The sequence below is a fragment of the Streptomyces sp. NPDC014995 genome, from assembly GCF_043080745.1.
GTDB lineage: Bacteria > Actinomycetota > Actinomycetes > Streptomycetales > Streptomycetaceae > Streptomyces.
Window position 1 is genome coordinate 1 of sequence record NZ_JBIBVX010000014.1, and the last position, 57671, is coordinate 57671.

Annotated in this window: 45 protein-coding genes (1 of these 45 running past the window's edge); 23 read left to right on the plus strand and 22 right to left on the minus strand. The window is 71.8% G+C overall.

The features are described from left to right. Positions 1-151 precede the first annotated feature (151 nt). Positions 152-571, plus strand: coding sequence for a cobalamin B12-binding domain-containing protein (locus ACF1A1_RS26660; RefSeq protein ID WP_392003367.1), 420 nt, complete (start codon positions 152-154; stop codon positions 569-571). On the opposite strand, the gene ACF1A1_RS26665 is transcribed toward ACF1A1_RS26660, so the two are convergent. Further along, the gene (locus tag ACF1A1_RS26665) at positions 558-3092 is read right to left on the minus strand and encodes a BTAD domain-containing putative transcriptional regulator (RefSeq protein WP_392003368.1); all 2535 of its coding nucleotides are present in this window, start codon (positions 3090-3092) and stop codon (positions 558-560) included. The genes ACF1A1_RS26660 and ACF1A1_RS26665 overlap by 14 nt on opposite strands. Before the next feature lie 450 nt (positions 3093-3542). Between ACF1A1_RS26665 and ACF1A1_RS26670 the strand changes: the two genes are divergently transcribed. Then, positions 3543-4172 (plus strand): TetR family transcriptional regulator, encoded by a 630-nt coding sequence (locus tag ACF1A1_RS26670; RefSeq protein WP_392003370.1) that lies wholly within the window; start codon positions 3543-3545, stop codon positions 4170-4172. Positions 4173-4584: 412 nt separating this feature from the next. Here the strand turns inward: ACF1A1_RS26670 and ACF1A1_RS26675 are convergent, their stop codons facing one another. From ACF1A1_RS26675 to ACF1A1_RS26685, 3 genes are all read right to left on the minus strand, one after another. Next, positions 4585-5232: a ScbR family autoregulator-binding transcription factor gene (locus ACF1A1_RS26675; RefSeq protein ID WP_392003371.1), complete on the minus strand. Its 648-nt coding sequence runs from the start codon at positions 5230-5232 to the stop codon at positions 4585-4587. 155 nt (positions 5233-5387) lie between these two features. Continuing rightward, positions 5388-6161, minus strand: coding sequence for an SDR family NAD(P)-dependent oxidoreductase (locus tag ACF1A1_RS26680; protein WP_392003373.1), 774 nt, complete (start codon positions 6159-6161; stop codon positions 5388-5390). Beyond that, positions 6158-6877 (minus strand): HAD family phosphatase, encoded by a 720-nt coding sequence (locus ACF1A1_RS26685; protein ID WP_392003375.1) that lies wholly within the window; start codon positions 6875-6877, stop codon positions 6158-6160. The genes ACF1A1_RS26680 and ACF1A1_RS26685 overlap by 4 nt, the downstream gene beginning before the upstream one ends. A 517-nt stretch (positions 6878-7394) precedes the next feature. On the opposite strand from ACF1A1_RS26685, the gene ACF1A1_RS26690 reads away from it, so the two are divergent. From ACF1A1_RS26690 to ACF1A1_RS26705, 4 genes are all read left to right on the plus strand, one after another. Next, on the plus strand, positions 7395-8360 hold the full coding sequence (locus ACF1A1_RS26690; protein WP_392003377.1) for a ScbA/BarX family gamma-butyrolactone biosynthesis protein: 966 nt from the start codon (positions 7395-7397) through the stop codon (positions 8358-8360). A gap of 424 nt (positions 8361-8784) precedes the next feature. Next, the gene (locus tag ACF1A1_RS26695; protein ID WP_392003752.1) at positions 8785-9078 is read left to right on the plus strand and encodes an STAS domain-containing protein; all 294 of its coding nucleotides are present in this window, start codon (positions 8785-8787) and stop codon (positions 9076-9078) included. Beyond that, the gene (locus tag ACF1A1_RS26700; RefSeq protein ID WP_392003379.1) at positions 9075-10004 is read left to right on the plus strand and encodes an anti-sigma factor RsbA family regulatory protein; all 930 of its coding nucleotides are present in this window, start codon (positions 9075-9077) and stop codon (positions 10002-10004) included. The genes ACF1A1_RS26695 and ACF1A1_RS26700 overlap by 4 nt, the downstream gene beginning before the upstream one ends. A gap of 367 nt (positions 10005-10371) precedes the next feature. Beyond that, positions 10372-12036, plus strand: a complete 1665-nt coding sequence (locus ACF1A1_RS26705; RefSeq protein ID WP_392003381.1) for an alkaline phosphatase D family protein — start codon at positions 10372-10374, stop codon at positions 12034-12036. A gap of 134 nt (positions 12037-12170) precedes the next feature. On the opposite strand, the gene ACF1A1_RS26710 is transcribed toward ACF1A1_RS26705, so the two are convergent. Beyond that, positions 12171-13670: a cellulose binding domain-containing protein gene (locus tag ACF1A1_RS26710; protein WP_392003383.1), complete on the minus strand. Its 1500-nt coding sequence runs from the start codon at positions 13668-13670 to the stop codon at positions 12171-12173. Between the two features lie 237 nt (positions 13671-13907). Further along, on the minus strand, positions 13908-15236 hold the full coding sequence (locus ACF1A1_RS26715) for a radical SAM protein (RefSeq protein WP_392003384.1): 1329 nt from the start codon (positions 15234-15236) through the stop codon (positions 13908-13910). 145 nt (positions 15237-15381) lie between these two features. Between ACF1A1_RS26715 and ACF1A1_RS26720 the strand changes: the two genes are divergently transcribed. From ACF1A1_RS26720 to ACF1A1_RS26760, 9 genes are all read left to right on the plus strand, one after another. Next, positions 15382-16653, plus strand: coding sequence for an FAD-binding protein (locus ACF1A1_RS26720; protein WP_392003385.1), 1272 nt, complete (start codon positions 15382-15384; stop codon positions 16651-16653). A gap of 107 nt (positions 16654-16760) precedes the next feature. Continuing rightward, positions 16761-18005 (plus strand): ROK family protein, encoded by a 1245-nt coding sequence (locus ACF1A1_RS26725; RefSeq protein WP_392003387.1) that lies wholly within the window; start codon positions 16761-16763, stop codon positions 18003-18005. A gap of 204 nt (positions 18006-18209) precedes the next feature. Beyond that, on the plus strand, positions 18210-19472 hold the full coding sequence (locus tag ACF1A1_RS26730; RefSeq protein ID WP_392003388.1) for an ABC transporter substrate-binding protein: 1263 nt from the start codon (positions 18210-18212) through the stop codon (positions 19470-19472). A gap of 20 nt (positions 19473-19492) precedes the next feature. Further along, entirely contained in the window at positions 19493-20458 is a 966-nt protein-coding gene (locus tag ACF1A1_RS26735) for a carbohydrate ABC transporter permease (RefSeq protein WP_392003389.1), read from the plus strand. Continuing rightward, complete coding sequence (locus ACF1A1_RS26740) at positions 20455-21351, plus strand: carbohydrate ABC transporter permease (protein ID WP_392003391.1); 897 nt, start codon at positions 20455-20457, stop codon at positions 21349-21351. Before ACF1A1_RS26735 ends, ACF1A1_RS26740 begins: the two co-directional genes overlap by 4 nt. Before the next feature lie 27 nt (positions 21352-21378). Further along, entirely contained in the window at positions 21379-24243 is a 2865-nt protein-coding gene (locus ACF1A1_RS26745) for a glycoside hydrolase family 2 TIM barrel-domain containing protein (RefSeq protein ID WP_392003392.1), read from the plus strand. Between the two features lie 121 nt (positions 24244-24364). Next, positions 24365-25360, plus strand: a complete 996-nt coding sequence (locus ACF1A1_RS26750) for an ATP-binding cassette domain-containing protein (RefSeq protein ID WP_392003393.1) — start codon at positions 24365-24367, stop codon at positions 25358-25360. Further along, a complete protein-coding gene (locus ACF1A1_RS26755) occupies positions 25360-26163 on the plus strand; it encodes an ABC transporter permease (RefSeq protein WP_392003394.1) in 804 nt (267 codons plus the stop codon). The genes ACF1A1_RS26750 and ACF1A1_RS26755 overlap by 1 nt, the downstream gene beginning before the upstream one ends. A gap of 5 nt (positions 26164-26168) precedes the next feature. Further along, on the plus strand, positions 26169-26969 hold the full coding sequence (locus ACF1A1_RS26760) for an ABC transporter permease (RefSeq protein WP_392003395.1): 801 nt from the start codon (positions 26169-26171) through the stop codon (positions 26967-26969). A 130-nt stretch (positions 26970-27099) separates the two neighbouring features. On the opposite strand, the gene ACF1A1_RS26765 is transcribed toward ACF1A1_RS26760, so the two are convergent. Further along, positions 27100-27345 carry a hypothetical protein gene (locus tag ACF1A1_RS26765; RefSeq protein WP_392003397.1) on the minus strand — a complete coding sequence of 82 codons (246 nt, stop codon included), beginning with the start codon at positions 27343-27345 and terminating at the stop codon, positions 27100-27102. A gap of 233 nt (positions 27346-27578) precedes the next feature. On the opposite strand from ACF1A1_RS26765, the gene ACF1A1_RS26770 reads away from it, so the two are divergent. Further along, positions 27579-28064 carry a hypothetical protein gene (locus tag ACF1A1_RS26770; protein WP_392003398.1) on the plus strand — a complete coding sequence of 162 codons (486 nt, stop codon included), beginning with the start codon at positions 27579-27581 and terminating at the stop codon, positions 28062-28064. A gap of 2 nt (positions 28065-28066) precedes the next feature. On the opposite strand, the gene ACF1A1_RS26775 is transcribed toward ACF1A1_RS26770, so the two are convergent. After that, positions 28067-28585, minus strand: coding sequence for a hypothetical protein (locus ACF1A1_RS26775; protein ID WP_392003400.1), 519 nt, complete (start codon positions 28583-28585; stop codon positions 28067-28069). Next, positions 28582-30294: a PHP domain-containing protein gene (locus ACF1A1_RS26780; protein ID WP_392003402.1), complete on the minus strand. Its 1713-nt coding sequence runs from the start codon at positions 30292-30294 to the stop codon at positions 28582-28584. Before ACF1A1_RS26780 ends, ACF1A1_RS26775 begins: the two co-directional genes overlap by 4 nt. Before the next feature lie 250 nt (positions 30295-30544). Between ACF1A1_RS26780 and ACF1A1_RS26785 the strand changes: the two genes are divergently transcribed. After that, on the plus strand, positions 30545-31864 hold the full coding sequence (locus ACF1A1_RS26785) for a jacalin-like lectin (protein WP_392003403.1): 1320 nt from the start codon (positions 30545-30547) through the stop codon (positions 31862-31864). A 177-nt stretch (positions 31865-32041) separates the two neighbouring features. Here ACF1A1_RS26785 and ACF1A1_RS26790 read toward each other — a convergent pair whose 3' ends face one another. Then, positions 32042-33169 carry a hypothetical protein gene (locus tag ACF1A1_RS26790; RefSeq protein ID WP_392003404.1) on the minus strand — a complete coding sequence of 376 codons (1128 nt, stop codon included), beginning with the start codon at positions 33167-33169 and terminating at the stop codon, positions 32042-32044. 301 nt (positions 33170-33470) lie between these two features. Here ACF1A1_RS26790 and ACF1A1_RS26795 point away from each other — a divergent pair, with 301 nt between their 5' ends. After that, positions 33471-34043: a TetR-like C-terminal domain-containing protein gene (locus ACF1A1_RS26795; RefSeq protein ID WP_392003406.1), complete on the plus strand. Its 573-nt coding sequence runs from the start codon at positions 33471-33473 to the stop codon at positions 34041-34043. A 110-nt stretch (positions 34044-34153) separates the two neighbouring features. On the opposite strand, the gene ACF1A1_RS26800 is transcribed toward ACF1A1_RS26795, so the two are convergent. Further along, complete coding sequence (locus ACF1A1_RS26800; RefSeq protein ID WP_392003408.1) at positions 34154-34522, minus strand: VOC family protein; 369 nt, start codon at positions 34520-34522, stop codon at positions 34154-34156. Between the two features lie 116 nt (positions 34523-34638). Between ACF1A1_RS26800 and ACF1A1_RS26805 the strand changes: the two genes are divergently transcribed. Continuing rightward, a complete protein-coding gene (locus tag ACF1A1_RS26805; RefSeq protein WP_392003409.1) occupies positions 34639-36024 on the plus strand; it encodes a hypothetical protein in 1386 nt (461 codons plus the stop codon). A gap of 211 nt (positions 36025-36235) precedes the next feature. On the opposite strand, the gene ACF1A1_RS26810 is transcribed toward ACF1A1_RS26805, so the two are convergent. Together ACF1A1_RS26810 and ACF1A1_RS26815 are read right to left on the minus strand one after the other, a co-directional pair. Next, a complete protein-coding gene (locus tag ACF1A1_RS26810) occupies positions 36236-37966 on the minus strand; it encodes a DUF2264 domain-containing protein (RefSeq protein ID WP_392003411.1) in 1731 nt (576 codons plus the stop codon). Between the two features lie 68 nt (positions 37967-38034). Beyond that, entirely contained in the window at positions 38035-39081 is a 1047-nt protein-coding gene (locus ACF1A1_RS26815) for a rhamnogalacturonan acetylesterase (RefSeq protein ID WP_392003412.1), read from the minus strand. Positions 39082-39272: 191 nt separating this feature from the next. On the opposite strand from ACF1A1_RS26815, the gene ACF1A1_RS26820 reads away from it, so the two are divergent. Then, a complete protein-coding gene (locus ACF1A1_RS26820) occupies positions 39273-40964 on the plus strand; it encodes a rhamnogalacturonan lyase B N-terminal domain-containing protein (RefSeq protein ID WP_392003414.1) in 1692 nt (563 codons plus the stop codon). Between the two features lie 15 nt (positions 40965-40979). Here the strand turns inward: ACF1A1_RS26820 and ACF1A1_RS26825 are convergent, their stop codons facing one another. Together ACF1A1_RS26825 and ACF1A1_RS26830 are read right to left on the minus strand one after the other, a co-directional pair. Beyond that, positions 40980-42392, minus strand: a complete 1413-nt coding sequence (locus ACF1A1_RS26825) for an RICIN domain-containing protein (protein WP_392003415.1) — start codon at positions 42390-42392, stop codon at positions 40980-40982. A 1-nt stretch (position 42393) separates the two neighbouring features. After that, the gene (locus tag ACF1A1_RS26830; protein ID WP_392003416.1) at positions 42394-43479 is read right to left on the minus strand and encodes a family 43 glycosylhydrolase; all 1086 of its coding nucleotides are present in this window, start codon (positions 43477-43479) and stop codon (positions 42394-42396) included. A 220-nt stretch (positions 43480-43699) separates the two neighbouring features. Between ACF1A1_RS26830 and ACF1A1_RS26835 the strand changes: the two genes are divergently transcribed. After that, positions 43700-45796 carry an autotransporter gene (locus ACF1A1_RS26835; RefSeq protein WP_392003418.1) on the plus strand — a complete coding sequence of 699 codons (2097 nt, stop codon included), beginning with the start codon at positions 43700-43702 and terminating at the stop codon, positions 45794-45796. Positions 45797-45803: 7 nt separating this feature from the next. Here the strand turns inward: ACF1A1_RS26835 and ACF1A1_RS26840 are convergent, their stop codons facing one another. Further along, the gene (locus tag ACF1A1_RS26840; RefSeq protein ID WP_392003419.1) at positions 45804-46961 is read right to left on the minus strand and encodes an aminoglycoside phosphotransferase; all 1158 of its coding nucleotides are present in this window, start codon (positions 46959-46961) and stop codon (positions 45804-45806) included. Between the two features lie 214 nt (positions 46962-47175). On the opposite strand from ACF1A1_RS26840, the gene mmuM reads away from it, so the two are divergent. Next, a complete protein-coding gene (gene mmuM / locus ACF1A1_RS26845) occupies positions 47176-48114 on the plus strand; it encodes a homocysteine S-methyltransferase (RefSeq protein WP_392003421.1) in 939 nt (312 codons plus the stop codon). 195 nt (positions 48115-48309) lie between these two features. Continuing rightward, positions 48310-49383 (plus strand): LacI family DNA-binding transcriptional regulator, encoded by a 1074-nt coding sequence (locus ACF1A1_RS26850; protein WP_392003422.1) that lies wholly within the window; start codon positions 48310-48312, stop codon positions 49381-49383. Positions 49384-49453: 70 nt separating this feature from the next. Here ACF1A1_RS26850 and ACF1A1_RS26855 read toward each other — a convergent pair whose 3' ends face one another. The 6 genes from ACF1A1_RS26855 to ACF1A1_RS26880 form a co-directional block, all read right to left on the minus strand. Continuing rightward, the gene (locus ACF1A1_RS26855; protein ID WP_392003424.1) at positions 49454-51070 is read right to left on the minus strand and encodes a carboxylesterase/lipase family protein; all 1617 of its coding nucleotides are present in this window, start codon (positions 51068-51070) and stop codon (positions 49454-49456) included. A 92-nt stretch (positions 51071-51162) separates the two neighbouring features. Then, on the minus strand, positions 51163-52410 hold the full coding sequence (locus tag ACF1A1_RS26860) for an alginate lyase family protein (protein ID WP_392003426.1): 1248 nt from the start codon (positions 52408-52410) through the stop codon (positions 51163-51165). 26 nt (positions 52411-52436) lie between these two features. After that, positions 52437-55562 carry an alginate lyase family protein gene (locus tag ACF1A1_RS26865; RefSeq protein ID WP_392003428.1) on the minus strand — a complete coding sequence of 1042 codons (3126 nt, stop codon included), beginning with the start codon at positions 55560-55562 and terminating at the stop codon, positions 52437-52439. Then, positions 55559-55774 (minus strand): hypothetical protein, encoded by a 216-nt coding sequence (locus tag ACF1A1_RS26870; protein WP_392003429.1) that lies wholly within the window; start codon positions 55772-55774, stop codon positions 55559-55561. Before ACF1A1_RS26870 ends, ACF1A1_RS26865 begins: the two co-directional genes overlap by 4 nt. 45 nt (positions 55775-55819) lie before the next feature. Beyond that, positions 55820-56683, minus strand: a complete 864-nt coding sequence (locus ACF1A1_RS26875) for a carbohydrate ABC transporter permease (RefSeq protein ID WP_392003430.1) — start codon at positions 56681-56683, stop codon at positions 55820-55822. After that, positions 56680-57671, minus strand: the 3' portion of a protein-coding gene (locus tag ACF1A1_RS26880) for a carbohydrate ABC transporter permease (RefSeq protein ID WP_392003432.1). 10 nt of this gene lie beyond the right edge of the window; only the last 992 of its 1002 coding nucleotides appear in the window; its start codon lies off the right edge, out of view — the gene reads right to left on this strand; it ends in the stop codon at positions 56680-56682. The genes ACF1A1_RS26875 and ACF1A1_RS26880 overlap by 4 nt, the downstream gene beginning before the upstream one ends.

Here is a 57671-nt window from a genome sequence, read left to right on the forward strand (position 1 = left end):
AAGGCCGCCGAAGGCGAGGACAACGTCCTCTACCCCATGAAGGACGCCCTCAAGGCCCGCGCCACCATCGGCGAGGTCTGCAACGCCCTGCGCGACGTGTGGGGCACCTACTCCCCCGCCGACAGCCTCTGACCACGAACGGAACACGACCATGACCAAGTCCCCCTCACCGGCCGGTGGTCCGCTGCGCGTGCTCGTGGCCAAGCCGGGCCTCGACGGCCACGACCGCGGCGCCAAGGTCGTCGCCCGCGCGCTGCGCGACGCCGGCGTCGAGGTCGTCTACACCGGACTGCACCAGACGCCACCGCAGATCGTGGCGACCGCGCTCCAGGAGGACGTGGACGCCATCGGCCTGTCCGTCCTCTCCGGGGCCCACGTCCCCCTCTTCGGCAGGGTCGCCGAACTCCTGCGCGAGCACGACGCCACCGACATCACCCTGTTCGGCGGCGGCATCATCCCCGCCGCCGACATACCGGCCCTCAAGGACCTCGGCGTCGCCGAACTCTTCACCCCCGGTACGCCGACCCGCAGCATCGTCGACTGGGTGAACGACCACGTCAGGCAACGCTGAGCCGAAGCGCCACCGGGCGGCCCAGGTCCGTGCCGGTCCCGTTCGCCGCGCCGGCACCGGTACCGGCAGCCGTACCGGCGCTGGTTCCGGTGGTCAGGGCCGGTGCGGCGTGCCGTGCGGGTGAGGGAAGCCCGGGCTGTCCGACGGGGCCGAGCAGGCGGTCGGCGACCCGCCCGGCCCGGGCGTCCATGCCGATCACGGTGGTGCAGTGATGGCTGATCGCCAGGCTCGCCCGACGGTTCAGGGAGGCCGGTGCGGCGCCCCCGACGACCAGGACGGGCAGGCGCCGCGCCCGGTCCGACAGAGCCTCCACGAAGTCGAGAAGGGCGTCGTCGGCCGCGTGGAGGCCGTCGAGGATCAGCACGAGGGGCCGCTGTCCGGTCGCCATCTCGAGGAACTGGTACCAACCGTCCAGCCACTGCGCGGTGGCGAGCCCGCGCCCGGCCCGGGCGGCGGCCGGGTCGAGCAGCGGCCACAGCCGGGACGCCAGCCGCCGCGCCCGGCCCGGGTCGGCGCACAGGCCGCGCAGCGTCGCCTCCAGCCGGCCGCGGACCGCGCGAGGGTCGTCCTCCGCGTGGATCCCGCAGTAGGCGGAGAGGATCGCCCGGTGCGGGCCGAACCGGCCGTCCGTCGCCGCGGACGGCCGGCGCCGGACGACGACCTGGGCGCCGTGCGGGTCCTCGGCCACGATCCGGCGGAAGTCGGCCAGGAACCGGGCGCGCGCCGTGTCGGAACTGCCCAGCACGTACACCTGGTGCTGTCGCCGCCACCGGGCGCTGTGCCCCATCAGGCTGAGCAGCAGGTCGAGTTCGCCCTCGTACTCGGTGTCCTCACCGAGGTCCGCCGGGCCCGGCAGGCCGGTGTCGACCAGGGTGTGCCCCCACTGCCGGCGGCCCGGGGCGCCGGACGGCCGGGTGCAGGAGCAGTCGTGCCCGACGGCCTCGTGGGTGACGGAGCAGACCTGGACCTCCCCGTCCGGTGCGAGCGCGAGTATCGCCTGGCACTCGTGCAGCAGCGCTCCGCTGACCGACGGGGGCAGTACGACGCCCTCCTCGTCGGTGCGGTGCCGCATGAAGGCCTCGCCCGTCACGACGGCCGCCCTGATGACGATGTCCCCCGGGGCGTGGGCGTCGCGCAGGGCGAGCGCGGTGCACACCGCACGCTCGGCGTGACCGTCGGTGTGCGGCAGCGCGGGGAACACACCGAGGGTGTCGGTGCCCATCGCGGCGACGACGGTGCCGCCCCGGCTCTCGATCTCCTGCCGGATCCGCGTGTCGACACGGTCCAGCGCGGCGTCCGTGTCGTCGCCCTGACAGGCCTCGGCAGTGAGACCGGTGCGCAGCATCAGCACACTGACCTCCTGCCGCACCGGTGTGCCGGCGACGGCCACGGCCGCCGCCCGGGCGGAGCCGTCGACATCGAGGGCGGCCGGGATACGGGGCGCGCGCGGGGCGGGGACGGTGACCGGGGGCACGGTGACCACGGACGCGGTGGCCGCGGGGACGGTGGCCGCGGACGCGGTGGCCGCGGACGCGGTGGCCGTGGACGCGGTGTCGCCGGCCCCGGCGGCAGACGGTACGGAGGGCGTCGGCACGGAGGGCGTCGGCACGGGGGTGGTCGGCACGGCGGCGGCGGTCGGCACGGCGGTCGAGAAGCCAGTGGCCGGGACGGCAGCGGCGGAGACAGCAGTGGCAGGGACAGCGGTGGTCCTGACAGCGGTGGTCGGCACGGCGGTGCTCGACACGGTGACGGGCGGGGAGGCCGGCGGGACGTACTGGAGGGCGGGATCGTGCACGAGGATCGCCTGCTGCAACATCTGCAGCTCACGGCCCGGCTCGAGCCCGAGGTCCTCCACCAGCGAGGAGCGCAGCCGGCTGTACACGCCGAGCGCGTCGGCCTGGCGGCCGCAGCGGTACAGGGCGCGCATGAGCTGACCGCAGGAGCGCTCACGCAGCGGCTCGCTGTCGACGACCGCCTCGATCTCGGACAGCACGGTGTAGTGCCGCCCGCAGTCCAGCTCGGCCTCGAAGTAGTCCTCGAGGACGTCCAGCCGGCTGTTCTGCACGGCCGTCAGCTCGGGCCACACGACGCCCACTTCGACGAGGTCGGAGAGGACGGTGCCACGCCACAGCCCGAGGGCCTGACGCAGCCGCAGGGCCGCGTCGTCGGGCCGCCCCGCCGCCAGCTCGGCGCGCCCCTCCTCCACCATCCGCCGGAAGCAGTGCAGATCGATCCGCCCGGGATCCGTCTCCAGCGTGTACCCCGGGGACTGGGTGCGCAGGACGGCGCCGTTCCCCGCCTCTTCGGGGGAAAGCTTCCTGCGCAGTCCCCAGACGGCGTTCTGAAGGATCTTGCGCGCCGTGACCGGTGCCTCCCCGACGCTCCACAGAGCGTTCAACAACCTGCTGGTGGGGACCACTTGGTTGGGTTGCAGCAGGAGAAAACCGAGCGTCGCCCGCTGCTTACTGCCGCCCAGATCGATCACCTGGCCGTCGGAGACGACCTCCAAGGGCCCGAGCATCCGAAACCACATCACTACCCCCGCTTTTAGGTGAGGTTCGCCAACGGGCGCATGCCCGGAGGCTTCCTCTGGGCACAATACAAACCGATGGTCCGGTTTACAACTGCGCTGCTACTCAAGCTCTCCACGAGAGCCACACAAGCAACAACAGGCCAGAAGATCACCCCACTTGATGGCAGTATGCCCGCATTTAAGGACCACTTGACGGCCACCCACTCCCGCCGTCACTCCTCGAAGCCTGAGGACCCACCCACCCCCGCAACCACCCCTCCGGCCTCGGAAAACTAGACAGCCATCCTCTTTTTGGCGGTGGGGCAGGCCGATTACCCGGCGATGACCACCACCGTGGTTACCGACGAGTGACGGGTCGGAGAACGCCGCGTTCCCGGGGTTCTGCTTCCATGGGGCTCGGCTTCCCCAACCCGAGAGAACTGCGAGATGAGCCGCCTCATGAGACAAGTGCGAGCAGAGGAGACCCGCAACGCGCTGCTCCTGGCCGCGGCCCGGATGTTCGACCGTGAGGGCTACGACGGGACCACGCTCGCCGCGATCAGCGACCTCGCCGCGGTGAGCAAGGGCGCGCTCTCGTTCCACTTCAGCAGCAAGGCCGAACTCGCCGACGCCGTCCAATACTTGTCCTGCGAGCGCGCCCGGGCCGAACTCGGGGCACTGGACGATCCGGCGGTCCCCGCGATGGAGGCCCTGGCGGCCATGGTGCGGGCGGCGGCGCAGGGGCTGGCGACGGACCCGCTGACCCGGGCCGGTCTCCGCCTGGTCCGCGAGCGCGGGACGTCCCCCACCCCCGCCCTGGACTGCCGGCAGGCCTGGCGCGGCGCCCTGGAACGGGTGGTGCTGCGCGCCTACGACGAGAGAAGCCTGCGCCCCGGCGTCGCCGCGGCCACCGTCGTCGACCTGGCCCTCGCCCTGATCCTCCACCAGGAGGCGGTACGCCCGGACCGCGGCCGCGACTCCTGGCTGACGGACGTATGGAACCTCCTCCTCCCCGCACTGACCCACCCCACACCCCCCACCCGAACCACCCCGTCCCGCACGACCGACGCAGAGCCCAGCAACGTCTGACCCGGCAGAGCGCAACACCACCCGACCGGGGTGAAGCGCAACGCCACCCGACCCGGGCGGATCAGAACAGCGCCCGACCCGGGCGCGGCCCAGCGACATCCGCCCGGGCGGAGTTCAACAGCACCCCACCCGAGCGGAGCCCAGCCGCTCCGACCGGGCGGATCACAACAGCACCCGCCCCGGGCGCAGCCCAGCGGCTCCGACCGTGGGCGAAGCGCAACGGCTCCGACCCGCGCGCAGGCCAGCCGCTCCGACCGGGCGGATCACAACAGCGCCCGACCCCGGCGCAGCCCAGCGACATCCGAGGCGAAGCCCCCGCCGGGGTCCGGGGCGGAGCCCGTGACGGGGGCCCTCATCCCGCCGAGTCGGGCGGGCGGGTGGGCAGAATGCGTCCCGGAGGGACACCCCCGCCTCACCCCCCGACGCTCTCCCGAACCTCGTCCAGCACCCGCGTCCCCCGGTCCGGCCCGAAGTCGAGCTGGGCGAAGATCGCCGGCAACGCGATGCTCGGCAGCGTGTACCCGAAGATCATCGAGATGCGCTGCTCCAGGTCCTTCCACCCGGACGTCATCTCCGACACGACCTGTGCCCCGATCCAGGAGCTGACCAGGAAGTGCCCCAGGTCGTCGGGGACGACATGCGGATACACCTCGCCGTGCGTCTTCGCCACAGCGACGACCTCGGCGAACCGCTGTGCCCACGCCTCCCACGGCCCGTCGTCCATCAGTTCCTGCAACTGCGGCTCCATGGCCAGTTTGGCGCCGGCCCGCAGCATCATCTCCTGGGGCAGCCGGCAGGCCAGCGCCATCGCCTCGTCCACCAGTTCCTGCAACTTGTAGGTGCGCGGCGGATAACCCTGTTCGGTCACCTGCTGGGCGAAGATCCCCTGCACCAGCTCCTCCTTGGAGGAGAAGTGGAAGTACAGGGCTCCCCTGGTGACGTGGGCCCTCTCGAGGATCTGGGCGATGCTGGCACCGTGGTAGCCATGCTGCGCGAAGACCTCTGCCGCCGCTTCCAGAATTGCTCCGCGGGTTCGGATTCCGCGCACTTGCTGGGCCATGCCGTGACCTCCCGTCCGCGCCATGCCGCCCCCTTCGGCTGACGCGGATCCCCGAGTCCGGTCGTACGAGAGCACGCCGGAGAAAAAGAAACCAGATGACTAGTACTTTACCAACTTCGTGCACCGAGTCGCGCCCGGTCGTGATCTCTCCCGCTTCACCAGGCACCCGCTCCGCCGTCGACGGCCAGCGTGGCGCCGGTGACGAAACTGGCGAGGTCGCTGCAGAGCCAGGCCGCGGCCTGCGCCACCTCTTCCGGCTCGGCCACCCTGGCCTGGGGGTTGCGGCGCCGCATCCGTTCCTCCGCCCCGGGGTCCCGGGCGAAGACCCCCTCGGACATCTCCGACCGGGTGAGGCCGGTGGCGAGGGCGTTCACCCGTATCCCGTGCCCGGCGTACTGCGCCGCCGCCGACTTGGTCAGCCCGAGCACGGCGTGCTTGGCGGCGACGTAGGAGGGTCCGGCGGAGGTGGCGCGCAGTCCGGCCACACTGCTGTTGTTGACGATGGCGCCGCCCACGCCGCTCGCGATCATCGCTTTGATCTGGTGTTTCATACACAGCCAGACGCCGCGGAAGTTCACGTCGAGCACCGTGTCGAACTGCGCCTCGTCGGTCTCGTGCAGCAGCGCCGGTTCGGTCACCACGCCCGCGTTGTTGAAGGCGGCGTGGAGTCCGCCGTACCGCCGCACCGCGGAATCCACCGCGCGCACCACGTCGCCGGCGTCCGTCACGTCCCCCTGCACGCAGGAGACCTCGGCTCCCTTGTCCCTCAACTCCTCGGCCAGCAGCCCGAGTCGCTGTGTGCGGCGCGCCATGAGCACGAGCGCGGCCCCCTGTTGGGCCCCCACCCGGGCGGCGGCCGCCCCGATCCCACTGCTCGCCCCCGTGATCATCATGACCTTGCCGGCGAGCATGCCCCCCTGTTCTCTCATACGGCGGCCCGCTCCCTCGTGCCGCCCCACACGGTGCCGGCCGCCGCCTCCGCGTCGATCCTGCGCAGCAGCGGCTCGTCGATCTCGTCGAGCGCGCCGACCAGGTGCCGTACTCCGGCCTCCCGCATGAGCCGGCGCTGGTGGCCGTGCGCGAAGTCACTGGGGTGGCCGATGAACGCGACTCCCAGGTCCCTGGCCGTCTCGGCGACCCGGGCGACGTCGTCCACGAACAGGACCTCGTGGTGGTCGAGTCCGGCCAACTCGACGGTGATCTCGTGGATGCCGGGCCGGAAGTCGTTGGTGCACACGTAGCCGGGCGCGTCGAACAGGTCGGCGACGTCACCGAGGTACCGCTCGAAGTGGGAGGCGTCGAGCCCGCCGTAGCAGATCGTGCGCAGTCCCAGCCGGCGCAGCCTGCGCAGCAATTCCACGGCGCCGTCCAGGATGCGGACCGGGTGGTCGCGGAGGTACTGCTCCCGCTCGCGCAGGTAGATCCCGATCGTCTCCGCGGGAGAGGTCGACAGGCCGCCCGCCTCGGCGAGCACCCTGCCCGCGACCAGCTGCGGCTGGGAGAAGATCCGGCGTTCCAGGTCGGCGGAGTAGGTGCCGCCCCGGCTGGTCACGAAGTGGTGGATGACCGGACTGAACGTGTCGTTGAGCAGCACACCGTCGATGTTGAGTGCGGCCAGACGAAGCGTGCCGAGATGCTCGGACAACGGAACTCCCCTCTCTGCGGACAGACTCGGACCGCCCGCCACGCCAACGCGACGGGCTGACAAACCAGATGACCGGTCCAGATCCTCACACGAGCATCCGCGAAACGTCCACAAATTCCGGCTCTTCGTCTCGGATCCCAGACAGGCGCGGCTCACGCCGAGCCCACCCCCGCGGACCCGGCCACCCACCAGCCCACCCCTCGCACCGACGCCCGCACCGACCGCGTGAGCACCCCCGATTCCCGTTGCGCACACGGGTGTTGACGTGCTGCGACGACCTCCGGAAGCTGGTCGACGAGCACACCTCGGCACCGCACCCGCCTGTACACCACCCCGTCGGCCCCCGACCCGCCCCGTATCGGCGTCTCCTGGAAAGTCTGGAAAAAAAACCGATCAGTCTGTACTGTAACGGCCGTTGCGCCCCGAGCACTTGTTCCCTTGCTCCACTCGGCTCGTCCCGAGCCGCACCCGTGTTTCGGCAGCACCCACTTCACAACGCCCCTGGGGGAGAGGCACTATGACTACCTTTGCCCGCATCGGTAGCAGCGTCACGGAATACCAGGCATCACCCCACCGGCCTCCGCGAGAGGACCTGGGACCGCTCACCACGACCGTCCCGAAGGAGTACGTCCACCGCGCGGCGGTCACCGAGGTGTTCCTCACCGGCTGGCGGCAGACGGACACCGACACCTGCACGGTCACGGCCCAGTGGCCGCGTGCCCACGTGTTCTACGGCCCCGCGTACGGCCTCCACGATCCGCTGCTCTTCGTCGAGACGCTCCGCCAGACCGTGCCGCTGCTGTCCCACGCCGTCTACGGCGCTCCCATGGACCACAAGCAGATATGGCAGCGGCTCCAGGTCTCGCTCGATCCGGCGGCGCTGCACGCGGGGCCGACCCCCGCCGCCCTCGAACTGCACGTGCGCTGCACGGAGGTCGAGCGGCGGGCCGGTGTCCTGCGCGGCATGCGGATCGATGTCACCGCGACGCGCGACGGGCTCCGGCTCGGCACCGCGTCGACGTCCTTCAGCTCCCACAGCAGGGCGCTCTACCGGCGGCTGAGGGGTGCGTACGGGGACGCCGACGAGGCGATGGCGAACGCCGTCGCCCTGCCGGCGCCGATCCTCCCCGAGCTGGTCGGCCGGGACCGCCGGGACGACGTGGTCCTCGCCAACCGCGACCGCGACGGCCGCTGGCAGCTGCGCGTGAACACCCTGCACCCGGTGATCTTCGACCACCCCAACGACCACGCGCCCGGCATGCTGCTCCTCGAAGCGGCCCGGCAGGCGGTCCAGCACCACGTGGGCCAGGTTCCGGTCCTGGCCACGGGCATGGAGGCGGCCTTCCACCGCTATGTGGAACTCGACGCGCCCGCCTGGGTGGCCGCCACCTCCCTCGCCGACGGCCGGATCCGCGTCGTCGTCGAGCAGGACGACGCCCTCGCCTTCGAGTGCGTCGTCACGCCGTCGTCCCCGGTGAGCTGACCGCCGGGCCGCCCCTCGACGAACCGGGTGCGGACCGGGTGCGGACCGACCCGCCCTCGGCCCGCACCCGCCGCCCTCCCGGTCCCCCGGCTCCCGGCGACCCGCTCCGCGCTCCCGGTCTCCCGGCTCCCGGTCTCCCGGTCTCCCGGTCTCCCGGTCTCCCGGTCTCCCGGTCTCCCGCATGATCGGCGACACGCATATCCGCGGTGCCGGTGGGAAGCCGCACAGAGCACGACGTCCCGGGCGACGGTCGACCCGGGTGCCGCCCCGGTGCGCGGTAGGCTGCCTGTCCGGAGATGCTCGTCCTCCGTCGTGCCGCGCCGGGGACGAACGGGCGGTCGGCGAATTGCTGAGGAGTTCCAGTGTGGAGGACGCTCACGACAGGGGTGCACGCGCTCCGAGGCATGGCGCGTCCGTGCTGGAGGTGAGCCCGTTGTCCGGTCGCCACGGGATACGCGTCAGCGGGGACATCGGCGTCCTCACCCGCCTGTCCTGGGAGGCGGCACTCGCCGACCTGGTCCGGCGGCACACGGACGTGTCCTACGTGGAGCTGTCGCGTGTCGGATTCGTCGACGTGGCGGGGGTGTCGGCACTCGCGGTCACGGCCATGAACCTGCCGGCCGGACGGGTCGTGGTGGAGCACCCACCGCCCCAGGTGCCACGGGTGCTGGCACTGTTCTGGCCGACTCTGCGTGGGATCGAGGTGGCGCCCCGATGAGCTCGATGGCCCTCAACGAGGCGTTCGCCCATCCGGCGTTGTTCTACCGCACCGGGCAGGAGTACGCCGAGCGGACGGTGTCGTTCGTACGGGAAGGCCTGGCCGCGGGCGAGCCCGTGGCGGTGGCCGTACCCGGCCCCAACCTGGCACTGATCAGGTCCGGGCTGGGAGCGGACGCCGAGGACGTCCTCCTCCTGGACATGACCGAGGCCGGCCGCAACCCGGGACGCATCATCCCCGGTGTCCTCAGGGCGTTCGCCGACTCCCATCCGCGGGAGCGGGTGCGGATCATCGGCGAGCCGATCTGGGCGGGACGCAGCCCGGTGGAGTACCCGGCGTGCGCCCAGCACGAGGCGTTGATCAACGCCGCCTTCGAGGGCCGTGCGGCGACGATCCTGTGTCCGTACGACGAGTCCCGGCTGGACGCGGAGGTGCTGGCCGACGCCCGGATCACGCATCCCACCGTCATCGCCGACGGCCGTGAGCAGCCGAGCGAGGTCTACGACTGGCAGGCCGTCGTCTCCCGCTACAACGAGGTGCTGGTGCCGGCCGCGGACGCCGCCGTCTTCCCCTTCGGCGCCGAGGAGCTTCCCGAGGCCCGCCACTTCGCCGTGGGCCGGGCCGGCGGGCTGGGCGTGACCGGGCAGCGGCTCCAGGACGTCGAGCTGGCGGTCGCGGAGCTGACCACCAACAGCGTCATCCACGGCGGCGGCCGGGGGACCGTGCACATCTGGGCCGAGGCGGGACAGGTGGTGTGCGAGGTCCGCGACCGGGGACAGCTGGCCGATCCGCTCGCCGGGCGCAGGCCGCCGGCGCGGGGGCAGATCGGCGGCCGGGGCCTGATGCTGGTCAACTACGTGGCGGACCTGGTCCGCGTGCACACCTCGGACAAGGGCACCGTCGTCCGCTTCTATCTCAACAACTGAGACATCAGCCCCCAGCCCTGAGACGCCAGCCCACAGCCCTCAGACGACAGCCCACAGCCCCCAGCTCCCAGCCCCACCAGACAGCTGCCCCAGGCCCGTGAGACAGCACCCCTCACCCCCTGAGACAGCAACCCCGGGACACCGCCTGAGACAGCTTTCCCATCCGCTGAGACCTCTCGCCGGGCGGCCGCAGGAACAGGCGGCCGCCCGTCGCGGGTCCGCGCGGGGCCCTGCCCGCCGAGGACGCGGGGAGGCCGCGCCTGCCGGGCTTACGCCCTTCGTCTGCTTAGCATCTGGATGCCTGCCGCACGCAGGCTCCGGCCCTGGCGGCCGCAGTCGCCCCTGATTCCCCCGGGAGCCGAGGCCCATGCGCCCGACAGGCCGTCACCGACCGCTGCCGGACCGCCCCCCGGCCTCGCACGGTCCCGAACTGAGGGCCGCCGCACGGCACTTCGGCCGTCGTCGGTTCCTGACCCTCACCGCGGTCGCCGCGGCCGTGGCCTTCGCCGCCCACCTGCCCGCGACGGGCGCTGCGGCCGCCCGTGAGCTCGACGCGGCCCGGATCGCCGACGACCCGTTCACACTGGGCGTCGCCTCGGGGGATCCACTGCCCCACTCGGTGATCCTGTGGACACGGGTGGCGCCCGTCCCGTACGAGCCGGGCGGCGGTCTGGCCGGGCAGTCCGTCGCCGTGTCGTGGGAGGTGGCGCGGGACGAGCGCTTCGCCTCGGTCGTGCGCAGCGGTACGACCCTGGCGTTACCCGAGTACAACCACACCGTGCACGTCGACGTCCAGGGGCTGGACCCCGGCCGTACGTACTACTACCGGTTCCGGACGGGCGCCTGGATCAGCGAGACCGGCCGCACCCGCACCGCACCGGCGCCCGCCTCCGCGGTCACGGCCCTGTCCTTCGCCGCCGTGTCCTGCCAGGCCTACTTCGACGGGTACTACACGGCGCACCGGCATCTCGCCCGGGACGACGTGGACATGGTCCTCCATCTGGGGGACTACCTGTACGAGTACGCCGTGAACTCCGTCGGGGGCGCCCGCAACCACACCGACCGGGTCCTGCCCGACGTCTTCGACCGCGAGACCGTCACCCTGGAGGAGTACCGGCTGCGGTACGCGCTCTACAAGAGCGACCCCGACCTGCGCGCCGTCCACGCGGCCCACCCCTTCGTCGTCACCTGGGACGACCACGAGACCGAGAACAACTACGCCGGCGCCGTCGACGAACACGGCAGCCCGCCCGAGGAGTTCCTGCTGCGCCGGGCCGCCGCCTACCGCGCCTACTGGGAGCACCAGCCGCTGCGCTTCGCCCGGCGGCCCGTCGGCCCGGACCTTCCGCTCTACCGGCGGCTGCACTGGGGCACCCTCGCCCAGTTCGACATCCTGGACACCCGCCAGTACCGCTCCGACCAGGCCTACGGCGACGGCAAGCACGTCCCCGGCCCCGAGTCGGACGATCCGGCGCGCACGATGACCGGGGCGGCCCAGGAGCGGTGGCTGATCGACGGCTGGCGGGCGTCGGACGCCCTGTGGAACGTGATGCCCCAACAGGCCTGCTTCTCCCAGCGCAAGCCGGATCCCGACGCGCAGGCGCCGATGTCGATGGACGCCTGGGACGGCTACCGCGCCTCCCGCGCCCGGATCCTCGCCGGAGCCAGGTCGGCCGGGGTGGAGAACCTGATGGTTCTCACGGGTGACGTCCACGTGGGGTACGCCTTCGACATCAAGGACGACTTCGACGAACCGGCGTCCAGGACGGTGGGGACCGAGATCGTCGCGACCTCGGTCTCCAGCGGCGGGGACGGCGCCGAACGCCCCGCGAGCTGGCAGACGTATCTGACGGCCAATCCCCACCTCAGGTACTACAACGGCCGGCGCGGCTACGTCCGCGTCCGGCTGGACCGGGACCGGGCCCGCGCCGACTTCCGCACCGTTTCCGCGGTGACGACCCCGGGCGCCCCCGTCTCGACGGCGGCGTCCTTCGTGACGGAGGCGGGGAACCCGGGGCTCGTGCCGGTGTGACGGCGGCGCCGGCCGGCACCCCCGCCCGGAATCCGGCACCCCCTCCCGGCACCCGGCACCCGGCACCCGGCACCCGGCACCCGGCACCCGACGCACCGTGAGCCCGTTGGTGCCCGTCGGTGCCCGTGGCCGGATCAGCCGGTGCAGGCCCTGCCGTTGAGGCTGAAGCCGTACGGCGCGGTGTTCTTGTCCTGCCAGGAGGCGAGGAAGCCGAAGGAGAGGGAGCCGTTGGCGGGGACGTTCTTGTTGTAGTCGGCGGCGGTGGCGGTGACGCGGGAGCCGTTCTGGGAGACGCTCGCGTCCCACATCTGGTGGACCCTCTGGCCGTCGCGGAAGGACCAGGCGACGCTCCAGGAGGCGAGCGCCTCCTCGGTGGTGACGGTGACCGTGGCCTGGAACCCGTCGGGCCACTGGTTGACCAGGTCGTAGTTGACCGCGCAGGTCGCCGCCCGCCCGCTCTCACCGGTGCCGGCGGTGGACGTGGTGCCCTGGGGTTCCGGGTCGGACTTGTCCGTCGTGGGCGTCGCGCTGTCGGAGGGCTTCGGGGAGCCGGAGCCGGTCGACGGTCCCGGCGCGTCCGACGGGCTGGCCGGGTCCGACGGGTCGGGGGCGGCGGACGGCAGGGACGGGCTGCCGGGGCCCGCCACCGGCGTGCTGTCGGTGGGTGAGCCGCCCTGCGCGGCGGTGTCGCCGCTGTCGCCGAACGGCATCAGCGACACGGCGAGGGCCAGCGCGGAGACGAGGGCGGCGGCGACGAGGAGCCCGCCCCGCAGGGCGCGCGCCCTGCTCGCGGCGGCGTCCACCGGCTCGCCGTCCGGGTCCGGCCCGTCGGGGCGTCCGGCGCCCATCCGGACCTCGGCGGCGCGGCGGCGGCGCTCCAGGTAGGCGAGGCCGCCCCAGCCGATCACTCCGCCGGCCAGGGCGGCGGGCAGCCCGCCGCCGTGCAGGCGCAGACAGGCGGCGGCCTCCGCGCACTCCACGCAGGTGGCGAGGTGCCGGGAGAGGTCCTCGGGGGTGTCGGCGACGGGCGAGCGGGTGACGGCGTCGAGGAGCCGGACGTAGCTGCGGCACTCGGCGTCCATCGGCGTGTCGAGGTGGTTGCGGTGGCAGCGGTCCCGGAACAGGCCGCGGACCTGGTTCAGCTCCTCCATCGCGGCGGCCGGGTCCAGCCCCTGCCGGCGGGCGACGGCGCGCAGCGGCAGCGCCTCCACCTCCGCCAGCCACAGCAGCGCGGCGTCGGGTTCCTGCATGTCGCGCAGTCCGCGCAGGGCGATGGGGCGGCTCAGGGGCGGACCGGTGTAGCGGGCGGCCTTGTCCGAGTTCAGCCACAGGCGCAGGTCGGGGTCGAGTTTGTGGCCCTGTCCCTGGGCCTCCCAGGCGGCCGCCGTGGTGCGTACGGCGGTCAGCAGCAGGGGGATCCGGGGCAGCCGGGACGAGCGGCGGCCGGCGCTGTGCCGGGAACCGTTCTCGGCGGCACGGGCCTCGCGTATGCCGAGCGCGAACGCCTCGCGGGCGAGTTGATTGGCCGCGGTCGAGCCGGACGTGCACAGGTCGGCGTACGACAGAACGGCGTCCCAGCACTCCGAGAACAGCGCGGCCTCGGCGGCGTCCTTCGGGGTCGGCAGGTCGGGCATGGGTCTCCTGCATCCACAAGCGAGGTCAACTCACCATGACGGCAATGGAGTTGGGGGGAACCTCGCGGCAGGGCCAGAGCTTTTCACGTCTCCCGCACAACTGACAAGCGCCCTGTTCAGATGTCAGCACAGGACGGACGCGCCCCCACGACTCCGGTCTCTCGTGGCTCTCGTACGGAAGCGGACCGCCCTGTGACTCAACGCCGTGCCGTTTTACTGAAGGTCGTCACCGGAACGTTATCGAACAGTCTCGGGTTCCGCTTCCCGCGCCGGCAGGCTGTCCATGAAGGAGCTGACGGAGAAGACGGCGCGGCCGGGCCCGGGCGGGCCGTAGCCGGGGGGCGAGGACAGGCCGAAGTCGTCCATCGTGGCGCGGTAGGCCTCCAGCAGGCGGATGTGGTACTCCAGCGGCGCGCCCTGCGGGTTGGCCTTGCCGAGGGGGGTGGTCGGCTCCGGGCACCAGGTGGTGAAGCGCGGGGTGATGCCGTGCGACATGAAGAAACGCAGGCCCTCCGTCGTCGACGCGATCGCCTCGTCGACCGTGGTGAAGCCGAACGGCTCCGCCATCTCCACGCCCGCGACGAAGTTCGGGATGACGTTGCGCGCGCCGAAGACCTCCGCGGAGTCGAGGATGCGCTTGTGCCACTCGTCACGGCCGACGTAGCGCTCCTTGCCCGGGCAGTACAGCTCGAACAGGCGCCGGTCCCACACCTCGTAGTTGGGGTGGTAGATCTGCACTCCGTAGTCCTTGAAGCGCTGCACGTCGTCCCGCGGGAGGGCCTGCGCGACGACCTTGCCGATCCAGCGGCCCGGGAAGCGTTCCTCGATGGCCTTGGCGTAGTGGCCGTAGAAGTCGGCCTCGTCGCGGCCGGCGACCGTCTTGGTGATGGCGCCGCCGGTGAGGGTGTAGGCGGTGGAGGCCCTGGCGGTGTCGTACCGGTCGATGATCTCCAGCGCCTCGAGGACCTCCTCGACGTCCTTGACTCCCGTATACGGTCGTCCGGCGGCCTTGTGCTGGCGCCAGTTGTGGTTGATGTCGCAGTACTGGCACTCCTCCTTGGCACCGAAGTACTGGCAGACCCGGAAGACGGTCAGGTAGATCAGGTAGCCCCACTGGATGGTGGGGGCGACCTCCATGACGGACTTCCCGTTGGAGAGGGTGTGCCGGTAGTACTCGGGCATGGGCGGCACACCCACGTCGGCGATCCGCTTCCCGTCGAGGTAGAGCCCGAGCAGCCCCTCGTCGTCCGCCGCGACACGGTACGGCGCGGAGGGGTTCACGCGGACCGACACGACCGTCCGCCGCAGGTCGTAGGGGCCGCCGGTGAGGATGATCTCCTCCGGCGGACGCCGCAGCGCTGCCTCGCCCAGTTCGGGGAGGGTGCCGTGGTCGAAGGAGAAGATGAAGTACGACTTCGGCTTGACCTCGCCCCCCTCGTTGTCGCTGAGGGCGGACGGGTCGAAGGCCACGCCTCCGCGCAGCAGGTCCTCCTTGAAAACGGCCTCCCGCGGCACATGCGGAAACCGCTCCATCAGATCCTCGACCAGCGCGGTACGGCTGCCCATCCGTCTCTCCTCCCGGCTCAGGCGTACGACTCCTCACGGTATGCCCCTGCCCCGGCGGGGGTGGGGGCGGGGGCCTCGTGTTGTGCGCACGGTAGGTTTCACCTGGGATTTCCGGGTTCTCGTTTCCCTCGGGAGGGGCGACCGCATGGCCGAGACCGTGACGAACTGGGCGGGCAACATCACCTTCGCGGCCAAGGAGCTGCACCGCCCGCACACACTCGACGCGCTGCGCTCGCTCGTCGCCGGGAGCGCCCGGGTGCGGGTCCTGGGCAGCGGGCACTCGTTCAACGAGATCGCCGAGCCGGGCGCCGACGGAGTGCTGATCTCGCTGGACGCCCTGCCCGCCGAGGCCGACGTCGACACGGCGGCCCGCACCGTACGGGTCGGGGGCGGCGTACGGTACGCCGAGCTGGCCCGGCGGGTGCACGCGCACGGGCTCGCGCTGCCGAACATGGCGTCTCTGCCGCACATCTCGGTGGCCGGGTCGGTGGCGACCGGCACGCACGGGTCGGGGGTGCGCAACGGGTCCCTCGCCGCCGCCGTGCGGGAGGTGGAGATCGTCACCGCCGACGGGTCGACCGTCGCCATCGGGCGGGACGACGAGCGGTTCGGCGGGGCCGTGACCTCGCTGGGGGCCCTCGGTGTCGTCACCGCGCTCACCCTCGACCTGGAACCCGCCTTCGACGTCGAGCAGCACCTGTTCACCGAACTCCCCCTCGACGGGCTGGACTTCGAGGCGGTGGCGGGGGCCGCGTACAGCGTCAGCCTGTTCACCGACTGGCGGGCGCCGGGCTTCCGGCAGGTGTGGCTGAAGCGGCGCACCGACCAGGCGCCGGCCCGCTTCCCGTGGGCCGCGCCGGCCACGGAGGCGCTGCACCCGGTGCCGGGGATGCCCGCGGTCAACTGCACCGAGCAGTTCGGGGTGCCGGGTCCGTGGCACGAGCGGCTGCCGCACTTCCGGGCGGAGTTCACACCGAGCAGCGGGAACGAGTTGCAGAGCGAGTATCTGCTGCCGCGCACGCATGCCGTCGACATGCTGTGTGCGATCGACCGGATACGGCAGACGGTCGCCCCCGTACTGCAGACCTGCGAGGTGCGGACCGTCGCCGCCGACGAGCAGTGGCTGAGCCCGGCGTACGGACGCGACAGTGTCGCCGCGCACTTCACCTGGATCGAGGACGCCGAGGCCGTGCTGCCCGTCGTGCGGGAGCTGGAGGCCGCGCTGGAGCCGTTCGAACCGCGCCCGCACTGGGGCAAGGTCTTCGCCGTGCCGGCCGACGTGGTGCGCGGGCGGTATCCGCGTATCGGCGACTTCCGTTCACTGGTGCGGGAGTTGGACCCGGCGGGGACCTTCACCAACGCGTTCGTGGCGAACATCCTCGGCCAGTCGGACCCCGGCCTCGACGGGACTTCGTAAACCCCCTTTCCTAACCCCTTGTCGAACCTCCCCGCACGCCATAGCCTGACGCCGCGCCGGTGCCGACCCCGCCCGGCCTGCCCGCACGGAAGGGAGGGGGCTCTCCGGTGAAGCGCACATCACGCGACATCCGCACCGCGAACCGCTACGAGGTGTTGCGCCAGATCATCGCCCGTTCGCCCACCTCCCGGCAGGAGCTGGCCGCCGCCACCGGCCTCAGCCTCGCCACCGTCGCCACGCTCGTCGGCGAGCTGCTCGACCTCCGCATGATCACGGAGGTCGGGTTCGAGGACTCGGCGGGCGGCCGTCCCCGGGGGCTCGTCGCCGTGAACGCGTCGGGGGGCGCGCTGATCGGCGTGGACATCGCGGAGACGTACGTCCACGTCGAGCTGTTCGACCTCGGGCTGAACGTGCTGGCGCGCGCCGAGGAGGACATGCGCCCCGGGGAGAGCCGCCCGGAGCAGGTGGTCAGCCATGTCGCCGCGGCCGCCGGCTCGGTCGTCGCGCAGGCCGGCGTCGAGGCGGCCCGGGTGCTGGGCGTCGGCGTGAGCGTGCCGGGGCAGGTGGACCGGGACACCGGCATCTCCGAGTACGCGCCCAACTGGGACTGGCACGACGTGCCGTTGCTCGCCCTGCTCTCCGAGCACATCGCGTATCCCCTGTACCTGGACAATCCGCTGCGCGCCTGCGCGGTGGCGGAGCTGTGGTTCGGGGCGGCGCGCGGGCACGGGGACGCCGTGGTCGTCAACCTCGGCACCGGCGTCGGCGCCGGCCTGGTCCTGGGCGGCGGGCTGCACCGCGGGGTCAGCAACAGCGCCGGCGAGTGGGGGCACACCACGCTCGTGCTCGACGGACGGCTGTGCCACTGCGGCAACCACGGCTGTGTGGAGACGTACGTCGGAGCGCCCGGCATCATGCAGAACCTGCGCGAACTCAGTCCGCAGAGTCCGCTGCTGCACCCCGAGGACCAGACCGCCACGGTCGACGCGCTGGCCCGCGCGGTCGCCGCGAAGGATCCGGTGGCGGTCAAGGTGGTCCGTGACACCGCCCGTTATCTGGCGGCGGGCATCGCCGACCTGGTCAACCTCCTCAACCCCGAGGTCGTCGTCCTGAGCAGCTGGGTGGCCGCCCGGCTCGGCGCACCGCTCCTGGCCGAGGTCCGCGAGGCCGTCGGGCGGCACGCGCTGCGCAGACCACTGGCCTCCACGGAGATCGTCCTGTCCCCGATCCCCACCGACCCGGTCTGCCTGGGGGCGGCAACGTTCGCGCTGGAAGGGGCGTTGCAGTCCGTGGGGCAGCGGACCACGGCTCGCGCCGCCGTCACGAGAAGCCGCGCCCCCGAGCCCTCGTAGGGCCGGCGGCAGCAAGCCCTTTCTCCCCCGACTCACCTCTCACGTCCGGTATTCCGAACGCTACGCAACGCTTCGAACAGACTTCGTCCAACCCCTTGCCGAAGCCTTAGCCGAAGGTTAACGTCCCGCACCGCAACGCCATTCGAGCCACCTGGCGCTGAAGCCGTGTTGAGCCGCAGCCGTACTCGAGACAAGGACGTCAGCATGTCGGCAATGAGCAACAGCAACTGGTCCCGTCGTTCACTCTTCCGGGCCGCCGCGGGCATGGCCGCCGCCGGGACGCTGGCCGCGTGCGGCAGCAACAACGGCCGCGGCGGCGGGAGTTCCGGCAACGGCCTGGTGCAGTACTTCCACGCCTACGGCGAGGCGGGGACCGAGCAGGCCATCAGGAAGTACGCGGCCGCGTACGACAAGGCCAAGGTGACGACGCAGTGGATCACCGGGTCCAACTTCGAGAGCAAGCTGTTCGCGAGCCTGCTCACCGACAACGCTCCCGACCTCTTCGAGTTCCACCCGCAGATCCAGCTCATCAAGAGCGGCCAGGTGGCGGACCTGACCGACATCATCGAACCGGTCAAGGACGACTTCAACCAGGCGGACATCCAGTCGCACACGGTCGACGGGAAGATATACGGCGTCCGGATGATCGACGACCCCCAGTTCTTCTTCTACCGCCCCTCGCTGCTGGAGAAGGCCGGCGTCGAGGTGCCGCAGACGCTGGAGGAACTGCTGGAGGCCGCCGCCAAGCTCACCACGGACAAGGTCAAGGGCGTCTACCTCGGCAACACGCTGCAGGCGGTCATCCGGCCGATGATCTGGGCGGCCGGCGCCGACACCCTCGACCAGAACAACAAGCCCGCCTACCACACGGACGGCGTCGTCGAGGGCCTCAAGCAGATGCGCAAGCTGTTCACCAGCGGCAACCTGCTCCTGGACGCCCCGGCCGACTACTGGGACCCGTCCGCGCTCGTCCAGGGCCTCACCGCCATGCAGTTCTGCGGCATGTGGGCCATGCCGGTGATGCAGAAGGCGCTCGGCGACGACCTCGGCATCTTCCCCTTCCCGAAGATCGGCGCCGCCGGCAAGCCCTCGGTCTACAACGGCGGTTGGTCGATGTTCGTCAACGCCAAGAGCGACAGGGCCGAGGAGGCCAAGGAGTACGTGAAGTGGCTGTGGATCGACCAGAAGGAGTACCAGGAGGACTGGGCGCTCTCCTACGGCTTCCACATCCCGCCGCGCACCTCGATCGCCCAGTCCGCCGAGAAGCTCAAGTCGGGCCTGCCGGCCGAGGGCGTCAAGCTCTTCACCGACTACGGGCACTTCGACAACATCGGCTGGACGCAGGCCATGATCAAGGCGACGGAGGACGTCTTCGCCGACTCCGTCCGCAAGAACGGTGACCCGGAGGCCGCGCTCGACAAGTGCGACACGGCGGTCAACGCCGAGCTCAAGAAGCTCTTCGGATAGGCCGGCGGACGGACCCCGACATGTCGACGACCACCACGCGCGACCTCGCGCGCCCCGCCCCGGCGAAGCCTGGCAAGGCCAAGCCGCGGCGGGGGCTGCGGGGCAGCGGCACCCTCAACTTCTGGCTGTTCACCGGGCCGTTCCTCATCGGCCTGCTGATCTTCGTGTACGTCCCGATCGGCTGGAGCATCTGGCTCAGCTTCTACGAGGCCCGCTTCACCGTCACCCCCAGCACGTTCGTCGGGTTCGACAACTACGTGTTCATGCTGGAGAACGAGAACTTCACCGGCGCGCTCGTCACCTTCACCGTCTTCGCCGCGATCATCGTGCCCACCACCTGGGCGCTCTCGCTCGGGCTGGCGCTGATGGTGAACCGCCTGCGGTTCATGCGGGCGTTCTTCCGGTCGGTCTTCTTCCTGCCGACGGCGTGCAGCTACGTCGCCGCCTCCCTCATCTGGAAGATGTCCGTCTTCAACGGCGTCCGCTTCGGTCTGGCGAACACCGTGCTCGGCTGGTTCGGCGTCGAGAACATCGCCTGGCTCGCCAACCCCGATCCGCCGTGGTACTGGCTGGTCATCGTCACCGCGCGCCTGTGGCTCCAGTCCGGTTTCTACATGATCCTCTTCCTGGCCGCGCTCCAGAACATCCCGGGCGAGCTGTACGAGGCCGCCGCGATCGACGGCGCCAAGCGGGGCTGGCAGACCTTCTGGTACATCACGCTGCCCCAGCTGCGGGCGACCTCGACGGCCGTCATCCTGCTGCTGCTGATCGCCGCCTACCAGGCCTTCGACGAGTTCTTCAACCTGCTGTCCAAGACCACCTGGGGACGGCCGCCGCTCGTCGAGCTGTACTACACCGCCCTCGGCGACAGCCAGGACTACGGCGCAGGCAGCGCGGGCGCGGTGATCCTGACCCTGCTGATCGTCGCGGTGAGCCTGTTCCAGGGCCGGATCATGGGTTTCGGAAGGGGTGACGAGTCCAAGTGACCACAACCGCACCTGAGGTGGTCAAGACCACTGCCTCCGACGACGGGCCCCGCCGCACCGGCCGCGCCCGCGGCGTGATGGGCTCCACCGGCCTGTACGCCGCCATCAGCGTCGCCGCCTTCCTCTTCCTGATCCCGTTCTACGTCCTCGTCCGCAACGCCCTCTCCACGGACACCGAGATCACCGGCGAGGACTGGGCCCTCTTCCCCACGGACATCCAGTGGGGCAACTTCACCGAGCCGTTCGACGACCCGACGGTCGACTTCGGCCAGTCGCTGTGGAACTCCCTGGTCGTCGGTGTACTGCATACCGTCGGCACCCTGCTGGTGTGCTCCCTGGCCGGCTACGGCCTGGCCCGCATCCCGTACCGGCACGCCGGCAAGGTCTTCTACGCCGTGCTGTTCACCCTGATGGTGCCGACCGCCGTCACCTTCGTGCCCGGCTTCGTGCTGGTGTCGTCCCTCGGCTGGATCGACACCTACCGGGGTCTGATCATCCCGGGCCTCTTCAGTGGTTTCACCTGCTTCCTCTTCCGGCAGTACTTCCTGGGGTTCCCCAAGGAACTGGAGGAGGCGGCGCGCGTGGACGGACTCGGCTACTGGGGCGCGTACTGGCGCGTCGTGGTGCCGAACTCGCTGAACTTCTTCGCGGCCATCGCCACCATCACCTTCATCAACGGCTGGAACTCCTTCCTGTGGCCGCTGGTCATCGGCCAGGACCCCAGCGCCTGGACGGTGCAGGTGGCGCTGTCGTCGTACATGACCAACCAGACCGTCAACTACCACCTGATCTTCATGGCCACCGCCATTTCCATCCTGCCCCTGCTGATCGTGTTCCTCTTCCTCCAGCGCTGGCTGGTGCAGGGGATCGCGCAGACGGGCATCAAGGGCTGACGCCTTCTTCCCACCACCTGGAGACCGATGTCTTTGCGCACGACTACGGCCGTCGACTACGTCGAGGACGTCTCGCCGGGCAGCGGGGCCCTTCCGCCCCGCGCCTGGTACGCGTCATCGGACGCGAAGTCACTGTCACTCAACGGCAGTTGGCGCTTCCGTCTGTCGGCGACGGCCGACGCCGAGGACGACTCGTTCGCCGCGGAGGGCCACGACGCCGGGGACTGGGCCGAGGTCACGGTCCCCGGCCACTGGGTCCTCCAGGGTCACGGCTCCCCCATCTACACCAACCACCTCTATCCCTTCCCGGTCGACCCGCCCCGCGTCCCGACCGAGAACCCGACCGGCGACCATCTGCGGGTCTTCGACCTGCCGGAGGACTGGCCGGCCGACGGCGGCGCGGTGCTGCGTTTCGACGGCGTGGAGTCCTGCGCCCGGGTCTGGCTGAACGGCACGGACATCGGCGAGTTCAAGGGCTCGCGGCTGCCGCACGAGTTCGCCGTCGGCCATCTGCTGAAGACCGCCGGCAACGTACTGGCGGTCCGCGTCCACCAGTGGTCGGCCGGCTCCTACCTGGAGGACCAGGACCAGTGGTGGCTGCCCGGCATCTTCCGTGACGTGACGCTGCTGCACCGCCCGGCGGGCAGTGTCCTCGACCACTTCGTGCACGCCTCCTACGACCACGTCACGGGCGAGGGCACCCTGCGCGTCGACTCCGACGTCGACGGGCGGGTGACCGTGCCCGCCCTCGACATCGATGTCGCGACGGGTGAGCCGGTGACGGTCCCGGTCGAGCCGTGGAGCGCGGAGACACCCCGGCTGTACGACGGTGAGCTGGTCACGGAGGGCGAACGGGTCCCGCTGCGGATCGGATTCCGCACGGTCGTCCTGGAGGACGGCCTGATCAAGGTCAACGGCCGGGCGGTCCTGTTCAAGGGCGTCAACCGGCACGAGTGGCATCCGGAGCACGGCCGCGCGCTCGACCTGGAGACGATGCGCGAGGACGTGCTGCTGATGAAGCGGCACAACGTCAACGCCGTCCGCACCTCCCACTACCCGCCGCACCCGGCCTTCCTCGACCTGTGCGACGAGTACGGGCTCTGGGTGATCGACGAGTGCGACCTGGAGACGCACGGCTTCGTCGAGCAGGACTGGCGGGACAACCCCGTCGACGACGACCGCTGGACCCCGGCCCTGCTGGACCGCGCCGCCCGCATGGTCGAGCGGGACAAGAACCACCCGTCGGTGGTGATCTGGTCGCTGGGCAACGAGGCCGGCACCGGGCGCGGGCTGACCGCGATGGCCGAGTGGATCCACGGTCGTGACGCCTCGCGCCTCGTGCACTACGAGGGCGACATCGGCTGCCGTGACACGGACATGTACTCCCGCATGTACGCCTTCCACGAGGAGGTCGAGCGCATCGGCCGCGGCCTGGACGGCGGCACCCTCAAGCGGCGCCGGCTGCCCTTCGTCCTCTGCGAGTACGGCCACGCCATGGGCAACGGCCCCGGCGGCATCGCCGACTACCAGCGGCTGTTCGAGGCGCACGAGCGGCTCCAGGGCGGCTTCATCTGGGAGTGGATCGACCACGGCATCAAGGACGACCGCTACGGCTACGCCTACGGCGGCGACTTCGGCGAGGAACTGCACGACGGGAACTTCGTCTGCGACGGCCTGGTCTTCCCCGACCGCGCCCCCTCGCCCGGGCTCGTCGAGTTCAAGAAGGTGATCGAGCCGGTCGCGATCAGCGGCGACGGCACGGACGGCACCGTGCGGATCGCCAACAAGCAGGACTTCGCGGACCTGTCGGCGCTGGCCTTCGAGTGGGCGTTCCAGGTGGACGGCGAGACGGCCGGGTCGGGCACCCTGTCGGTGCCGGCGCTCGCCGCGGGCGAGTCGGCCGAGGTGAAGCTGCCGGAGCCGCCGGAGGGCGACCGGGGCGGCGCGGAGACGCGGTGGACGGTGCGGGCGGTGCTCGCCGAGGACACGGTGTGGGCGCCCCGGGGTCACGTGGTGGCCTGGGGTCAGGTCCCCGTCGCGGCACGGGCGTTGCCGTCGGTCGCCGCGGCCGGTGGGCCGGTGGCCGGCGAGGGACGCATCACCCTGGGTCCGGCCTCCTTCGACGCCCGCACCGGCGCGCTGCGGGCCATCGGCTCCGTGGAGGTCACCGGGCTGCGTCTGGACGTGTGGCGGGCGCCCACCGACAACGACGACGGCGCGCCGTGGCAGTCGGACGTCCGGCACGGCGAGCTGTGGCGCACGCTGGGCCTGCACCGTATGCGGCACCGTCTGGACGCGGTGGAGCTCGCCGACGACGCGCTCACGGTACGGACCCGGGTGGCGCCCGCCGCCCGGGAGGTGGGCCTGTCGACGGTATACCGGTGGACGTCGGACGGACACCGTATCCAGCTGACCGTATCCGTGACCCCCGAGGGCGACTGGACGGTGCCGCTGCCCCGGCTCGGCGTCCGCTTCGGCCTGTCGCAGGCCGACGCGGTCACGTGGTTCGGCGGCGGTCCCGGCGAGGCGTATCCGGACACCCGGTCGGCGTCGCAGGTCGGCCGTTGGCAGTCGACCGTCGACGGTCTGCAGACTCCCTACGTCCGTCCGCAGGAGAACGGCGCCCGCGCCGACGTCCGCTGGGCCGAGCTCGGCGGACTGCGGATCGAGGGCGACCCGGAGTTCTGGTTCAGCGCCCGGCGCTGGACGAACGAGCAGCTGGACGCCGCCCGGCACCGCACCGACCTGGTGCCCGGCGAAACGGTGTGGGTCAACCTCGACCACGGCCAGCACGGCATCGGCTCGCAGTCCTGCGGTCCGGGCCCGCTGCCGCGGTACTTCCTCGAGGCCGCGCCCGCCGAGTTCTCGTTCGTGTTCTCGCAGATCGGTTAATCGATTGACCCATTGATCGACATTCCGACACGGTGATGACGTCTCCCGAAGGCCGGCCGGCCCCCACCCGGCCGGCCTCCGCCGTGCGGTTCCTCGTCCCCATCACACGGAGGTTCCTCGAGTGAGCGGCAGTATCGAGGTGCGCGGCCTGTCCCGCACCTTCCACACCACCGTCCGCCGGCCCGGCCTCACGGGGGCGCTGCGCTCCCTGGTGAATCCCGAGCGGGTCGCCAAGCACGCCGTCAGCGACATCACCTTCGACGTGGCCGCGGGGGAACTCCTCGCCCTGCTCGGCCCGAACGGCGCCGGCAAGTCCACCACCATCAAGATGCTCACCGGCATCCTCACCCCCACCTCCGGCGAGGCGCGCGTCGCGGGCGTCGTGCCGTACCGGGAGCGCGAGCGCAACGCCCGGAACATCGGCGCGGTGTTCGGACAGCGCACCCAGCTGTGGTGGGACCTTCCGGTGCGCGAGTCGTTCGCGATCCTGCGGGACATCTACGAGGTGCCGGGGGCCGAACACGCCGCCCGTCTGAAGGAGTTCGACGACCTGCTCGACCTGTCGTCGTTCTGGGACACCCGGGTCCGCCACCTCTCCCTCGGCCAGCGCGTCCGCAGCGATCTCGCGGCGGCCCTGCTGCACGACCCGCCGGTCGTCTTCCTCGACGAGCCGACCATCGGCATGGACGTCGTGGTCAAGGAGCAGGTGCGGGAGTTCCTCCGGTACCAGGTCGAGGAGCGGGGCCGCACGGTCCTGCTGACCACGCACGACATGACGGAGGTCGAGCGGCTCGCCGAGCGGGTCGTCCTGATCAACCACGGCCGGCTGGTCCTGGACGGCGGACTCGACGAGATCCGCCGCACGTTCGGCTCGACCTGGCAGGTGCGGGCCACCCTCGCCGACCCGCACGCCGAGGTCGTGGCGCTGCCGGGCATCGCGGTGCTGCGGCACGACGGGGCGCAGGTCGTGTTCGGCCCCGACGGAACGGACGCCCCGTCCGTGCACCGGGCGCTGAAGGCGGTCATCGAGCGGTACGAGGTGACGGGCATCGCCATCGACGAGGCGGATCTCGAGGACGTGATGCGGGCCGCCTACAGCCAGGCCGGGGCGGTGTGATGGCCACCGTGCACGCATGGCGCGCCGCCCGCGTCACCCCGCTCGGCGAGTTGCACGCCCCGCCCCGGATGACCGCCGTCCTGCTCCGGCTGACCGTGCAGGTGGTGCTGGTGGCGTCGCTGTGGGACGGCCTGTACGCCCACACCGGCACGACCGCCGGACTCGACCGCGACCAGGCGGTCACGTACGCCGTCCTGGCCGTGCTCGCCTCCCGGCTGCGGGAGCTGGACCAGTACGCGGGCCGGGACACGGTGTTGCAGCACATGCACTTCGGCACGATCGTCTACTGGTACCTGCGTCCGCTGCCGCCCCAGCGGTACTACGCCCTGCGCGCCCTCGGCGAGCAGCTGTACGGCTTCGCGTGGGCGGTGGGCGGATACGCGGTCTGTCTCGCGGCCGGGGTGGTCGAACCGCCCGGGTCCGCCGCCGTGGCGGGCGTGTTCGCGCTCAGTCTGCTGCTCGGCCAGTGGGTCCTGTACTACGTGATGCTCGTCCTGGACCAGCTGTGTTTCTGGACGGTGCGCAACAACGCCGCGATGCTGATCCTGATCTTCGCGCAGAACCTGCTGTCGGGGGTGTACGCGCCGCTGTGGTTCTTCCCCGACTGGTTCGTGACCCTCAGCTCCTTCCTGCCCTTCCAGGCGACGCTGAGCGTGCCGCTGTCCCTCTACATCGGCCGCATTCCGCTGTCGGACGCGGCCGGTCAGCTGGCGGTCCAGGCGGGCTGGGTCGTGGTCCTCGCCCTGTTCACGCGGTTCCTGTGGCACCGGGCCGCCCGTCGTGTCATCTCCCAGGGAGGCTGACGCCCATGAAGGCCGTGCGGATCGCGTGGCGCATCACGTGTCTGAACTTCCGCTCCCAGCTGGAGTACCGCTCCGAGTTCCTGTTGATGATCGCGATCGGCGCGATCTGGCAGGTGTCGGTGATCGTGTTCGCGACGGTGCTGCTGTCCCGGTTCACCGGGATGGGCGGCTGGGACAGTTCGGAGGTGCTGCTGATCCCGGCGACGCGGATGCTCGCGCACGGGTTGTTCGTGCTGGTGCTGGGGCGTATGCACTTCATCGGCCGGCAGATCCAGGAAGGGAGGATCGACGTCTATCTGGTGCGGCCCATGCCGGTGCACCGCCAGGTGCAGCTCGCCTACTTCCCGACCAACGCGATCGGTGACCTGACCGTGGCGGCGGGTCTGATGGCGGGCGCGATCGGCCGCAGCCACCTGGACTGGACGGCGGGCCGGATCTCGTACCTGGTCGCCGCGGTCGTCGGCGGCATGCTCCTGGAGGCGGCGCTCTTCACGGCGGTGGCCTGCGCCGCCCTCCGCTTCCCCGCCGCCGACTACTGGAGCCGCTGGCTGGAGGAACTGCTCGGCACGTTCGGCAGTTACCCGCTGAACGTGCTCCCGAAGGCGGTGGGCGGCTTCCTGACGTACGGCCTTCCGCTCGCGTTCGTCGCGTACTTCCCGGCCGCCGTCCTCACCGGCCACGGCCATGACACCGGTGCCCCGTACTGGCTGGCGGCGGCCTCCCCGCTGCTGGGCGTGGTCGCGTACCTCGCGGCACGGCTGCTGTGGCGGCGCAGCCTCGGGCACTACGCGGGCGTGAACGTGTGACGTCGGACCGGGGGCGTGGTCCGGGTGGTCGGTCGTCGGGCCGACGAAGCCGCGGCCGAGGCCGAGGCCGACGAGGTCGCGGGAAGTGGTCGCGGAGCGTGCCCCGCCCCGCCGGGCACCGGCGTGCGGGTCAGCGCCGCCCGGATCCCCGTACGGGTGTCACCGGCGCCACGCACGCGATCGCCACGCAGCACCCCCCGGCCGGCAGCCCGACCGGTGCGGTGCCGTGCCGTTCGGCGGACCAGGTCAGGACGGCCGCGCCCACCGGGGCCGCCGCGTACTGGAGGGTCCAGAAGGCCGAGGTGACCCGGCCCAGGAGCGGTTCCGGGGTGACCTCCTGACGCAGCGACAGGGAACAGGTGCCGGCGACGGCCACGCCGGCCAGGAAGAGGGCGGCGAGGACGGCGGCGACGGCGACGTCCCGGGCCCAGCCCAGTCCGGCGACGGCGACGCCGCTCAGCGCGACCGCCGTCTGTCGAAGGGTCTCGACCCGAACGCGTGACCTCAGTCACCGCCGGCCTCGACCGGCGCGGGCGGCGCCGGTGCCGCCCGCTCGGCTCGCGGGAACCGCCGTGCGGTCGGGGCGGGCGGTGGTGGACGATGTCGTTCATGTTCGACCCCTTCGACATGCCGCCGCCCCGCGAGGTCCGGCCCGGTGAGTACCCGGTGTGGGACGAGGCGCTGGGCCTCGTCAACCGCGACCTGGCCGCCCTCCTGCCGGACGTGGGTGCGCTGCGCCTGCTGGCCCTGCCGCCCTGGGAGCCGGAGCAGTCCGGGCGTGAGCAGGTGTACGTCGCGCTGCCCGACGGGCGATGGCACGGCGACGACCTCCTGCACGGCCGCGGGGTCACCCCGGCCGCCGCGCTCGCCGACGTCGCCGAGGCCGCGCAGGACACCGTCATGGAGTGTCTGTGGCAGGTCTGGCCGGTCTGTGCCGAGCACCGGACCGGGATGCACGTCCGGGAGGAGGACGGCCGCACGGTGTGGTGGTGTGCGGGCGGCCGTGGGGCGCGGGACCCGGCCCATGTGCGGGCGGTGGTGGGCGGGCTGGACGCGCTGCACCGCCCGCGCCGGGCCCGCCGCAGGCGGCGGTGACCTCAGTGGTCGGCGCAGCAGGGCGTCGGATCGGGCACCTCGAAGGGGACGAGGGTGCCGCCGGCGGCGGGCATGGCGGTGAGGACGAGCCGCCCGTCCTGCCACTGCGGCCGCACGTGATCGCGGGTCACGAGCGGGGTGCCGGGGACGGCCCGGCCGGCCGGCGTGCCGCCCAGCACCGTCACGCGGTCGATCGCGGAGACGGACAGCACCTCCGCGACCGTCATCGTGCCCCGGAGGGCGTCCGCCCCGGGGTAGAGGACGGCCCGCCCGACGGAGTCCGGCGCTCCGTCGGCCACCTCGTACCCCTGGGCCACGAGCCGTTCGCGCAGCTGCGCCGCCACCGCCGCCTCCCGCACGGTGAGGGAGACGGCGACGCGCGGCCGGTCGCCCCGCACGAGGTGCGTGCAGCCGAACACGCCCTCGGGCAGGGGCAGTCCGGCCGCGTACGCGCGGAGCAGGTGATCGGCCGCGCGCAGGTCGCGCAGGCCGGCGTCCACCGTGAGGACGTGGCCCGTCACGACGGCAGGATCCACACGGGGTTGGAGTAGAACCACAGGTCGAGCCACGGGTCGGCGTCGCCGACGACGTCGATCGCCGGACCCGCCGGGTCGACGGCCGCGCCCATGGCGCCGACGGCGGAGCGGTTGCCGTCGGTGCCGCGCAGGCGGACGTACAGCGGCCGGTCCACGCGCCCGAGGTGATGGGTGAGCCGGACGGTGCCGGCGGACTTGTTCACGTCGTACGACGTGACGACCCTGGCCGTCGGCGCGGTGAACGTGTCCGGGTCGGCGACCGGGCCGGTGACGTCCCCCTGGATGACGTCGACGCGCGCCAGCCCGGGGACGAACCCGGCCTGGTTGGGGCCTCCGGCGAGGGCGATGTCGGCCGTCAGCGTCACGGCGGTGCCCTTCTTGACGTGCAGGGCGCCGCCGAGCGTGGCCCAGCGGCCGCCGCCCGTCACGCGCACGTCGAGGCCGTCGAGGAGCTGACCGTGGTCGACCCAGATGCGGCCGGCTCGGATGCCGTCCATGACGGCGGCGTAGGAGAAGCCGTCGGCGCCGACGTGGGTGCGGCTGTACTGGCCGGGCCAGTAGTCGCCCTGGGTGATGTCGATCCTCCCGCCGTAGACGGGGTCGGCGTACCGGCCGTCGGCGGTGAAGTCGCCGCCGGGGCCGCGCACGGCGGTGTCGGCGTAGACCTGGTGGGAGTCGGAGTTGGCGGTGATCCACCAGGGCTTGCCCTCGGCGAGGAGGCTGTCCCACAGTCCGCCGACGGTGGCGGTCATCCAGTCGAAGCCGCCCCAGGTGCGGTAGCTCTCCGGCGGGTAGCCGGGGAAGGAGTTGGCGCTGGGGTTGTTGTCGTAGATCCCCCGGGCGCGGGCCGGGCCGAGGGGGGCGGGGAGGCCGGCCGCCTGGTGGCCGGGGGCGCCCTCGAAGCCGACGGCGATCCGATGGCCCGGGTCGGTCGCGTCGCGCCAGGCGCGGATCTCGTGCGGGGAGTCGACACCGCGCCGCGCGGGGTGGTTGGCGAGCATCAGCGCGTCCTTGACCTTGCGGCGGCGGACCTGCTCGCCGAGGAAGGCCAGGCCGGCCACGGCGAGGGCCTCGTTGGCGGGCGTGGAGTCGGAGGCGCCCTTCACGCTGCCGTCGTAGTCGGTCTCGAACTGCTTGAGGACGGAGACCTCGTTGCTGCCGGGGTGCACGAAGACGGTGCCGTGCTCGGCGCCCGGGATGTTCCACTCCAGCCCCTGGAAGACGAGGGTGTCCTCGTGGGCGGAGCGGGCCTCCTTGATGTCCGGGTTGACCTTCTCCACGCCGATCTTCGCGTGCGTGGCGCTGCCGTGGTCGGTGATGACCAGCCAGTCCATGCCGTGCCGGGCGCCCTGGCGGACCTGGTCGACGACGCGGTACTTGCCGTCGCTGCTGTACTGGGTGTGGATGTGGTGGTCGCCGGCCAGCCAGAGGAAGCCCTTGCCGCGGCGGCCGTCGGTGGCGGCGTACGCGGGGGTCGTGGCCGTGCGGCCGAGGACGCCGGCGGCGGTCAGGCCGGCGCCGAGGAGGCCGGCGCGGCGCAGCAGGGAGCGGCGTGACCGCTGCTCGGGGTTGAGCGCCTCGTCGGGCACGGAGGTGTCGAAGGCGGCGGGCAGGGCGCCGTCGCCTTCGTGGTCGTGGCCGTGGTGGTGGCCCTGCCCGGGTCCGTGATGGTGGTGCGCGTGACCGTGTCCCATGGTGCCCTCCTGGTTGCCGCTGCCTTCCGCGGCTGCCTTCCACGGCGCGAGCGCGCCGCGTGTGGAGGATCGGGTCGGGACATGAACGCCCGACGACCGGCGGATGAGCGGCGGCCGACCCGGGCGCGTCCGGCTCACCTCGTCCCTCACTGTTTCCTCAACTGCCCTCGCCGGTCACACTGTTGGACACCGAACATGAGCAGCGTTCAGGTTCCCGACCGTTCCCCACCCGACCGGAGACACCCCCGCCATGAGAAGACTCCTGGGCACCCTCGCGGCCACCGCCCTGGCCCTCACCGGCCTCACCGGCACCGGCGCGACGCCCGCCGCGGCAGCCACCACCGGCACGTTCGACATCCTGACGTACAACGTGGCGGGCCTGCCCGAGGGCCTCAGTTCCGGCAACCCGGCGACCAACACCCCGCTGATCTCACCGCGGCTGGGCGCGTACGACATCGTCAACGTCCAGGAGGACTTCAACTACCACGCGGCGCTGTACGCGGGCGACGACCACCCGTACCGCACGGCGACGAGCGGCGGCGCGGGCTTCGGCGACGGCCTGAACACGCTCTCGGACCATCCCTTCGAGGACTTCGAACGCGTCCGCTGGACCAACTGCACGGGCACCAACTGCCTGACCCCGAAGGGCTTCACGCTGGCCCGGGTGCGGCTGGCGGAGGGCGTCTTCGTGGACCTCTACAACGTCCACACCAACGCGGACGCGACGGACGACGCGCTGGCCGCCCGCCGCGCCAACATCGAGCAGCTGTCGGACTTCATCCAGGCGAACTCCTCCGGCAACGCGGTGATCGTCATGGGCGACACGAACACGCGTTACACCCGCGCCGGCGACAACATCCGCACCCTCGTCACCGAGAACGGCCTGACGGACCCGTGGGTGCGGCTGGTGAAGGGCGGCACGCCGCCGGCCCAGGGCGCGGACCCGCTGCTCTGCCCCGCCACGGCCCCGTCGAACGACTGCGAGGTGGTGGACAAGATCTTCTACCGGGGCAGCAGGCTGCTGTCCCTGACGGCGACCCGCTACCAGAACGAGTGGGCGTCCTTCCTGGACTCCGCGGGCGGCAACCTGTCGGACCACTTCCCGCACACGGTCGACTTCTCGTACACCCTCAGCCCCGACTTGAGGGCGAGCGACTTCTTCGGCGGCCCGCACGGGACGGCGTTCAACGACGCGGACGACCTGCCGACGGCCGTCGCCCCCCGCACCCTGACCCTGCGGGGCGGCTCCCGCCTGGACGCGGTGTCCCTGACGCACGACGGCGGCACCGCCCTGACCCACGGCGGCACGGGCGGCACGGCGACCTCCCTGACCCTGGCGACGGGCGAACACCTCACCTCCGTCAAGCTGACACAGGGTCGGAAGGACGGGCGCACGCGGATCTTCTCGGCGGCCTTCACCACCGACAGGGGCCGCACCCTGTCGGCCGGCACGGCCACCTCGGACACGAGGACCTTCACGGCTCCGGCCGGCTGGCAGATCGTGGGCTTCACGGGACGCGCGGGGAACGAGGTGGACAAGCTGGGGGTGGTGTACGCACCGATCGGCTGAGCCGGGCCCGTGGCGGCACCTTCGCCCGGACACTTCTTCGGACACCGCCCGGGGTGCGGCACCTGCCCCGGACGGTCCCTTCGGACACCGCCCGGGCGCAGCAGCGGCCGCCGTGCCGGACAGACGGGCGCCGGCGGCCGGTTTCACTGACCGCGGCGGTTGCGGCGGTTGCGGCGGCTATACGCGGGAGACCGTTCCGCAGCTCTCCGAGGTGTTCCGCCCGACATCCCGACTGCGGTCGTACGGGTCCGTGGCCGGGCCGGTGGGCTCGGCTCCCGTCGGCTCGGCGGTGTCGAACTGCGGGTGGAGGAAACCGTCGTAGACCTCGCAGGCCGAGTTGGCGAGTTCCTGGTCGTACGTTCGCAGGAGCAGCCGGCCGGGGGTGACGTCGTAGTGCGCGGGGTCGGAGAGTTCGACGTCGAGCACGCGGCGCACGACGGTGCGGGTGACCTCGGTCGAGCCGTCGGCGCGGGAGACCGGATAGACGAAGGTGTAGTCGGCGTGCACGGCGACGCCGGCGAACTCCCCCTTGCTGAACGTCATGTGCCCGCGCGTCTTGACCACGTCCCCGACGAGCCGGACCTCGTCCGGGTCGAAGCGGCTGAACAGCAGCACGGGGTCGTGGTCCTTGTCCGGGGTGCGCAGGGACGCGTTCAGGTGCCCGAGGAGGTCCGGCTGCTTGGGGTCGAGCACCGAGAGCGCGTCCGTGGGGCTCTCACCGCGCAGCGTCCTCGGGTCGAGGTTGGCGCCGACGAGCAGTTTCCTGGTCAGTTCCAGTGCCTGCGCGACCCGTTCCTCCGACGCCGGGCCGACGGCCTTCGCGGCGGGCAGGACGACACCGGCCTCACCGTCGGCCCACCGCAGGGCCGGGGAACCGGCGAACGGCCGGTCGAGGGTGGGGACCTGCTCGTCGACCGGGGCGGGCGCGCCGGTCGGGGCGGCGGTCTCCGGGGGCAGGGGGGACGCCGCGGCGGCCTGCGGCTCACCCGAGCCGAGGGGGTCGCCGGGCAGCAACGACGGCTTCAGCGACACGGCGACCGCACCGAGCGCCAGGGCCACCCCGAGAGCCGGCCACAGCTTCCGGCGCCGGCCGGCCCGTCCGTCCGTGTCCTTCCGGGCGGGCCCGGTCCGCCACCCTTCGGGCTCTCCCTGCCGCCGCAGCCGCTCGGTCACCATGCGGGCGCGGGCGGAAGGCTCCTTCGGGGCGGAGGCGGCCCCTCGTTCGCTGTCCTCGAGGAACGCCCGCAGCGCGTCGTCGGACAGGGACGAGCCGTTCGCGGGCTCTTCGGGGGGTCTGCCGACCACGTGCGCCTTCCCATCGGTCTCGGTTGCTCGCGGACGTGGGCCTGGGCCACCGCCCCCGGGGGGCTGCGCGACGGCCGACAGCCGACAGGCGTGCCGGACACACGGGTCCCCACCCAACTGATCACGAGTGGGGACGTTGTAAACGATCAGCGCCCCCACCACAAGCCGCGCACCCGCATTCCGCGAACGCAGTGAGCATGATCACGCCATATTCACCGCGAATTCACAGCTTCCGGACACCCTCTAGGATCTTCCCCGACCCGCCAAGGCCCCGTCCTCCTACCAGCAAGGCGACGCCCCCATGCCCCGAGCCGGCCTCACCCCCGACCGTCTGGTCGCGGCCGCCGCCGATCTCGCCGACGAGGTCGGGTTCGACAACGTCACCCTCTCCGCGCTGGCCCGCCGCTTCGGCGTCAAGGACGCGAGTCTGTACTCGCACGTCAAGAACCTCCACGACCTGCGGACCCGCGTCGCCCTGCTCGCCGGCGGCGAGATGATCGACCGGATCGCCGGGGCCGTCGCCGGACGGGCCGGCAAGGAGGCGCTCGCCGGGTTCGCCGGGGCCTACCGCGCGTACGCGCTGCGGCATCCGGGGCGGTACGCCGCCACCCAGCTCCCCGTCGACCCGGACCTGTTGGCCGGCACCCCCGCCTTCCGCCGCACCGCCGAGATCACCTACGGGATGCTCCGCGCCTACGGCCTCGAGGAACCCGACCTCACCGACGCCGTCCGCCTGCTGCGCAGCACCTTCCACGGCTACTGCGCCCTCGAGGCCGGCGGCGGCTTCGGGGCACCCCGGGACGTGCAGCGCTCGTGGGAGAAGGCGATCGACGCCCTGCACACGGCCCTCACCCACTGGCCCCGGGAGGAATAGTCCCGGCCGAACCGTCGGCCTCCGGTGCCCCCGCCCGCCCTCGCCGACCGCCCCCTCCGGCAACCGCCCCGCAGCCCTCCCCTGCCCCCGCCGCTACCGCCCCCGCTCCCCTACTGCTCGCGCTCCCCCGCACTGCGCTCCACGCAGAACTCGTTCCCCTCCGGATCCGCGAGGACCGCCCAGCCGGTGCCGTCGGGATTGCGGCGGTCGTCGACCAGCGTGGCGCCGAGGGCGAGCAGGCGCTCGACCTCCTCCTCGCGGGTGCGGTCCTGCGGCTGGAGGTCGACATGGATGCGGTTCTTGATCGTCTTCCCCTCCGGGACGGTCACGAAGAGCAGACCCGCGCCCTCGATCAGCGCCTCCTCGTCGCCCGGCTCGTCGCTCTCGTGGACGGCCTGGCCGAGGACCTGGGACCAGAACGTCGCCAGGGCGTAGGCGTCGGAGCTGTCGATCGTCACATGGCGGATCATGGAAGTCATGCGGGGGATTGTCGTGCACGCCCCCGCACCGGGCAACGCGATTGCTCCGGCCCCCGCAGCGAGCCCGTCCGGTCTCGCACGGCAACCTTTCCCGCCCCCCGCGGCAACCCCCGGCCATGACAACTGCACGACGCACAACGCGCCACCGCCGCGTCCGCGCGGCCCGCAAGCCCGCGATCGGCGCCCTCGCGGCAGCCACCGTCGCCGGCGGCGCGTGGTACGCCACCGCCGGAGCGGCTACCACCGCCCCGAACCTCACCCCCACCGCCACCACCGTCACCCTCGCGGCCGAGTTGCCCTACCTGTCGGCCGGTTACAACAACACCCGCGAGTGGACACGGACGACGACCGCGGCCGCCCCCAACGGCACGCTCCGCGTGGCCTGGCCCGCCGCGGACGGCATCCACGTCACCCCGCTGACCGCCGCCGGGAAGCGCTCGGGTGCCGACACGGTCGTCAAGGGCGCCAAGGAGGTCGGCGGCCTGGTCGCGCACAACGACGGCTTCGCGCTCCTCACCCGGGTCGCCGACACGAACAAGTGGAAGGAGACGGCGGCCGCGATCGTCCGGTACACGAACGGCAGGCAGACCTTCCGCACCAAGCTCACCGGCACCGCCTCGAACGACACGGCCCCGCTGCTCGACGGCCAGCTCACCTGGAACGGCTCGAAGTACGGCGCATACGTCGTCGTCCACGGCGCGGGCGGCTTCGCCGACGGCCACTACGGCGACAAGCTGGCGTACGTCAGCGCCAAGGGAGCCCGGATGAGCGGCGGCTGGAGCTGGGGGTGCAGCCACAACGAGGGCATAGCCCTCCACCCCGAGAAGACGGGCGCCTTCACCTCCCTCTGCTTCGACGACTGGCGTTCGGGTCTGTTCGTCTCCACCGGGATCGGCGCCCCGGACACCGCCCCCGTCGTGCAGCGCGAGCAGTGCTGGGCGGGCTACTGCGGCGGCACCTTCCCCGGCCGTACGGGCGACCTGGTGAAGTCCGCCACCGGCCGCTACGCCACCGCCTTCGCCTCCCGCGGCGCCGCCTCCGCGAAGAAGAACCCGGACGACGCGAGCGGCCGGGGCTGGACCGTGCAGCCGAAGACCAGCACCCACCAGGTCGCGGTCGCCTTCCTGAAGAACCGCGGCTCCGGCCCCGGCAAGGCGGTCCGCCTCACGGCCGCCGCCGGCACGGAACACGTCAACGTCCACATCGCCCCGTACGGCAAGGACCGCCTCCTCGTCTCCTGGGAGTCCCTGAAGAACGCCAAGTGCGCGAACGGCACCTGCACCGGCACCTTCACCGGCACCCACCTGCGTCTCATCGACTGGAACGGCAAGGCCCAGAGCGCGGACAAGGTGGTGAACACCCGGATCACCGGCGACATCGCGGTCCTCAAGGACGGCACCCTCACCTGGGCGTACGCCCCCGTCACACCGGCCTACACCAAGCCGCTCACCGGGGCGTCCCCGACCACGACGACCCTGAGGATCGCCCGCCTCAAGCCCTGACCGCGGCGGCCCCCTGCCGTGGACACCCGTGGACGCGATGGTGGTGCGGGCCGCTTCGACGACGTGCTCCCGCAGTCCGGGAGGTGATGACGGACGGTCATGACGGTGGCCCCGGGCTCCTCCCTCGGAGCCCGGGGGCGTCCCGGGGTCACCACTGCGTTCGCGCGCTACGCGCTGATGACGCTCGCCATGCCGGCCGCGTTCGCCGGTATCACGCGTCTGCCCCGGCGTCGCCCGGGTTCGTGCCGACCGGCACCAGGTCCGGCGAGACGACCGCGCCGTCCGTGATCCGCAGGCGCACCCCGGGTCCCTCGCTCCAGCGGACGTGGATCCCGTCGGCCCCTTCCACCCGCACGGACACGACCTCCTCCAGCGGTACGGGGTCCGGTTCGGCGGTGAGCCGGACGAGGGCGACGAAGAGGCCGCCGGCGTCACCGGTCACCCCGGTGAGGGCCTCGTCCAGGCCGACGACGGGCACGGCGTCGGCCCGTACCTCCGCCTCCGCCGCCCAGCCGGTCACCCGCACCGGCGTCCCGGGTGCCGCCCCCGTCACCAGATGGGCCCGCACCTCCGCCGCCCCGCGCACCAGCACGACACTGGTCACCCGCGCTCCCCCGCCCGCCGTGTGCCGGGAGGCCACCCAGCCGTCCCCGACCCCCAGCGGTTCGATGCCGGTACGGCTCGGGTCGTCCCCGACGATCACGCTGTTGTCGTACGACGACGCGGGCGCCGTCACCGTCGAGTACGCGAGCCGCGTGTAGTACGGGTCGTAGCGGACGTCCTCGCTGCCGTGGTTGTGCAGGCGGACCAGGCCGTCCGAACGGGTCGACTGCACCAGCCAGTTGGGCGCGGCGATCGGCGTGACGGCGTCCGCGCGCTCCACCGGGCCCGGCGTCTCCCGCGCCGTCCACACCTCGTGCTCGGGCGGGAGCAGCAGGCCGAGAAAGCCCTTGCTCGCCCAGTAGGGGGAGGCGGGTCCCGAATAGCCTTGCAGGACCGCGGGGTCGGGGCCGTGCCAGCCGAGGGTCAGCAGGCCGCGTTCGTCGACGGCGCCCCGCTCCAGGAAGTACTTCAGGGCGCCGGAGGCCAGGCGGCGGGTCTCGCCGGGCGGCAGCGGGGTGTGGCCGGTCAGGGCGCCGAGCCACAGCGGAACCGTCGTCGCGAAGCGGTAGGTGAGGGAGCGGCCCTGGTGCAGGGGGGCGCCGTCGCCGCCGAACAGGCGGGCGTAGTCGGCGAGATGACGGGAGAGCCGGCCTCCGTACAGGTCCAGCAGGCGGGGGTCGTCGGCGAGCCAGGCGTGCAGGACCGGGTAGAGGTGCATCGCCCAGCCGTTGTAGTAGTCGAAGGCGCGGCCCTCGCCGTCGGTGTACCAGCCGTCGCCCACGTACCAGCGTTCGATGCGTTCCAGGCCGCGGTCGACCGCTTTGCGTGCGGTATCCGGCTCCCAGTCGACCGCATACAGAAAACCGCCGACCGTCACCGGGAACAGCTCCCAGTTGCACGGCCAGGGTTCGGCGGTCAGCGCGTCCCCGAGCCAGGCGGCGGCCCGCTGCCGCACGCCGTCGTCCAGGCGGTCCCAGAGCAGGGGCCGCGTCAGCCGCAGGGCCAGGGCGATCGAGGCCGCCTCGACCAGCGGCTGGCTGCGGTCCTCGATGCGGGGCCAGACGCCGCCGACACCGGCGGCGAGGCCGTCCGCATAGCGTTCCAGCGCCGTCTCGTCGCGGCGGAAGGCGGCGATCAGGAGCGTGCGGGCGTAGCCCTCCAGGCCGTCGGAGAGACGGCCGGACCAGCTCTCGCGGTCGCCGGGGAGGTGATAGAGCGCGCGGTCCTCGGTGGCGTACGGCTCCACGGCGGCGAGCAGGGCGTCGGCGGCCGCCTCCCAGTGGGCGCGGGTGTAGCCGGTGCGGGGGCTGAGGGCGGGATCGGGCGGGGGCAGGTGCATCGGTGTTCTTTCGGTCGAGGGCCAGGACCTGGGGACGTCCCGGTTCCGGTCGGGGCGCCCCCAGGGGCTCATCCCACCCGCACGGTGCCGCCGGGCACCAGATGCCGGGCGAGGAGTTCGTCGCGGACCAGGCCCGCGTACACCGTCGCGCCGTGCACGGAGGTGTGGGTGTTGTCCCGTTTCTCGTTGTAGAGGTACAGCGCCTTGGATCCCTCGACGCCCAGGGACTCCACCAGCTCCTTCGTCCGGGCGGTGAGGTCGATCAGCGGCACGTCCTGTGCGGCGGCGACCGAGCGGATGACCGCCGGGTGGTCGACGCCGAGGCCGTTGACGAGCAGGGCGGTGCCGTTGTTCAGCGTGCCGTCGGCGTTGAACCAGCGGCGCACGACCGGGGTGACGAGGACCGGCTCGCCGCCCTTGTCGCGGACGCCCGCCACCAGCGTCTCCAGGTTCGCCCGGTAGGTCGCCTCGTCGGTGGTCTTGTCGTTGTGGGCGAGCTGGATCAGCACCAGGTCGCCGCGGCGGATCTGCGGCTGGACGGTGGCCCACAGCTGCGGGTTCCCCAGATAGGTGACCGTACTCTCCCCGGAATCCGCGTAGTTGGCGACCGAGACGCCCTTGCGCAGGTACTGCGGCAGCTGCTGGCCCCAGCCGGAGTAGGGGTCGCCGGGCTGGTCGCAGACCGTGGAGTCGCCGACCAGGAAGATCTGGCGGGCGTGCCGTGCGGGGGTGACGCGGATGTCGGCGAGGGCGGGGGCCGAGCCGCCGAGGACCAGGTCGAGGCCGGGAGTTCCGGCGGCACCGGTCGGCTCGCCCTCGGGGGTGCGGACGTTCACCGTGAAGCTGCGGGCGACGCGTTCGCCGGCCGCGACGGCGGTCTCGGGGAGCAGGGAGCGCCGCGTCTCCCCGCTGATCGCGGTGCTGGACGCCGCCTCGCCGCCGAGGAGGACCCGCACGTCGTAGGTGCCGGGCGGGACGTCGAAGTGGCAGGCGGTGGCGGTGCAGTGGTCGAGGCCGGGGGCCGGGCGGCCGGTGTGGGCCTGGGCGGCGGGCACGGCCGTCAGCGCAGTGGTCAGGGTCAGCGCCGCCAGCACGGCTGGGGTGAAACGTCTCACTACGGCTCCTCCGTCAGGGCGACAGGACCTGGCGGCTGGACCGTACCGCCTTCGGCAAGCGCTTTCTAGACCCTGGACTCTTTTCACAAGATTGCCAACCTCCCACCAGTGAAAGCCCTTTCGCGAAATCGATTCAACTGTCACTCTGACGAATCACCCGCACCCCCACACCTCCCGAAGGAGGCACCCCCATGTCCGGATCCGACAGCCACCGGCCGGTCCGACGCCGCACCTTCGTCCTCGGAACCGTCGGCCTCACGGCCGCCGCCGGCTCGGCCGCCCTCGCCGGCCCGCTCGCCACCCCCGCGTCCGCCGCGGCCTTCGGCTACACCGACGACGGCTCCCACTACGTCGTCGACACCGGCGCCCGGCTCGTCTTCAAGGTCAGCAAGACCAACGGCGACCTGACCTCGCTGGTCTACCGGGGCGTCGAGTACCAGGGCTACGGCGGCATGAACTCGCACATCGAGTCCGGCCTCGGCACCTCCACCGTCACCGTCCGGCAGTCCGGCACGACCATCCTGATCTCGGTCACCCACGGCACGCTGAAGCACTACTACGCGGCCCGCAGCGGCGAGAACAACATCTACCTGTGGACCAACAAGGCCGACACGTCCGTCTCCGCGACCCGCTACATCCTCCGCGTGAAGAAAGGCCTGTTCCTCAACGACGAGCCCGACTCCTACACGTACACGAACTCGACCGTCGAGGCCTCCGACGTGTTCGCGAAGTCCGACGGCCAGACCCGCTCGAAGCACTACTCCAAGCTCCGGGTCATCGACTACGACTACGTCGGCTGGAGTTCCGGCGGCGTCGGCCTGTGGATCGTGCGCAGCAACCACGAGAAGGCCTCCGGCGGCCCCTTCTACCGCTCCCTCCTGCGCCACCAGAGCGCGGACGGCGGCGGCCTGTACGAGATCCTCTACTACGGCCAGAACCAGACCGAGGAGCAGCGCTTCGGCCTCCAGGGCCCGTACGTCATCGCCTTCACGGACGGCGGCGCCCCCTCCTCGTCGCTGTTCCCGGGCACCCTGACCACCTCGTGGGCGGACTCGCTCGGCATCTCCGGGTACGTCGGCGCGAGCGGGCGGGGACGCGTCGCCGGCGTCGGCATCACCGGGCGCAACACGGCGCACCCGTACACGGTGGGGCTCGCCAACCCGGCGGCTCAGTACTGGGGGGCGGCGCGGGCCTCGGACGGCTACTACTCGATCGGCGGGGTACTGCCGGGGACGTACACGCTGACCGTCTACAAGAGCGAGTTGGCTGTATACAGTACGCAGGTGACCGTGTCCGCCGGGCAGACGACCACCCTCAACTCGATCACGATCCCGTCGTCCAACGACCCGAGCAACGCGACGGCGATCTGGCGGATCAACGACTGGACGGGAACGCCGAGCGGTTTCAAGAACGCCGCGCTGATGACGTACGCGCATCCGTCGGACGTACGGGCCGCCGCCTGGACCGGCAATGTCGTCATCGGCAGCGGCAGCGAGACGTCCGCCTTCCCCTGCTACCTCTGGAAGGACGTCAACAGCGGCCTGCTCGTCTACTTCAGGCTGACCGCGGCCCAGGCCGCCGCCGCGCACACCCTGCGCATCGGCGTGACGACGGCCTACGCCAACGGCCGGCCGCAGGTCGTCGTCAACAACGCCTGGACCTCGTCCATCCCCACCCCGCCCACCCAGCCGAACACGCGGTCGCTGACCAACGGCTCCTACCGGGGCAACAACCACACCTTCAGCTACAGCGTCCCGGCGAGCGCGTGGCTCACGGACACCAGCCAGTACAACGTGCTGAAGATCAACGTGGTGAGCGGTTCGGGGACGACCGGCTTCCTCAGCGCGGGGACCTCGATCGACGCGATCGACCTGCTGGCCTGACCGGCTGACGGCACGTCATGTTCCGCGGGTCCACTGCTGGTTCGTGCCACCGTTGCACGTGTACGTGATGACGGCGGCGGAGTTGGCGGTGGACGCGCCGTTCACGTCGAGGCACTCGCCGGTCGCGCGGGACTTGACGTTGACGTAGCTGCCCGTCGTGGTGAGCGACCACTGCTGGCCGGTGGCCGTGGAGGTGCAGTTCTCCTGGGTGACCGTGGCGGCGTTCTCCTGCACGCACAGGGAGCTGTTGCGGACCACCAGCTGGTAGTAGCCGCTGCCGACGGACTTGAACCAGTACTTCTGGTTGTTTCCGCCGTTGCAGTCGTACTGCTTGAGCTGGGCGCCCTGCCAGAGGGACTGGCTGGTGACGTCCGCGCACTTGGAGGAGTGCCGGGCGATCAGCGTGTTGTAGGTGGCGCTCGTGCCGGTGACGGTGCCGGCGGCCGTGTCGACCGTGATCTCCGGCGACCAGGACATGGTCATCGAGGTCGAGCTCGGGAAGGTCAACGGCAGCCACACGTACCGCGAGTCGTTGACGGTTCCGCCGAAGGAGTTGCCCCAGCGGTCGCCCATGTACAGGTACGAGGTGCCGGAACTCCCCTGCACGGGAAGGACGTACGCGGTCTGCGAGCCGTACGTCGTCGAGTCACCGATGTTCGTCATGGCCGTCCACGGGCCGGCGATGCTGGTGGCGGTGGCGTACTGCTGCTGGTTGGGGTTCCAGCCGGTCGCGCCCGAGGTCAGCATGAAGTAGACGTTGCCGCGCTTGAACAGGGCCGGGGCCTCGCGGTGGCCGCCGTGCCAGGGGTCGGCGACCAGGCTCGCGATGCCGGTGTAGTCGGCGGTGAGCCGGTAGATGTGCAGGTCGTAGTTCTCGCGGGCGGCGGAGATCATGTAACCGGTTCCGTCGGTGTCGACGAAGACGGTGATGTCGCGGGACATGTGCTGGCCGAGCGGCCGGAAACTGCCCCGCCAGGTGTAGTTGCCGTCCACGGTGTCGGAGACGGCGACGGCGGCGCGCGCCTCGCTGTAGTCGACGCCGTTCTCCTTGTGCATCCACATGACGAACTTGCCGGTGGAGGCGTTGTACATGACCTTCGGGCGCTCGATGTTGGCGGTGGCCAGCTCGGGGGCGGTCGCCTGGGTCAGGACGTGGTTGCGGAACTCCCAGTTCTTCAGGTCGGTGGAGCGGTAGGCGTCCACGTACCGGAAGGTGTTGTCGGCGTTGCGGTGCTCGCCGAACCAGTAGTAGTAGTTCCCGACCTTGAGGACCCCGCCGCCGTGGGCGTGCACGGGGTTGCCCGACGTGTCGGTGAACTGGATGCCGTTGCCGATGGTCTGGGGTGCGGCCTGGGCCGGGCCGGCGGTGGCCAGGGCGCCGATGAGCGCCAGGCAGAGGGCGAGCAGGGCCGCGTACGCACGTCTCATCTCACGCACTCTCCTTCGCGGTGTCGGCGACGGGGATGCCGAAGTCGGGCGTGCCGTCGGGCTTCCAGCCGAGGCGCTGGACGCGGGTGTGGCGGTTGGGGTCGTTCAGCGGGTCGCCGACGATCTCCTTGTACTGGCGGGCGTGGTAGACGAGGACGTCGGTGCGGCCGTCCTCGGCGACGGTGAAGCTGTTGTGGCCGGGGCCGTACTGCCGGGTGGTGTCGTTGCTGGTGAAGACCGGGGTGGGGGACTTGGACCAGTGGGCGGGGTCCATGAGGTCCGCGTCCGCGTCGATCGTCAGCAGGCCCATGCAGTAGTTGAAGTCGGTGGCGCTCGCCGAGTACGACATGAACAGGCGGCCGTTGCGCTTGATCACCGACGGGCCCTCGTTGACCCTGAAGCCGATGCGCTCCCAGTCGTACTCCGGTGTGGTGAGCCGCACCTGAGGGCCGGTCAGGGTGAGTGGATCGGCCATCCTCGACAGCCAGATCGCGGTGTTGTTGTCCATTCCGGGCTCGTGCTGCGCCCAGGCGAGGTAGCGGGTGCCCCGGTGGGTGAAGGTGGTGGCGTCGAGGGAGAAGGTCTCCCAGGCGGTCTTCAGCTGGCCCCGCTCGACCCAGGTGCCCTTGAACGGGTTGGGGTGGCTGTTCTCCAGGACCCAGATCCGGATCGCCCAGATGTCCTCGGCGGGCGCGGAGGCGAAGTAGATGTACCACTTTCCGTCGATGTGGTGGATCTCCGGCGCCCAGATGTGCGCGCCCATGACACCGGTTTCGTGCTTGCGCCAGATGACGGACTCGGCGGCTGTCCCGATGCCGCGCAGGGTGCGGGATCGGCGCAGGATGATCCGGTCGTACTCGGGTGCGGTGGCCGTGAAGTAGTAGAAGCCGTCGGTGTGGCGGTGGATGTGCGGGTCGGCGCGGTTGCGGACCAGCGGGTTGACGTAGGGGACGGCCGCGCCGGGGCCCGTCGGGGCCGCGTGGGCGACGGTGGCGGGCACCGCGGTGAGGGCGCCGGCGGCCAGGGCGCCCTTCAACAGCAGTCGTCGTCCGGGGGGTTCGGGCAGGAAAGCGTCTTCGCGGCTCATGCGGTCTGCCTTTCTGCAGGCTCTGCAGGTGGGGGGACACAAAAAGAAACAGAAACGTTCGGCATTTCGCACAAGATCTGCCATTCCGAACGCCGAAAAGGTAAGGGCGTGGTACGGCGAGGTCAACGGGTCACGCGGCACGAACCAGAGGTCACAGAATCAAACCCGTCCGCCCACGAAATTTCTGTTATCGGCGGGCGCGCGATCCGTCTCCGACAATGTGCGCAGCCATACCCACAAGACAGCGGCGGCGGCCGGAGCCCTGGCGTTCACCGCCCTCATGCTCGGTACCCCGCCCTCGTACGCCGCCGGCCCCCGCGACGTGACCGCCGACGTCCTGGCGGACCGGAACATCACGCTCGACGGCGACACGGTGGTGACCGTGCCGGCCGGGACGACCACGTACGACGGGGTGTTCAGCGGCGCCGGCACCCTCACCGTGCGCGGCACCGGCACGCTGATCCTCACCCGGGACAGCGACTTCACCCTCCCGCGGTCCCGGCAGCGGCAGGTCGTGCGGACACTGGGCGGCAACCACCCCTACGTCACCGTGACCCGCCCGGATCCGCCGGCCGTGACCGTCGCGAAGGGCGCGACCCTCCAGTACGGCAACGGCGGCACGACCGGGCTGATCGGCCACTTCCCGTACAACACACCGGCGTTCCGGCTCAACCAGGACAACATCCGCGTCGACGGCACCCTCAGGCTCTCCCTGAAGAGCGCCTACAACCTGGGCACCATCAGCGGCTCCGGGCTGGTCACCCAGCCGAGGTTCCTCTGGGGCACCTGGGACCTGTCGGGCACCCACCCCTTCACCGGGGTGATCGACAACGGCACACAGATGAACGCCGGGCGGCCCGAGTACGCGACGTCGCTGCCCCACGTCCGCAAGGTCCTCAACCAGGGCACCTTCACCGTGGACACCCCGCTGGGTCAGACCGTCACCATGGGCATGGACTTCTACCAGCGCGAGTACGGCAGCGACATCAACATCCAGTCCCGGCCGGGCAGCAAGGTCGTCCTCACCGGCCAGTACAGCTGGTCGGACCAGGGCGGCGACACCGACCCCTCGCTCAGTGACCCCGCCCTGAACTGGACGCCCGCGCGCAAGAACGTCAACAAGCGCGGCACCAACATCAAGGGCGCGAACGTCCAGTGGGGTGACGGCACCACCGACAAGATCTTCATGCCGGGCACCGCAGAAACCGTGTACATCAACCTGCTGGCGGCCCGCTCCCGTTCGACGCTCACCTTCGACTACAACGGCCCGGTGACGCTCGGCGCCCCCATCGGCGGCGGCCGGTTCCACGACACGCTGTCCGCGCCCGGTGCCGGCGACATCGTCATCGCCGGCACCAAGGGCAACGACGTGACCTTCGCGGCCGCCCAGTACTACGACGGTTCGACCACCGTGGAGAAGGGGGCGGTGCTGCGGCTGGGGTCGGGCGCGGCCGGCGGCGACGGCTCCCTGCTCACCGGGAGCGAGCGGCGGCGCATCGTCAACGACGGGACGCTCGTCGTGCGCAACACGAAGAAGGCGGTCTCCCTGTCACGGCTCGGCGGAAGCGGCTCGCTCGTGCAGTCCGGTGCCGCGACGACGACCCTCACGGGGTCGGCGGTGACGTACACCGGGACGACGACCGTCCGCAAGGGCACCCTGGCGCTACGGGACGGGGCGACGCTCGTCAACAGCCGTGCCGTGAGGCTGACGTCGGCGGCGGCCCGGCTGGACACCGGCGGCGCGGCCCTGCGGGTGGCGAGCACCCTCAGCGGCACGGGCACGGTGAAGGGGAGCGTCACGAACGAGGGCGTGGTCGCGGGCGGGGTGACCGTGACCGGCGACTACACCCAGGACGCCCAGGGCGCACTCGTGCTGCGGGACGCACCGTTGACGGTGGGCGGCAAGGTGCGGCTGGCCGGGGAACTGGACCTGTCCGCGGCCGGTGACGCACCGGCGAAGGAGATCACGGTCCTGGAGCACACCGGGCATGCCGCCGTCACCGGCACCTTCGAGGGCCTGAAGGAGGGCGGTGAGGTGAAACTCGCCGACACCGTTTACCGGATCAGCTATCGGGGCGGGGACGGGAACGACGTCGTCCTGACGGCGGCTTCCGCCAGTCCCTCGGCGGCGGTACGCGGTCAGGGAACGTCGGGCGCGGTGACGACGGAGGCGCGGAGTGCGAACGCCGCCGACAGCGGCGGCCTCGGATGGTGGCCGTACCTGCTGGCCGTGGGGATGCTGGGCGGCCTGGTCATGCCGGTGACCTGGCGCGTGCGGAACGGCAGGCGACGCGCGGGCGGGCGGCACGCGGCGTGAGGAGGGGTCAGGCGGGGCAGGGCGGCGTCGGGGGCAGACCCCAGGCGTCGGTGGGGGCCTTCGGGAACCCCACCCGCACAGCCAGTTCCCGTGCCTCCGCCGCCCACCCCGCCAGGAACTCCAGCACCAGTCCTCGTTCGCGGTAACGGAGTTCGGCCGGCACCGTGCGTCCGCCCCCGTAGTCGAGCTGCTCCTCCCCCGCCCGTGCCAGCATCAGCGCCGTCATCCAGTCGTACTTGACCGCCGACGCGCACACCCCCAGCCGGACCAGCCGTTCGTCGCCCCGCCATCCGCTGTCCCGCAGGCCGTGCAGGTAGGCGTCGTAGGCCGCCGCCGCGTACGCGGGGAGCCGGGTGGCCGGCAGGAACAGATCGAAAACGGTGTCGGGGAGGTAGTTTCCGAGATCCTCGCCGAGCGCGCCGTCACCGGCGAAGGCCCAGTCGAACGCGACGGACGCCGGACGGCCCGCCCCGTCCGCGCGGACGTTCGCCGGCCACAGGTCGAGGTGGCTGAAGGCGCGCGGCAGCCCCTCCATGACCTGGAGGAACCACTCGCGGTCCCGGTGCAGGCGGACCATGGCCGTGCGCAGGCCGGACGGGAAGTGGTCGCGGACCAGGGGCTGCCGCCAGGCCGCGTCGTCGTCGAGGAGTTCCTGGCCGAGGGTGTTGCTCTCGACGTACTGGCGCAGGAAGCGGCGGGTCAGCCACGGCCGGTCGACGTCACCGACGGCACCCTGGGCGGCGCCGAGGCGGCGGGCGTGTTCGACGTGCCGGTCGACCGTCCAGGCGGTGGCGGGCTCGCCCGGCACGTCCTCCAGCCACAGCGCCACGTCCCCGTCGGGCCGTTCGACGCAGGCCAGCAGCCGGGGCGCGCGGATGCCGTACGGCTGCCAGGCCTGTGCGAGACCCGACTCGTAGACGTGGGCCTCGCGGCGCCAGTGGTTCCAGTGCCGGGGCTCGTCCGAGGCGGCCCAGCGGCCCTCGGCCTCCTTGCTGCGGGTGAGCACCTTCAGCACCGCCGACCGGTCCCCGGCGCGCACCCGCCACACTCCGGCGGTGACCCCGTTCCTCGGGTTGTGGACGAGGGGCTCGAGGACGGTCCGGCCGGCGCCGGTGGCCCCGAGGACCTCGCGGGCCTCGGCATCCGGTGAGGCGGTGTCGGTCACCCGCCACAGGCTAGACGCGCGGGCGGGAGGGAGGGGCGGAACAGCCGCGCAGGGACCTGATCGCCGCGGGGGGGGGAGTCCGATCCCGTGGGAGGGACGTGATCGTCGTGGGAGGCGGGGTGGCCGCGAACCGGCGTGTCCCGCATGGTGGACGCCGTGTTCACACACTGGACGCACCGGGGCCGTCCGCCGCCGCTTGGACTAGCGTCGGGTCATGACCAGCGACACCTCTTCCCCGCAGGACCGGACCCTCGCCGGGGCGCTCGCCTCCGGTGCCGTCGTCCTCGACGGCGGCATGTCCAACCAACTGGAGTCCGCCGGGCACGACCTGAGCGACGAACTGTGGTCGGCCCGTCTGCTCGCCGAACGGCCCGGGGCGGTCACCGAGGCGCACCTCGCCTACTTCGAGGCGGGCGCGAACGTGGCGATCACCTCCAGCTACCAGGCCACCTTCGAGGGCTTCGCCCAGCGCGGGATCGGCCGCGAGGAGGCGGCCCGCCTGCTCACGCTGAGCGTGGAACTGGCCCGGGACGCCGCCCGGCAGGCCCGGGACAAGGGGGTCACCCACCCGCTGTGGGTGGCCGCCTCGGTCGGGCCGTACGGGGCGATGCTCGCGGACGGCTCGGAGTACCGCGGCCGCTACGGGCTCACCGTGGACGAGCTGGAACGTTTCCACCGGCCCCGTCTCGAGGTGCTGGCGGCCGCCGCGCCGGACGCGCTCGCGCTGGAGACCGTGCCCGACGCCGAGGAGGCCGAGGCGCTGCTGCGGGCGGTGCGCGGGCTCGGGGTGCCGGCCTGGTTGTCGTACAGCGTCGCCGGCGACCGGACCCGGGCGGGGCAGCCGCTGGAGGAGGCGTTCGCCCTGGCCGCCGACGTGGACGAGGTGATCGCGGTCGGCGTGAACTGCTGTGCGCCCGAGGACGTGGAGGGGGCCGTGGCGATCGCGGCGCGGGTGACCGGCAAGCCGGTGGTGGTCTACCCCAACAGCGGCGAGGCCTGGGACGCCGAGGCACGCGCCTGGAACGGCCGCTCCACCTTCGCCCCCGAACAGGTCCTCGGCTGGCGGGAGTCGGGCGCCCGGCTGATCGGCGGCTGCTGCCGGGTGGGCCCGGAGGCGATCGCGTCCATCGCGCGGACGCTGGCGACGGCGTGACCGTTTTGGCGAGCACCGCACGGGGTTGACGACGGCGTGACGGACCGTAGAGGGGGCCTGCTGGGGCGACAGCGCACAGCTCTGGTGGGCCGTGCGGAGGCTGATCACCGCACAAGTCCCGTCCGGCAGGGCTCCCACTGCTAGCCTCCGCTCGGTGAAACCGGTTGCCGCCGGGTTTCCGAGGGGAGGGCGGGGATGACGAGGAAGAGCGGGGACACGACGCGCAGCACCATCCGGGACGTAGCGGCCCGGGCGGGCGTGTCCGCGGCGACCGTGTCACGCGTGCTGGGCGGGGTGTATCCGGTGAGCGCCGAGACGCGGGCGCGGGTGCTGCGGGCGGTGCGCGACCTGGACTACGTGGCCGACGCCCGGGCGAAGGCGGTCGCGGGGGCGGGCACGCCGACGCTGGCGTTCGTGCTGGAGGACATCACCGGGCCGTCGTTCGCGCACATGGCGCACGGCGTGGAACGCGAGGCGACGCGGCGCGGACATCTGTGCCTGGTGTGCAGCACGGACGGCGACGTGCGGCAGGAACTCGAGTTCGTCGAGATGATGCGGTCCCAGCGGGCGGCCGCCGTGATCCTGGTCGGCGGTGCCGCGGACACCCCCGAGTACCGCGAACGCACCCGCCGTATCGCCGACTCGCTGGCCTCGGCCGGCTCACGGCTCGTGCTGTGCGGGCGCCCGCCGCTGGGATCCGGGGCACCGGTGACGGTCGTCGAGTACGACAACGAGGGCGGCGCCCACGCCCTGGTCGCGCACGTTCTCGCCCAGGGGCACCGGCGGGTGCTGTTCCTCGGGGGCGGACCGGACCACACGACGGCGCTGGGCCGCGAACGCGGCTACACCGGCGCCCACCGGGCCCGCGGCCTCGACCCGGACCCGGCGCTGATCCTGCACGGCGACTTCACCCGCGACTCCGGGTACCGCCTGACGCGCCGGGCGCTGGAGCAGGGTCTGGAGTTCACGGCGGTGGTGGCCGCCACCGACATGGTCGCCGCGGGCGCGCTGACCGCCCTGCACGAGGCGGGCCTGGACGTACCCGGTGACGTCTCCCTGACGGGCTACGACGACATCCCGTTCGCCCGCGACCTGCACCCCGCGCTGACCACGGTGCACGTCCCCTACGAGGAACTCGGCCGTCTCGCCGTCCGCACGGTGCTGGGCCGGACCCCGGACGCGCCGGGCGAGCACCTGCTGCTGGGGACGCACGTGGTGGTGCGGGACTCGGTCGCGGGCGTCGGGAGGGGGTCAGGGGCGGGACGGTGACGGGGGGACAGTGTCCCGGGGAGGGGGAAGGGGCGGTACGGCGGGGCGCCGTACGGCTGGGGGCGGGCCGTCAGTGGCGGCGGGCTCCCCCGACGCGGCGCAGGCGGCGGACCGCCGAGCGCAGCTCGGTACCGCGCAGGGGACGGGCGGTCAGCGGGTCCGGGGAGGCGGGAAACGCGGGTTCCGCGGTCGTGGGGGCGGTCGCCCACAGGGCGAGCTCGCGATCCCGTGGACCGTATGCGGTATACGAAATCCTGTCGCCCTCGCCGAAGACGCATACGGGATGCGTCGCGTCCCAGGCCTCCCAGCCGGGGTCGCCCGTCGCCGCGAACCGCACCCACGCCCCGTGCATCGCGTCCGCCAGTTCCTGCGGGGCGCCCTCGCCGGCCAGCTTCGCGGACTCCGGCACCGCTCCGGTGTCGAAGACGAAGCCCAGCTCCAGGGCGTGGCAGGAGCCGAGGCCGGGCCGCAGCGACGGCCAGGCGAACTCGTACACGTAGGAGGAGCCGGGGCGGGCGTCGGCCAGGCGCTGGAGCGGCCGGCGCAGCAGGTGGTCGGTGACCATCTGGCCGACGGTCTCGGCGGTGCCGGCCTCGGGGTGCAGGGCCCGGTAGCCGCGCGGGACCTCGTGGCCGCAGTGGCAGCGGGCCATGGCGCCGGCCAGGGCGACGGCGCCGAGGCGGTCGACGCGTTCCAGCAGGCCGCCGGGGACCAGCCACAGCCGATACTCGTCGCGGGTCCAGCCCAGCAGCAGCTCGGCGCCGCGGGCCGCGTCGCCGTCGGCCAGCGCCTCGAGGGGGTCGCGCGGGACGAGATCGCCGTCGATGACGATGCCGAAGGCGGGCCCGCCCAGTACGGGGCTGCTGAGCCGGCCGATCTCGGCCTGGGTGCGCAGCAGCAGGTCACGGTCGACGGCCGCGAAGGCCTCCGCGGTGGCCTGGATCCTCAGCCGGTTCGCCATACGGCGGACCATCCGCCGCACCTTGTCCCGCTCGAAGGCCTCCGGCGGCCCGCTCTGCAGGACGGCCCGCCGGAACAGGCCCTGCGCCGGCGGGGCGGCGATCAGGGCGCCGACGCTGATGGCGCCCGCGGACTGCCCGGCCAGGGTGACCTGTGCGGGGTCGCCGCCGAAGGCCCCGATCGACTCGTGCACCCAGCGCAGCGCGGCGAGCTGGTCGCGCAGGCCGGGATTGGCGGGGGTGTCCGGGAAGAGGCCGTACCCCTCCACGCCCAGCCGGTAGTTGACGGAGACGAAGACGATCCCGTCGCGTGCGAAGTGCCGCCCGTCGTACACGGGAACCGCCGACGAACCCCTGGTCAGCGCCCCGCCGTGCAGCCACACCAGGACCGGCAGCCGGCCGCCCGGCCCGGGGTGGGGTGTCCACACGTTGAGGTTGAGGCAGTCGTCGCCCGGCACCACCGGGTCGGACAGGTACTGCGCGAAGGCCTCGGAGTACGGCGGTTTCGGCGCCGTCGGCCCGAAGGCGCCCGCGTCGCGCACCCCGTCCCAGGGCTCGGGCGGCTCCGGGGGCCGGAACCGGCGGGCGCCGAAGGGGGGTGCCGCGTAGGGGATGCCCCGGAAGACGGCGACGTCGTGCTCGTACCGGCCGCGTACGGCGCCGTACGGGGTGCGGACCACCGGGTCCGTCCGGGGTCTCGTCACGGGGTCCGTCCGGCCTGCCGTCATCTGCCCACCAGCCCTTCGCCGCGCTCGTGCACCGGTAACACCAGAGCACCACAGGAGCGTCCGGTATTCCGGTGCACGAGCCTCGGACAGGGCTATTTGGCGTACATCAGGGTGCCGAAACCGAGCTGGTCGTAGCCGCCGCTGGTGGAGCCGTAGTCCCCGCCGCCGCCCTCCGGGGCGACGGAGAAGCACATCTGGGAGATGTACTTGTCGTCCAGGTACAGGCGCCGGTTGTAGTGGTAGTGCAGCATCGCCCAGACGGGGCGGACCTGGCCGCGGGAGGCGGCGGAGATCACGGTCTGTGACTGCTGGGCGCAGTTCTGGCCACTGCCCCAGGTGTAGGTGGTGAAGGGGACGGTGTTGCCCAGGTTGTACTTGGCGACGTACTGGGCGGCCTTCATGAAGCGGCGGCCGTCGTAGGAGTACAGGTCGTCGCCCTGGTTCCAGGCCATCTCGCAGATCGCGCCCATCTGGCCCATGCCCATCATGGTGTGCCCCTGGTCGCGGCCGGACTCCTGCCACTGGCCGAGGGCGTAGCCGGCGGCGTCGGTGTAGAGGTAGGGCACGGCGTGGGCGATCGATCCGTTGCCCGCGCCGGACTTGAAGTAGGTGACGGCCTGGTCGTACTTGGCGGCGTCCTCGTTGAGGATGCCGATGGCCAGGATGGAGGCCATGTTGCACAGGTCCCAGTTGGCCCAGTAGTTGGTGATGCAGGCGTCGTTGTGGCCGGTGAGGAACTGGTTGTTGAGGGGGTAGAAGACCCTGGCCATCATCGCCTGGAAGCGGGCGAGGTCGAACCCGCTGTAGCCGCGCATGAGTTCGGCGGCGTTGGCGAACTGCCAGCCGTAGATGCCGGCGGCGAGGAACCGGTCGGCGTTGCCGGTGATCGCCGTCAGGGTCGACGACCAGGCGTTGAGGATGTTCGCGGCGCACCGTGCGTGGGCCTCGGTGCCGCCGACCTGCCAGCGCAGGGCGTTCTGGTAGGCGGCGGCGATGTCGTTGTAGAGCAGGCCGTAGTTCTCACCCGTGCCGCCGCGGATGACGGTGGCCTGGGGGCGGGGTGTCCAGGTGGACTGGGAGTGGGAGTTGGCGGTCAGCCGGTTCCAGCCGGACAGCCAGGGGTCGTCGCCCGCGGCGACCCTGACCTTGGCCCGGTTGATGTCGCCCCAGTTGTGGAGCATGCCGGGGTGGGTGAAGGTCGCGGGGGCCGCGTCCGCCGTGGTGGCGGCGGAGGCGGCGCCCAGGGCGACGGCGGCGGTGAGACCGCCGGCGGTCTTCAGCAGACCGCGGCGGCTCATCGGTGGGTGCGGGAGGTGCTCGTGGGGGGAAGTGCGGCTCATGACGGTGACTCCAATCCGTGGGGGGATCAGCTTCTGGTGATGTTCACCTCGCCGAACTCGGTGGTGCAGCGGACCAGTTGGTTGCGGGAGCAGACCACCAGGCCCACGTGGAAGGGGGCGTCACCGAACGCGGGGACCGCACCCTCGGCGAGGGAGGTCCAGGTGGCGCCGTCGTCGGTGGAGACGGCTGCGGCGAAGGTGGTCCCGGTGCGCTTCAGCCGCAGGAGCAGGGGCAGTCGGACGGCCGTCGTCCCGGTGAAGGCGGAGGCTCCGGCCACCGTGCGGCGCAGCATCAGCTGCGCGGTGGTCCCGCCCGTGACGATCACTCCGGCCGCCTGGTCGAACGGCGACAGGGACTTCGCCATCAGCAGGCCGACCCGGTCGGCGGTGGCGCCGGTACGGGAGACGAGACGGGCGGTGATCTGGCAGTCGCCGGTGACGGGCTGCCGTACGAAGTGGCCTGTCATGCCTTGGGAGTTGACGTTGAGGTCGGTGCCGGCGCCCCGCACGGTGAAGGTGCCGTCGCGGTGGGCCGCGTCACCGGGGGTGAGGACGGCCACGACACCGAGCGTGCCGTACGCGCTCCGGTCGAGGACCACGTCACCGAGGTCGCCGTGGGTCCACGGGGCGGGCAGCGGCGTGCTGCCGGCGGCCGTCGTCGGCGGCGTGGGGGTGGTGACGCCGTCGGGCATCACGGCGTTCACGGGGGTGGAACGGGGGCCGGTGCCGCCGGAGTTGGTCTTCGCCACGACGTAGTGGTACGTCGTCCCGGGCGTGCCGGTGGCATCCGTGTACCGGATGCGGGTGCCGAAGCCGACCGGGCCGGCCCCGGTGGTGAGGGGCTCGTAGGAGCCGTGGGCGCGGGTGGACCTCAGCACGGTGTAGCGGGCCGAGAGGTCCGGGTCGGTCCAGGTCAGTTCGGTGCCGCCGGCCCCGGTGGCGGCTCGCAGGTCGGTGGCGGTGCGGGTGGGGGGCGGCACGCGCCAGACGTCGCCGTTCGGGGTGGTGACGCTGACGTTGTCGAAGGCGCCGGTGCCGGTCTCGGCGTAGTCCTTGTCGACGCCGAGGCAGGAGGTGAGGGTGAGCCCGGCGTATGCGGTGTGCGATATGCCGTCGACCTCGGTACTGCCGACGACCGTCCACCGCATACCGTCGGCGGAGATCGAGCCGGTGAGGCGCCGTCCCTCACGCCGCACCCGCACCCAGTACGGCGCCCGCAGCCGGTAGCCGTCGCCCGCGCCCTCGACGTACGGCGCCTGAAGCGGCGTCGCGGACTCGGGCAGTGCGCCCAGGTCCGAGATCGGGAAGGAGGCGCTGGTGGTGATCGCCTGCTGCTGGCTGGGCGGCACGGGGGTGCTGCCGGTCGCGGACACGGCCGCCCCGGCCTGTGGGCGTACGGTCCACACGCCGCTCCAGGTGTGCAGCGGCAGCCCCTGGATCAGCATCGAGGCGTGGGCGGCGTCCGGGTCGAGGGAGGCGCGGACGGTGACGCCGATCTTGGCGTACTGGGAGCTGAGCGGCCACACGATCCGCGCGGTGACCGTGCCGTCGCCGCGCAGGGGCAGGTGGGCGAGGCGGTGGGTGTCGGCGGTGCCGGACGCCTCGAGCACGAACCGCTCCCCGTCGAAGACGGCCGAGCCCGGGATCTTCACGTCGCCGATGTCACGGGTCGCCCAGGGAGCGGGCAGGCCGGCGGTGGCGACCGCGAGGGCGGAGGGTCCGCTCTCGCCCGTCGAGTTGGCGGCGGTGATCGTGTAGTAGTAGGTGCGTCCGGCGCGGACGCTCCGGTCGGTGTGGACCGGCTCGTCGACACGGGAGGCGATCGTCTCGTAGGGGCCGTCGGGGGTGGTGGCCCGCAGGACGCTGTAGCCGGTCGCCCAGGCCGAGGGCAGCCAGGAGACGGTGACGGCCCGGTCCTCCCCCACCGCGGTGACGCCGGCCGGGGGCGTGGGGGTGGAGGGCGCGGGGGCGGTGGCGCCGGCGTAGGTGAAGGTGCCCCAGCTGGGCAGGTCGTCGTTGCTGCCCTCGACGACGCGGGTGCCGCCGGTGCCGCGGAAGACGGCGGCCCGGGTGGCGGGGGTGTCGAGGCCGCGGACGCCGGCGTAGTGGGCGTAGTACATCTCGTAGATCGGGGGGAGGTTGCCGCGGGCCTTGTCGGAGACGGCCGTCTTGATGTACTTGCCGGTGCGGTCGAGGTCGGGGGTGAAGGGGACGTCGCCGCCGAGGTTGTAGCGGGCCGCGTACTCGGCGTTGGCGAGGATGCGGTGGTCGTCGTGGCCCCACAGGTCGACGCCCTGGTTCCAGGCGACCTGGGCGGCGTCGCCCATCAGGCCGACGGCGAGTTGTTCGTGGCCCTGGTCGCGGCCGCTCTCCTGGCCCTGACCGTCGGCGGTGACGATGCGGTGGGCGACGCTGCCGTTTCCGGCGCCGGCGGCGGCGAAGCGCAGGGCGTCCTCGAAGAGGGTGCGTTCCTCGCAGAAGACGCCGATCGCCAGGATCGTCTGAATGGCCGTCAGGTCCCAGTTGCCGTTGGCGTAGAGCATGTAGCCGGAGACAGCGGGATACCAGACGTCGAGGAAGGACCGCTCGCAGCGTGCGATGTCGGCGTCGGTCCAGCCGTCGTAGCCGGTGTGGCGCAGCAGTTCTGCCGCGTTGACGAACTTGAAGGCCTGCAGTCCCGCGCCGAGAGGACCGTCGGCGCCGGTGATGATCGTCAGGGAGGACGACCAGGCGTTGAGGATGTCGCGGGCCTTGTCGGCGCGGGCCCGGTCGCCGGTGACGGCCCAGATCAGGGCGTTCTGGTAGGCGGCGGCCGAGTCGGCGACGGCCTGGTTCTGGAAGTTCGTCGGGCCGCGGCCCCAGGAGGTGATCTGGCCGGTGTTCTGGATGGTGTATGCGGTCTGCGATCGACTGTGGGCGGCCAGCGCGAGGTAGCCGTCGTAGATCGGGGACTCCTTGGCGTCGACCGCCGCCTTCATACGGGCGAGGTCGGCGGCGCTGTGCAGGATGCCGGGGTGGGCGAAGGTGAACCCGGACGCGTCGTCGGCGCCTTCCGCCGCTCGGACCGCGGGCACGAACAGGGTGTTCGTGCCGGCGGCGAGCAGCAGTGCCGTGGACGACTTCAGCAGGCCTCGGCGGCTGATGGTGCTCACTGTGCGACTGCCTCCGCTTCGGCGGTGGTGATGAGGGTCGGGTTGGTCACGTGGAGGAAGAACGACGGGTTGGCGTGGGTGCCGGTGCAGGTGCGGTTCGTGTCGTCGTCCGCATGGGCCGCCGTCGCCGGGAGACCGCCGGACAGGCCGGCCGCGAACGCGGTGGCGCCCGCCGCCTGCGGGGCGGTTCGGCGGGACAGGGGCGTGTTCATCCAGGACTCCTTGCGACGGATCTGGTGCTGCGGGTTGAGGGACCCTTACTTGAGGCCGGAGGTGGACATGCCGGCGATGAAGCCGCGCTGGGCGACGAGGAAGATCAGCAGGATCGGCACGACGTACATCACGGAGGCCGCGGCCTGGAGGTTGGTGACGGGTGTGCCGGCGGAGGTGACGTAGGTGGTCATCACGGCGACGGCGAGCGTGGAACGGTCGGTGGACAGCAGGAGCTGGGGTGCGATGTAGTCGCCCCAGGTCCAGGTGAAGGCGATGACGAAGCTCGCGGAGAGCACGGGCCAGGACTGCGGGAGGAAGATCCGCCAGAAGATCGCCGTGTAACCGCATCCGTCGACGATCGCCGCCTCCTCCAGTTCGCGCGGCAGCCCGGCGAAGAACTGCCGGAAGAGGAAGACGAGATACGGCGTCGCGGACAGGCCCCACAGCACCCACGGCCAGTAGGTGTCGACCATGCCGAGCTTCGCGAAGATCAGGTAGGTGGGCAGGAGGGTGATGAGCTGGGGCAGCATCATCGAGCCGAGCAGGATGCCGAACAGCGTTTTCTTGCCGGGTGCGTCGAGGCGGGCGAAGCCGAAGCCGACCCAGGCGGAGCTGAGGGTGACGAGAGTGGCGTAGATGAAGGCGATGACCAGGGAGTTGCGGGCGTAGCCCAGGAAGTCGATCAGGTGGAAGGCGTCGGTGAAGTTGTGCCACTGGAAGTGGTCGGGCAGCCAGTGCACGGGGGATGCGGCCAGTTCGGCGGGAGTCTTGAGGCCGGTGAGGATCAGCCAGCCGAAGGGGCCGACGAACAGGCCGGTGAGGGCGACGAGCACGGTGTAGAGGACGAGTCGCTTGACGCGTATCCGCACCCGGGGCGCGGAGTTCGGGGGCAGGCTGGTGGTGGTCACTTCTTCGCCTCCGGGTCGACGTTGTAGAACACCACACCGGACGTGAACCTGAAGATCAGTCCGGTCACGACGAGGATCAGGACGAAGAGCACCCACAGCAGCGCCGAGGCGTAGCCGTAGCGGCCGAGCGCGAAGTACTGGCCGAACACGTGCATCATGTAGAGGTAGTTGGACTGCGGCAGTGCGGTGACGCCCGCGGTGGTGCCGTCCGGGGACAGCAGTAGCGGCATGATGGTCTGTACGGAGGCGATCACGCCGGTCACCGTCTGGAAGAGCAGCACCGGGGAGAGCAGCGGCACGGTGATGCTGCGGAAGGTCCGCCAGGCGCTCGCGCCGTCGATGCGGGCGGCCTCGTGGAGTTCGCGGGGGACGTCCTGGAGTCCCGCCAGCGAGATGATCATGATGTTTCCGGCTGCCCAGAGCACGGTCATCAGGAGCACGTACCGGGCGTAGGGGTCGGCGAGCCAGCCGAGGGCGTCGATGCCGAAGAGGTTCAGGACGCCGTTGGCGGCACCGGAGTTCTGGTCGAAGAGGGACTTGAAGACGAGCCCGACCCCGACCGGCGGCACCACGGCCGGCAGATACAGCAGGGTACGGAACAGTCCGCGTGCCCTGATCGGCCGGTTGACCAGGACGGCGAGCCCGAGCCCCGCGATGATCGACAGGGGCACGGAGGTCACCGCGAACAGGCCGGTGCGGCCGAGGGCGTTCCAGGTCTGGGAGTCGGTGAACAGTTCGCGGTAGTTGCCGAGGCCGACGTACTTCCAGTGCGGGGAGATGCCGTCGAAGGTGGTGAAGCTCAGCCACAGCGCGTACGCCATGGGGATGACCGTCAGCAGCAGGAAACCGATGATCCAGGGCGAGGTGAACAGGTAGAACGCCCGGTGCCTGCGGGTGGTCACGGAGGTCCGTGGCCGCTCGGCGTCCCGTTCGCGGTGCGCGCCGCTCGCCGTGGGGCGGGGCCGGTCCGCGACGGAGGAGATCTGGT

What these genes read in the sequence shown, in the direction of transcription:
- ACF1A1_RS26745 (WP_392003392.1), top strand. Translation starts at nt 21,379, where the DNA reads ATGTCTTTGCGCACGACTACGGCCGTCGACTACGTCGAGGACGTCTCG.
- ACF1A1_RS26855 (WP_392003424.1), bottom strand. Translation starts at nt 51,070, where the DNA reads ATGACGGCAGGCCGGACGGACCCCGTGACGAGACCCCGGACGGACCCG.
- ACF1A1_RS26675 (WP_392003371.1), bottom strand. Translation starts at nt 5,232, where the DNA reads ATGGCCCAGCAAGTGCGCGGAATCCGAACCCGCGGAGCAATTCTGGAA.
- ACF1A1_RS26705 (WP_392003381.1), top strand. Translation starts at nt 10,372, where the DNA reads ATGCGCCCGACAGGCCGTCACCGACCGCTGCCGGACCGCCCCCCGGCC.
- ACF1A1_RS26810 (WP_392003411.1), bottom strand. Translation starts at nt 37,966, where the DNA reads ATGCACCTGCCCCCGCCCGATCCCGCCCTCAGCCCCCGCACCGGCTAC.
- ACF1A1_RS26825 (WP_392003415.1), bottom strand. Translation starts at nt 42,392, where the DNA reads ATGAGACGTGCGTACGCGGCCCTGCTCGCCCTCTGCCTGGCGCTCATC.
- ACF1A1_RS26785 (WP_392003403.1), top strand. Translation starts at nt 30,545, where the DNA reads ATGAGAAGACTCCTGGGCACCCTCGCGGCCACCGCCCTGGCCCTCACC.
- ACF1A1_RS26730 (WP_392003388.1), top strand. Translation starts at nt 18,210, where the DNA reads ATGTCGGCAATGAGCAACAGCAACTGGTCCCGTCGTTCACTCTTCCGG.
- ACF1A1_RS26780 (WP_392003402.1), bottom strand. Translation starts at nt 30,294, where the DNA reads ATGGGACACGGTCACGCGCACCACCATCACGGACCCGGGCAGGGCCAC.
- ACF1A1_RS26795 (WP_392003406.1), top strand. Translation starts at nt 33,471, where the DNA reads ATGCCCCGAGCCGGCCTCACCCCCGACCGTCTGGTCGCGGCCGCCGCC.
- ACF1A1_RS26830 (WP_392003416.1), bottom strand. Translation starts at nt 43,479, where the DNA reads ATGAGCCGCGAAGACGCTTTCCTGCCCGAACCCCCCGGACGACGACTG.
- ACF1A1_RS26715 (WP_392003384.1), bottom strand. Translation starts at nt 15,236, where the DNA reads ATGGGCAGCCGTACCGCGCTGGTCGAGGATCTGATGGAGCGGTTTCCG.
- ACF1A1_RS26660 (WP_392003367.1), top strand. Translation starts at nt 152, where the DNA reads ATGACCAAGTCCCCCTCACCGGCCGGTGGTCCGCTGCGCGTGCTCGTG.
- ACF1A1_RS26665 (WP_392003368.1), bottom strand. Translation starts at nt 3,092, where the DNA reads ATGCTCGGGCCCTTGGAGGTCGTCTCCGACGGCCAGGTGATCGATCTG.
- ACF1A1_RS26770 (WP_392003398.1), top strand. Translation starts at nt 27,579, where the DNA reads ATGTTCGACCCCTTCGACATGCCGCCGCCCCGCGAGGTCCGGCCCGGT.
- ACF1A1_RS26735 (WP_392003389.1), top strand. Translation starts at nt 19,493, where the DNA reads ATGTCGACGACCACCACGCGCGACCTCGCGCGCCCCGCCCCGGCGAAG.
- mmuM (WP_392003421.1), top strand. Translation starts at nt 47,176, where the DNA reads ATGACCAGCGACACCTCTTCCCCGCAGGACCGGACCCTCGCCGGGGCG.
- ACF1A1_RS26710 (WP_392003383.1), bottom strand. Translation starts at nt 13,670, where the DNA reads ATGCCCGACCTGCCGACCCCGAAGGACGCCGCCGAGGCCGCGCTGTTC.
- ACF1A1_RS26860 (WP_392003426.1), bottom strand. Translation starts at nt 52,410, where the DNA reads ATGAGCCGCACTTCCCCCCACGAGCACCTCCCGCACCCACCGATGAGC.
- ACF1A1_RS26680 (WP_392003373.1), bottom strand. Translation starts at nt 6,161, where the DNA reads ATGAGAGAACAGGGGGGCATGCTCGCCGGCAAGGTCATGATGATCACG.
- ACF1A1_RS26870 (WP_392003429.1), bottom strand. Translation starts at nt 55,774, where the DNA reads ATGAACACGCCCCTGTCCCGCCGAACCGCCCCGCAGGCGGCGGGCGCC.
- ACF1A1_RS26820 (WP_392003414.1), top strand. Translation starts at nt 39,273, where the DNA reads ATGTCCGGATCCGACAGCCACCGGCCGGTCCGACGCCGCACCTTCGTC.
- ACF1A1_RS26720 (WP_392003385.1), top strand. Translation starts at nt 15,382, where the DNA reads ATGGCCGAGACCGTGACGAACTGGGCGGGCAACATCACCTTCGCGGCC.
- ACF1A1_RS26670 (WP_392003370.1), top strand. Translation starts at nt 3,543, where the DNA reads ATGAGACAAGTGCGAGCAGAGGAGACCCGCAACGCGCTGCTCCTGGCC.
- ACF1A1_RS26760 (WP_392003395.1), top strand. Translation starts at nt 26,169, where the DNA reads ATGAAGGCCGTGCGGATCGCGTGGCGCATCACGTGTCTGAACTTCCGC.
- ACF1A1_RS26850 (WP_392003422.1), top strand. Translation starts at nt 48,310, where the DNA reads ATGACGAGGAAGAGCGGGGACACGACGCGCAGCACCATCCGGGACGTA.
- ACF1A1_RS26755 (WP_392003394.1), top strand. Translation starts at nt 25,360, where the DNA reads ATGGCCACCGTGCACGCATGGCGCGCCGCCCGCGTCACCCCGCTCGGC.
- ACF1A1_RS26805 (WP_392003409.1), top strand. Translation starts at nt 34,639, where the DNA reads ATGACAACTGCACGACGCACAACGCGCCACCGCCGCGTCCGCGCGGCC.
- ACF1A1_RS26690 (WP_392003377.1), top strand. Translation starts at nt 7,395, where the DNA reads ATGACTACCTTTGCCCGCATCGGTAGCAGCGTCACGGAATACCAGGCA.
- ACF1A1_RS26800 (WP_392003408.1), bottom strand. Translation starts at nt 34,522, where the DNA reads ATGACTTCCATGATCCGCCATGTGACGATCGACAGCTCCGACGCCTAC.
- ACF1A1_RS26700 (WP_392003379.1), top strand. Translation starts at nt 9,075, where the DNA reads ATGAGCTCGATGGCCCTCAACGAGGCGTTCGCCCATCCGGCGTTGTTC.